The sequence below is a fragment of the Pseudoalteromonas sp. SG41-2 genome, assembly GCF_014164535.1.
GTDB lineage: Bacteria > Pseudomonadota > Gammaproteobacteria > Enterobacterales > Alteromonadaceae > Pseudoalteromonas > Pseudoalteromonas rhizosphaerae.
The window spans coordinates 1-57,671 of record NZ_JACJFK010000017.1 but is presented as its reverse complement, the minus strand read 5'-3'; the positions used below and the strand labels follow the sequence as shown (position 1 = coordinate 57,671).

The window sequence follows — 57,671 nt, the reverse complement described above, 5'->3', positions numbered from 1 at the left end:
TCTCTGACGCAGTACTTCAAACAAACAAATACCTGTGGCAACCGATACATTTAAACTTGATACAGTGCCTGCCATTGGGATTTTAACTAACACATCACAATGTTCGCGCGTTAAGCGGCGCATACCTTCGCCTTCAGCGCCCATAACAATCGCCATAGGGCCAGTTAGATTGGCATCAAATACATGAACATCGGTTTCGCCAGCAGTACCAACAACCCAAACACCGGCATCTTTAATTTCACGTAAAGTACGGGCAAGATTGGTGACTTGGATCAGCGGTACTGTCTCAGCTGCACCACAGGCAACTTTACGCGCTGTGCCATTTAGTTTTGCTGATTTATCTTTTGGCACAATAATGGCGTGAACACCGGCAGCGTCAGCACTACGTAAGCAAGCACCTAAATTATGCGGATCTGTTATGCCATCGAGAACCAGTAAAAATGGCGTTTCTTCACGCGCAATGATTGCATCTAAATCTTTTTCATTGAAAGTAGGAGCTGCGATAACATTAGCAATAATGCCTTGATGCTGTTCACCCTTTGATTTGTTATCAAGGGCTTTGCGCTGCATAAACTGCACTGATATACCAAATTTACGCGCTTCTTCAATAATTGGAGATAAGCGTTTATCATCACGTCCTTTTAGGGCATAAATTTCAATAAAACGCTCAGGCTCACTTGCGAAAATTGCTTCAACAGAGTGAAAGCCAAAAATTAATTCATTACTCACGTATCACTTGCTCCTGAACTCTTACTTTTACGGGCATTTTTGCCGGGTCTTTTCGGCTTTTTCACGGCCTTTCTCTTTGGTTTTTTTGCAGTCGTTGTAGTGCCAGCATCCGCTGATTTTCCTGTAGGCTTCTTTTTACCTCGACTGGCACTGTTTTTTTTTGGCTTTGGTTTTCCCTGATCAGAACGACCGCTAAGTTCACCAGGCTCTTTCGCGTCAGCTTTTTTACCTGGTATTTTGCCACGTTTTAGCTGCGAACGAACACTTGCCGGCTGATGCCCTTTTGCATCACCACGACGACGCGCGTATCTGTCTTGTGCAACATCGCCACTGAGCGTTAAATTGATGCGACGCTCATCTAAGCTTACCGATGCCACCTGAACCGTGACTTTATCGCCTAAACGATGAACTTTACGAGAATGCTCACCAATCAAGCAATGTTTAGCGCCATCATATTGAAAATACTCATCGCCTAAATTAGTGACATGGATAAGGCCATCAATTTGTAAATCAGCTAAGCGAATAAACAAACCAAAGTTAGTAACCGATGAGATCACTCCTTCAAATTCGTCGCCCACATGATCTTGCATGTATTCACATTTCAGCCAATCAGCTACTTCACGGGTTGCGTCATCTGCACGACGCTCCGTATTCGAACACTGCTCGCCCAATTGCGCGACTTCTTCGTCACTATAAACATACGCACCCGACGTAACCATACCTTGGGCTTTCAAAATGCCTTTAATCGCACGATGTACGACTAAATCTGGGTAACGACGAATTGGCGAGGTGAAATGTGCATATTCACCTAATGACAAACCAAAGTGACCGATGTTTTCAGCTTGATATACTGCCTGCTTCATCGAACGCAGTAGCATAGTTTGGATAAGTTCAGCATCAGGGCGGTCGCCAAGCTTGGCTAACACATGGGTAATTTCTTTTGGTGTTGGCTCATCACTGAGTGTTGATTCAATACCCAACTCTGATAAAAACTGTCTAAAGTTAGCCAGTTTTTCTCCATCTGGTTCAGCATGAACACGATAAAGCGCGCTGGCTTCGTGTTTTTCAAGCATTTTAGCCGCAGACACATTGGCTAAAATCATACATTCTTCAATCAGCTTGTGGGCGTCATTACGCAGCACCGGCACTATTGATTCAATCTTACGCTGAGCGTTAAATACAAAGCGTGTTTCAAGGGTTTCAAACTCAATCGCTCCGCGCTCTTGGCGGGCGGCTTTTAATGCCATATACATTTGCTGTAAATCAGTTAAATGTGGCACGACCGGTGCGTATTCAGTACGTAACTTCTCATCACCTTGTAAGATAGCGTTTACTTTGGTGTAGGTTAAGCGCGCATGCGAATTCATCACCGCTTCGTAAAAGCGATAGCCTGATAATTTACCTTCAGCCGATACCAGCATTTCTGCGACCATACATAAACGGTCAACTTTTGGATTTAATGAACACAAGCCATTGGACAATACTTTTGGCAGCATAGGAATAACTTGTTCAGGGAAATACACTGAGTTACCACGTTCGATTGCCTCGGCATTAAGTGGGGTATTCATTGCGACATAATGGGATACATCAGCAATCGCTACCCATAACCGCCAACCACCCGATTCAACAGGCTCACAATACACCGCATCATCAAAATCGCGAGCATCTTCACCATCAATCGTAACCAATGGTAAATCACGTAAATCGACTCGATTTTGCTTGTCACCTTCTTCGACAAACTCACCTAAGTGTTCAACCTGCTTTTCAACCGCTTCTGGCCATACATGCGGGATATCGTGATTACGCAGTGCCACTTCAATTTCCATACCAGGGGCTAAATGCTCACCCAGTACATCAATGATTTTCCCTACCGCATTCATATTACGATTAGGGTTTTGGGTAATTTGCACTTGCACCATTTGGTTGTGACGTGCGCCGTTTTCACTGCCCGGCAAAATAATAATATCTTGGGTGATACGTGGATCTTCCGCCACCACCACTGCTATGCCGTGCTCAACAAAATAGCGACCTACAATTGGTGCTCGCTCGCCAGTCAGCACTTTAATAATACGCGCATCGCACTTGCCGCCGGAGCCTCGTTTGGTGCCTTTAGCCAGTACTATGTCGCCATGCAGCACCGAACTCATTTGATGCTTGGCAATAAACCAGTCTTTACTTTCGCCTTCGACTTCTAAAAAGCCAAACCCGTCACGGTGACCGATTACTTTGCCTTTAACAAGCCCAGCTTCATCAATTAAGGCGTAGCATTTAAATTTATTAAAGAACAGTTGACCATCACGCTCCATGGCACGTAAACGACGCTTAAAAGCAATTTGACGCTCATCATCGTTTACCGCTAACTCCTCACATAATTGATGAAAATTAGCAGGCTTGGCACGGTCTTTTATATGAGTAAGTATAAACTCACGACTTGGGACAGGGTTTTCGTACTTTTCTTGTTCTCGACTGAGATTAGGATCTTGGTTTGACATTCACTATCTTGTTAATTGGTTATGATGTTATTTTAACCCATAACCGATCAATGAGACAGGCAAAAGCTATGAAACTTTTAAGAAAGCGCTTTTACTTGCTTTAAACAGCTTATTATGGCGTTATAACCAACCTTTTTGTTTGGCTATACGCGCTGCATCTACTCGGTTTATGGCATTTAATTTAGCAATAGCGTCTGATAAGTAATTACGTACCGTGCCCTCGCTTAAGTATAACCTTGCGGCAATATCGGCTGTTTTCAACCCTTCACTTGCGAGTTGTAATGCTTTTCGTTCTTTATCTGTCAGCGGATCAGTATCATCTAATGCGTTAATAGCAAGCTCAGGATCAATAACCTTTTGCCCGTGCATTACTTTTTTAAGCGCGCTAATTAATTCATCGCTCGGGGCTTCTTTTAAAATAAAGCCCTTAACGCCAGCACTTAAAGAACGCCTAATATAACCCGCTCGCGAAAAGGTGGTCATAATAACTATTTTTATAGCAGGGTATTTTGATGCAATTTGCTCACTGAGTTCGATGCCGTTCATGCTAGGCATTTCGATATCGGTTAAAATAATATCAGGAAGAGAGTTACTGTCTAGCATGTTTATGGCTGTTAATGCATCTTGCCCATTACTTGCTTGACCAATTACCTCAATATTAAAATCTAGACTTAATAATGCTGCGATTGCGTCGCGCACAAGCCCCTGATCTTCTACTAAATACACCTTGATCATTAGAACCCCTTCGCTGTTAAAGGCAGCATTACATTTAAACTAAAGTTATCCTCACAGGTAAATGTAGCCTTACCATCTAGCTGCTCTGCTCGTTCTTTAATGCCATTTAAGCCATTTCCAGGTTTTATTGAGCTACATGGTGCATGATCAATCACATTGATTATTAACTGCTGCTGATTTTGCGTTATGCTAACGATGCATTTCTTGGTGCTGCTATGGCGTAGTAAGTTAGTAACAGCTTCCTTAATAATAAGACTTGCGATACCTTCTACTTTTGCAGGTAACACATTTAACTTGACGTTAAAATCCGCCTCAAAACCTTGTTCGGTTAGCCTTTGTTTCAATTGGGAAATTTGACTCGCAAGATTGAGCTGTTTTAAATCACTGACAGCACTTCTCACATCACTCAATAGCTGCCTTGCAAGCTCTGCAACTTGGGCAATTTCAGTATTTGCTTGTGTGTAACGCTCACCTTGATTTAATTTATTAGCAAGCTCTGCTTTTAAAGCAATTGATGAAAGAGAATGACCTAAAATATCATGTAAATCGCGAGCAATACGCTCGCGTTCAGCAATTGCTGCTAATTGCTCTAATTGCGTGGCGTTTTCTTGCTCGCGGATTTTATATTGCTGCTCTCTTTTTGCAGCTATACCGTAGCTAAATAAGGCCGCACATAAAATTAAAGATATAGCGAGAAAGTATTCTACTTTTGCAATATCGCCAATATATGCACTTAATAGAACAGTTAAAATGACCACTAACGCTGAAAAAATTCGTTGCAGTTTACTATATGCATAACCGACAATATAGGCAACGAAACCAAATAATGTCGGTGTGCCTGAGGTATAAAAAGTAGCACTAAAACAAACTAACAACATAGCAATAACTAACTTAGTAGTATCGGTATCTTGGCAATTTATTGCTTTTACATAGAGCATAATAAAAGCAATATATAAAGCTAAGGACATAAAAATGTTGTTTGCGGTTAAATTTGCAAAGTTAATCATAATTGGCAACAAATAAAAGCCAGTAAAAATTAAATGTCCATACTTCCAAAACCCTTTATCGATTTGCTCAGCAACCGTGTCAAGTGAACTCATACTAATACCCCAAGTGTATCGTTTTATTTATAATTATGTTTTTACTAAATAACACAAAAACACATAACAGCATAAAGTAACCGGCGTAAGTAATACTAAAACTATATATTTCAAAAAAATCGCTGATATATAAACTGATTAAAATTAAAGCATTCATAATTACCTCCAGTTGAATGTGATAACTATGCCAGCCGCTAAAAAAAATAAGAGTGTAAAATGTCATCAACTTTGCTGACATTTGTCATGTTTTAAAAATTTCACCTTATTATGAGCAGTGATAAGATAGTAAAAAATAGCAGAGCGAATTTACATGCAACCCCAACAACAAAGTTTAATTTATTTACATATTGCGGTATTACTTTTTGGTGGCACAGCACTATTTGCCAAATTAATAAATCTCAACGCATTAGATATCACCGTGTACCGCGCAGCCATCGCGGGTCTGGCTATTATGATATTGCTGTTATGGCAAAAAAAAGCAATTAAACTCAGCGGTGCTAAAGATTACTTAATTGCTTTGTTGTTAGGGGCTGCTGTAGGTATACATTGGGTCACCTACTTTGCTGGTATGCAAATGGCTGGGATTGCGGTTGGCATGATTGCATTTTTTACTTACCCTGTGATCACCGTATTTATTGAACCATTCTTTAATGGTAGTAAGCCTAAAGTAAACGATTTGCTCAGCGCAAGTGTAGTAATAACAGGGATCTATTTACTGACACCAAATGCAGATATGGGTAATGATGTCACCTTAGGCGTGGTAACCGGTGTTATTTCAGCATTTTTTTTCGCGTTTAGAAATATTGTTCATAAGCGATACTTTAGCCACTACGGTGGGCCACAAACTATGTTTTATCAAACATTAGTGGCTAGCTTGTTATTATGTGCTTTTATTGAAGTACCAGTGATTAATATATCGAACCAAGATCTAGGGTTATTGCTCGTCGCTGGCGTAATTTTTACTGCAACTCCGCACTCTTTATTTGCGGCAAGTTTACAGTATTTATCAGCATCAACAGCGGGACTTATTTCTTGTTTACAGCCTTTATATGGCACATTTTTAGCTTTTTTGCTGTTGCATGAACAACCTTCACTACAGACCCTGCTTGGCGGTGCTTTAGTGATTAGTGCAGCATTTTACGAAACATGGTCAGTTACTCGGAAACACACATTATGATAAAAGTTTTTGCTCATCGGGGCGCCAGTGGCACTTATCCAGAAAATACCCAGAGTGCGATAACCGCAGCAGTCGAAATTGAAGTCGATGGTATTGAAGTCGATGTACAAAGCTGTTTGGATGATTACATGATCATCCATGATACTTGGCTAGATCGCACCACCAGCGGCCGCGGCAAAATAAATAAACTTACCCGAGAGCAAATTCAATGTTTTGATGCCGGCAATGGCGAATTTGTCCCAACCCTACAGCAAACTATTGATTGGACAGCCAATAAAGTGCTCTTAAACCTTGAGTTAAAACACACTTTCTCGTTGGATAAATTTGTTGAGCTGATTGAGTTAAATATCGTTAATAACAAACTATCTCAGGATATGCTGTTAGTCTCTTCATTTGATCATCATCAATTAATGTGGCTTAAACAGAAACTACCTTGGCTAAAAATTGGCGCGTTAACGGGCTCCATTCCTATCAACTATGCCGAATTTGCCCAGCGCTTACAGGCGTTTAGTATTCATGTTGATAAAAACTTTATTAACCATGAGTTTGTCGCGGATGCCAAACAACGCGGCTTACAAGTTTATGCGTACACGGTTGATAAACAAGAAGATATTGAGTTAATGCTGAGTTTTGGTGTCGACGGAATTTTTACTAATTATCCATGCAACACGAAAATGATTTTAAACTCACTGTAGTTATCAAAAATAGCTGCCGTTCATCCTATATTCTTGAATTAAAGTGAATTTGAACGATACTGAGTAAAACAATACAACAGCCGAGCGGGCAATTGATGAGTGGGTATATGCGTATTTATAATTTTATAGAACAAAGCTTCTTTTTTACTTTAACCCGAAAGATTGTTGGCAACCTTAGCTTTGTATTTATTTTCCAAGCTATTACTTTGATTTGGTTATATAAAAGTCTAACTACGCAAGACGCAGACACTAGCCTATTTTGGTTACTCACGGTGATTATTATTGCCGGCTTTGCCTTTACACTCTTTTACATGCGCTTTCTGATCGTGCGCCCAGTTACGGCAATGCGCGATACATTAATAAAAATTAACCGCCAAGATGCAAACTTAGCAGCTAAACTCCCCCACTTTACCTATGATGAATTTCGTGAGATCAGCCAACAGTACAATACCTTTACTGATCATCTAAGCCAATTGCTCGCTACCACTTACCAAAGTTCGCAGGCCAGCGCACAAAGTAATAATCAAGTGACTGAGTCAATGCAACATACGGCGCAGCTAAGCGAACAACAAATTGATTTTAGCCAAACAATAACCGCAGCCAGTAATCAAATAACTGATAGTCTGCAAAGTATCGTTACCAATACCGATGATGTTCATCAAGTAAACGCCGAGCATTTAAACTTTGTGACACACTCAGCACAAGAACTCACAAAACTAGTCACTCAAGTTAAATCGATTAGTCATGTATTGAGCAGTTTTTCAGAAACGATTTCTGGCTTAAAACAAAACAGCGAGAATATTCGTAGCATCCTGAAAATGGTTGAAGAGTTTTCAGATCAAACTAATTTGTTGGCGCTCAATGCTGCAATAGAAGCCGCTCGTGCGGGTGAAGCAGGTCGTGGTTTTGCGGTTGTAGCAGATGAAGTAAGAACTTTATCGGTTAAAGTAAGTGATGCAACTCGCCAGATCAGCGATTTCATCAACCAAATGGATTCTTTAGTAAATCAAACAAATAAAGAATCTGAGCAACTTGTCAGTTATTCACATAATGCAGAAACAACCATTAGTAATACATCCCATGGATTTACCGATCGGCTTGTTGAATTTGAACACAATCAACAACAATTACAGCAAATTGTAAGCGCTGTGCACTTACTCGAACAGACACAAAATCAAACCCATCAATCAGTTGAACAAATCGTTGCATTAGGCAGCCAAGCAAAAGCACAAATTGATGTAGCGCTAGGTGATTGTCAACTATCACAACAACTAAGTGAGCAAACTCAGCAGCAGTTAAAGCGTTTTGTCTAAGTACAAGCGTTTTAACTGCGCTGTAAATGTGTTAAATTACGCCGTTATTTTTTCTTAATGATGTACCCATGTGAGTAGCTCAATATCCGATCACACGCAGTTAGCCCTTGATATAAAACAGTGGGGTAAAGAACTAGGCTTTGCTGAAGTTGGCATCACTGACATTGATTTAAGTAAACACGAAGCACAATTACAGCGCTGGCTTGATTTAGGCTATCATGGCGATATGGAATATATGGCCGCTCATGGAATGAAACGCGCTCGCCCTGCGGAGCTAGTCCCTGGTACTGTGCGGGTTATATCAGTAAAAATGAATTACCTGCCCCCTGATGCAAGCTTTGCTAAAACCCTCAAAAATACCGATAAAGCTTATATTAGTCGTTATGCGTTAGGGCGTGATTATCATAAACTGATGCGTAATCGATTAAAGAAATTAGGTCAAAAAATTGAGCTGCAAATCGCTCAATTAGGCTATCGGCCATTTGTTGATTCAGCACCAGTATTAGAACGTCAACTTGCTGAAAAAGCAGGTTTAGGCTGGCGTGGAAAACACAGCTTGCTAATCAATAAAGAAGCCGGTTCTTGGTTCTTTTTGGGTGAGTTATTTGTTGATATCCCTTTACCAATTGATAAGCCCAATGAGTTTGAGGGATGTGGAAAGTGCGTTGCCTGCATTACTTTATGCCCTACCGGCGCAATTGTAGAGCCTTACGTGGTGGATGCACGCAAGTGTATTTCTTATCTTACTATTGAGCTGCAAGGACCAATCCCTGAGCAATATCGCTCACTATTAGGTAATCGCGTTTACGGCTGTGATGATTGCCAATTAGTTTGCCCATGGAACCGCTACGGGCAAATTACCGATGAAGCCGACTTTCATCCACGAACACAACTAAAAGATAAAGATTTACTTGATTTATTTAGTTGGGATGAAGCTACCTTTTTAAAAAATACCGAAGGCAGTCCGATCCGTCGAATTGGTCATCAGCGCTGGCTACGAAATATTGCTGTAGGTTTAGGTAATGCGCAATTTAGCCAATCGATCGTTGACGCACTCAGTGCCAGCTATGATCAATCAACCGAGTTGGTAAAAGAACATATAGAGTGGGCGCTTAAGCAACAACACTCAAAACAAGATAAGTTGCTAAGAAAAACCGCCCGTTTGATACGTATCGTAGAAAAGGGCTTACCAAGAGATGCGTAGCTTCACACCCCTTGATTATTTACTATTACTTTTTCAATAAGATAGACAGGTCTTGCTCAATTTCATGAAAAGCTGCTTTTACCCCCTGTACAGACTCTTCACGGGCAACTGATTTTTGAATTGCTTGATCTACCTTCTGATAAATAAACACTTCTTGATCTTCGTCTAGCCCCATTGATGGGATCCGCTCTTCTAACTCTTCTTGTAAACGCTTGAACACCGCTTCATTACTCTGACGGTTTTCATTTAACAGCTCAATTAAGCCATGAAACTTGCTATTAACCATAGTAATTGCATCATTTAGCTTTGTTTGCTGCGACTGTAAAGCTTCACGGGTCATGATTGCGCGTAGCTGTTGCTCCGTGACACTGACAATAAAGCACACATGATCTCGGATCCGGCCATGCTTATCAGGATCGTGATCTGGCATATTTAAAATCAATAAACTAATTAATTCATAATTAACTAAGATACGATGGGAAAATTCATGTAGCCGCCCCTTATTTTTGAGCATATCAAACAATTCAATTACAATCGGCGAACACGTTCCATTTAGGGCAAAGTGGTCAGGAGCATCAATATTAGCTCTAAACTCAACATTACTTTGTAAATCAAACGATCTTAAACAATGAACTAAGGCTTCACCCAGCGCTTTAGTATTGTTAATCATACCAATGCTCTCAATATAATTAACTATTTGCCCCATTTCACTACTGTTAGCCATGGCATTAAATGCAGTGGATGTGGCTTCTTCAACTTGCTGTTCTAACGATTCTTTTTCAATCAGTACTTGGTTAAGAATTTTCAGTTTCGATTTAAGTTCGTCCTGTCCAAATGGCTTAACAATATAATCTTCTGCACCGACTGCATACCCTTCCATCCGCTCTTCGACAGTGCCTCTGGCTGATACGAACATCACGATAATATTTGCAGTTCTGGGATTGGCCTTTAGTTTTCTACATACTTCATAACCATTCATTTGTGGCATACTCACGTCGAGTAAGATTACTTGCGGCGCAAACTCTTCCACTGTGCTGAGGCACTCAGGACCACTGCTAACCATCTTTAATTCAAAATCAAGATCCAACAATATCTCTTCTATAATTTCTAAATTAAAAGGCTCGTCATCAACAGCTAATATTCTCGTTAAAGGCATAATTATCATCCATTTCATAATTCATATTAATAGTTTAGTCATAAAAAAAACTCTTACCAGTCAAGCTAAGTAATTTCTTCTTGAGTAGCAGAAATTTTTATTTCTAATGGCAGAGCTATACGAATCGTCGTGCCTCCTGAGCTGTTGTTATGAGCAGAAATAACACCTTTATGTAATGATACAAATTCACGACACAAAGCTAAGCCAAGCCCCGTTCCGCCAGCACCATTATTGGTTTTACTACTTTGTACAAATTTTGAGAACACATGTTCAAGCTCATCATCGGGGATCCCTATACCACTATCAATCACTTCAATAATTGCCTGCTCTTGCTGCTTAATTAAAACGACTTCAATACAGCTATGCGGATCACTAAACTTCAACGCATTGCCGAGGATATTGCGTAATAATTGATTTACTTGCTCTTCATCACAGTCAATTATAAGAGGCGGTTTTTGTGGTAAGTACTTCACTTCAATATCTTTTTCCATAGCAGTACCTGACACATCATCAATACTGGTTTTAATAATATTATTAAGATTGTGTGGGCGAGGATTAAAAGGGAATTTACCAACATCGAGTTTAGATAAGTCGAGTAAATTATTAAGTAATGAGAGCAGCCGCTCGCCACTACACTCAATACGAGATAAATATTTCTGTAGCTTTTCAACTGAAATATCACCTCTGCCGAGTTTATCTAAACCAAAGCGGGCAAAACTTAATATTGAATGCATTGGAGTGCGTAATTCATGGGACATGTTAGCAAGAAACTCTGATTTACTGTGATTTGCTGCCTCAGCGATATTTTTAGCGTCTTCAAGCTGTGATGTTCGGGCACGTACTTGCTCTTCAAGCATATCTTTTGCTTCGAGTAATAGCTCCTCTTTGAGCTTAAGGTGAGTAACGTTTTTAAAAATAACCGCAAGTGCAATATCACCATGATGATCTATCTCATTGAATGAACCAACTAATGGAATGGCATCTTCGCCTTCCATTGGCAGATACACGTCACAACTAAATTGACGATTTTTATTTAACGTCGCTATTTTTTCTTTGATTTGCTCAACAGACGTTGCATCCAATAAAGTAAATACTGAGCTGCTTTTCAGTGCTTTTGCCGATAATCGAAATAGTTTAGAGCAAGCATCGTTTGCTTCAATCACTTCACCATTGCGCTCAAATAACATAATCGCATCAGGTGTGTGCTTATAAATGACACGTAACAAGCTATCTTTTTCAATAAGTGCATCAACGGTATCTTGTAGGCGTTCAACTAATTCAGTGTTATGACGTTTTAATAACTCCGTTTGCCAAAGTTTATGCACCGATTGCAGTAACATATTTTCATTAATTGGTTTAACTAGTACGTCTTCCACCCCTTGGCGAATAGCTTCAATCATCGACACTTGATTTGGTTTTGAGGTAAATAGTAAACAACGACATTGCGGATATAATACTTTGAGGGCGGCAAATACTTCTAAACCAGATCCATCAGGCAAGCTAAAATCGCTCAATAGCAGATCAATTTCATGTCCTTGTGTTTGGCTAATCGCAGAGCTAATACTATTAGCTGTAATCGTTTTAATATGAGCACCTAATAGACTATTTGCTATTTTTTCAAGCCGCTGCGGAATATGGTCAACCAACAATACCGTTGGTAATACTAAAACACTATCGGAGCCAAGCTCTAACACACTCTCTAATAAGGTGCTGATCTCTTTATTCGCGAAGAAGGGATAAATCACCAGAGCATTTGGCGCCAGTCGATTAAGCTCACTAAATAAAGATAGTTGTTCGCTGTTTTCAACTTTAGGTGCAAGCAGTAAAAAGCGCTCTTGACTGACCTGTGTTACTAAAAAACTTGCGGTAGCCACTGGAACACCATGTGCAATAGTCACTAAATCATAAGAACTAAACGCAGTACATTCCTGTAGCATTGAAAAGTGGATCAATTCAACTTCACAGCCAATCAATTCAAGCAATACTTTTATCCGCATCGCTAAAATACTATTGCTATCAACGATCAATATTTTCCGCACAGCTTTGACTCCGCTTTTCATCAACTTAACATGATAAAAGCGTAGTCTAAGTTTTCTGCATTAACACCATCTAAAGGATTATTTTTAGTCGTATATCTACCCTAAATGCTTACCTAAGATAGTTAAGCTGTAGTGATTGTCGTCCATAATAGCCACATTAGGTAACTTTCCCCATTGTTGATAACCAAAGCGCTCGAACAATTTAATACTCGGTATATTATGACTAAATATAAATGCTAGTAGCACTTTAATATTTAATGGCTTAGCTTGCTCTTGGGCAAAAGTAAGTAAGCGTTTGCCAAGCCCTTGGCCTTGTGCAAATGCGGTAATATAGATACTGATTTCTACCGTTCCATCATAGGCTGGACGACCATAAAAAGATTTATAACTAAGCCAAGCTATCACCTTCGAGTCTTGCTCATAAACGTAAATAGGCCGCTGCTCGGTATGGCTATTAAACCAATTTTGCTTGTCTGCTATGCTTACTTGTTCGGTGTCGGCTGTAACCATTCTACTTGCTATTGTTTCATTATAAATTGCAACTATGGCGGCTAAATCATTACTATTTGCTAATCGTATTGTCATTTTGTTTTTAGCGGTTGTTGATCACTTCATTGCATAGTAACGTATGAGTTAAAGTCACACTACTGCAAAATAAACGGTAGACTACCATCCAGGGTGATCAGCCACAACAAGTTAAGGAATCGGTATGTTTAAAAAATTATTATTATGCTGCGCAATACTCAGTTGTAGTGTTTATGCACAGCCAGAGCAAACAAGCCAACAGCAGGTTGAGGATACGTCATGTGATGATTTCACTAATGTTACTATGCGCAAACTTCGCTCCAAAGAGAGTATTAATTTATGTCAATTCAAGAATAAACCCTTATTGATCGTCAACACGGCAAGCAACTGCGGTTTTACGCCACAGTTTGAAGGTCTTGAAGCGCTATATCAAAAATACCAAGATCAAGGTTTAGTGATACTGGGATTTCCTTCTGATGATTTTTTCCAAGAAGAAGATGACGAAAAAGCCACCGCTAAAGTCTGTTTTGTAAATTACGGTGTGACCTTCCCGATGTTTGCCACCAGCGAAGTCAGAGGTAGTGATGCCAATGCTATATTTAAGCATTTAAATGCCCAAACGAGTTCGCCAAATTGGAACTTTTATAAATACCTTGTATCTGCAGATCGCAAACAGGTTGAACGTTTTAATAGCAAAACCAAGCCAGATTCAGACAAGTTAGTTAAAGCAATAGAACAAGCAATTTCAGATATTTAATTTTATACTGGTACAAGTAGTTATTATTGAACTAGAATAACGTAAGATTTGATTGAAAAAACACCACCTTGAAACGGGAGATTTTATGACAGTGGCAAGTGCAAGACACATATTAGTAGACAGCGAAGCGCAGTGCTTAGATTTAAAAACCAAGATTGAACAAGGCGAAGATTTTGCTGAGTTAGCTAAGGCACATTCAAACTGCCCTTCAGGTCAGGATGGCGGTGCATTAGGTGAGTTTGGTCCTGGTATGATGGTTCCTGAATTTGATAAAGTGGTTTTTTCAGCACCGATTAATCAAGTACAAGGTCCTGTGCAAACTCAGTTTGGCTACCACTTACTTGAAGTGACTAGTCGTACAGAATAACGTTGGTTTTATTACTAACCTAAAAGAAAGCCGCCTCTGCGGCTTTCTTTTTATCCTAAGGAAAGCACATGCAACTATTAGGCTCAACAACTTCGCCATTTGTACGCCGCATTCGTATTTGGGCACTGTTAAATCAATGCAGTCTTGAGTTTATCAACTTAGATATTTTTTCAGACACTGATCGTCAGCTAATGATACAAAATAATCCAGCCCGAAAAATTCCAGTACTAATCACTAAGCAGCAAACCTTGGCTGATTCAAATAACATCATCCGCTTTTTGCTCGAACAACACAGTCAAACTCGTCTGAATTGGCAACAAGAGCACCTACTAACAATCATTAATGCATGCAATGATTCGCTGGTTGAGCTATTACTTTGTCAGCGTTCAGGATTCGATACGCAAGATGATAAATTATTTTTTAATCTACAAAATGAACGCATTGCTGAAACATTAAGCTATTTAAATAACCATTTTGCAGATGCAGGATTTAAAAGCTGTGAATACCTGTGCATCAGTTTATACTGCTTACTTGATTGGATTTGCTTCCGCGAGTTAACGGATCTAACGGCACATACCGAGTTAATGAAGTTCTATTATTCATTTGCTCAGCAACAGGCAGTGCAGCAAACCGATCCACGTAATTAACATTTAAGGGTAAACACATGAGTGATATCGAAATTGAATCAGAACTAGTTAGTTTTGTTGAAAAAGTACGTCAAAGTGAACAAATCTGGGCGCTAGGTGCTGAAGATGGCGGTTTTGTGGTTTGTGACTCTAACCAATTTGAAAACACCGATGTACTACTATTGTGGGAAAGTGAAGCAACAGCAAAAGCCCAGTGTAAAGAAGAATGGGCCGATTACAGCCCACTGCAAATCACCTTGGATGAATTTTTAGATGACTGGGTTGAAGATCTAAAAGAAGATGACGCACTGGTTGGCCTAAACTGGAATGACGACCAAGTATGTGTTGAAATCGAGCCGGTTGGATTAGCACGCGCACTAAGCGAATAAGCATTATTTAACATTGCTTTACTGCGCTGGTTTATTTGCTATAAACTAGCGCAAATCTTTACTTTCAGGGTATTACGTTGAAGTCCCATCTTGGTCGCCGCCCTTTTTCCGCTATGGAATTACATACTCTTTACCATGGCTATATATATGGTGATCAACGCTTACCTCGCGAACAGCCGAAACACTGGCATTTTTGGCTCCCTTTAATCGCTTATTACAGCGGAGCTTACAGTGATGAAATTGGCCATTTACAACTGTGCGATATTGTTGAACATCAACAGATCCTTTGTTTTCATTTCCATACCCACGGTAAAATAAAAGCCCGTATTGTGCCTATCCATCAAGCACTTTTTGATGCTGGTTTAAACGAGTATATCGCAGCAGTTAAACAACAAGGACACAATCGCCTATTGTTTGACTTACCATCTAAGTCAGGTCGCTATAGCGAGAAAGTTCGCATTTGGTTCTCTGGTGAAGGAGAGCGTGCCGGCTACTTACAAAAGTGTGATATTCCCAATATCGATCAACTTGGTATGAAAACCGCTGTCAGCAGTCTCAGACTCAATTTTGAGCAGCAAATCCGCATTTATGCAATTCAAGCAGGCAATAAAGATGCTTTTAATTATCTGCTGGGTTTTAATGAATATGAATTGACTGAATTTAGCGATGTAATCACCCTTAATCAGATCTGCCAACAAATACGCGTGATCAACCAGCACATTGATTGGCACCGCTTTAATCAGCGCCACACCATTTGACAAACTTTGTTACCAACTAGCTCATTACTCACTGCTTAAAAACTGTTAGGATAACTGTGCACAAAACTCTAACAAGAAAATATCAGGGATATCTATGTTTATTAAAAGCCTACTCACACTCAGTGTGGCCATTGCAGTAAGTTCAGCTCATGCTAATGAGTTTGTCCTAGAAAAGCTCGCAAAACCAAGTTCTCAACACGTATCTTTAACGCTTGATCCAGCTCAAGAAGCCTTTAGCGGCATGACCGAAATCGCCCTTGAAGTACTTAAGCCAACTAACTATATCGAGCTTAATGGTGTTGCTTACGCAACGCAAATGGCCAAACTGCTTGGGGCAGAAAACTGTGACTTAAGTGCTGAAATGCTAAAAACAGGTAAAGTAAAATTTAGCTGCGATGAGCAAATTCAACCAGGTAAATACACGCTTAAAGTCGACTTCACTGCCCCCTATAATCGCCAAAGTGTTGGCCTGTATAAAACCTTAGATCAGGGTGTGCCGTATTTATTTACCCAATTTGAAATGAGCGATGCCCGCCGCGCATTCCCTGTATTTGATGAACCAAGTTATAAAATTCCATTCCAATTAACGATTACAGCACCTAGCTCTCAAAAAGTGTATGCCAATACACCTGAGTTAAAAACGACCGTTAATGGCGATATGACCACTCACTTTTTTGATAAAACACCGCCAATTCCTTCATACTTAGTGGCTATGGCTGTCGGTCCATTTGAGGAGCGTGAAGTCAAAGGCATGCCAATTCCAGGCCGTGTGATCACGCCACAAGGTAAAATTCACTTAGGTGAATATGCCGAGCAAGCAATGCCAAAAGTATTGGCCGCGCTTGAAGGCTACTTTGGTATTCCTTATGTTTATAAAAAACTAGATTCAGTCGCTGTTCCTGAGTTTCCATTCGGTGCCATGGAAAACGCAGGCTTAGTTACCTACCGTGAAGATATTTTGCTGCTTGATTTGGCTACAGCGACTCGCAATAAAAAACAACGTAATGTATCTATCATCGCTCATGAACTTGCTCACCAGTGGTACGGTAACTTAGTAACCATGAAATGGTGGAATGACTTATGGCTAAATGAAGCGTTTGCAAGCTGGATGGCTGCTAAAATCACAGCCCAGCTTAACCCTGAATTTGAATCACATTTAGACCTGCCGCAAAATAACGTTATGGCGTTAGATGCTCGTTTAAGTACTAAGCCAATTCGTAAACCAATCAAAACCGAAGCCGATATTATGGACGGCCTAGGCTTAGCTTATAGCAAAGGCAGCTCGGTATTAGCTATGGTTGAAAACTGGATTGGCGAAGAGGCTTTCCAGCAGGGTATTCGCGCTTATTTAAAAGAGTTCTCGTATAAAAACGCCGAAGCAGCCGACTTATGGCAAGCCCTTGGTAAAGCATCAAATAAAGATGTGGCAGCGGTTTTAAAATCGTTTATCGAACAATCTTCATTCCCACTGATCAAAGTAACTCAGCAAGGTAAAACGATTACCATTAATCAAAGCCGCTTTACTAACGCGGGCGTTGATGCTCCTGCACAGCTTTGGAATGTGCCAGTTGCAATAAAATACGGTGCTGGCGATAAAGTTAAAACTGCCAATATATTACTAACTAAAGCCAATCAAACTGTTGAACTTGAATTTGAACCTGAGTGGATTTATCCTGATCAAGGCGCTTTAGGTTATTACCGCTGGGTGATGGATGACAAACAATTTGCTGCATTGATTGATAACGCCGCGCAGTCATTGACAGTACGAGAACGTTTAGCGTTATTGTCTGCCGCTGATGCATTACTAGATGCTGGTGTTATTTCTGCTGCACATTTAATGCAAACACTAGAAGTTTTTGTAAGCGATAAACACCCACGCGTTGCTAATACCGCTTTGGGTTATTTAGCCGCACAAAAGCGTACCTTTGAAGATGAAAGCAACCAAGACCTGTGGCCTGAATTTATTCGTAAAAGCATCATGCCTGCAGCTAAACAGTATGGTTTAACTGCAAAAGTAAATGAAGATGCTGCAATCTCGCAATTACGTACTCAAGTAGTTGCACGTTTAGGTTTTGATGGTGAAGATCAAAGTGTGATCAATACCGCCAAGGCACAAGCCCGTGTTTACTTAAATAACCCAGAAAAAGTTGATCCGTACCTTGCGTCAATCTACTTAAACTTAGCCGCATTCCATGGTGATAAAAACCTACTCGATGCGTATATAAATACCTTTAAAACTACCAAAGATCCGCAAGTGCGTACAAAAATGCTAGCGGCTATGAGTTACTTTGGCACGCCAGAGCTACAAACTAAGGTATTAAATTACAGCTTAACTGACGATGTCACTGCATCTGACATGCGTACGATTATGTCAGGACAGGCTTACACGAAAGCCCGTGAAGCTTTGTTTATTGAATGGATATACGCGAATTACGATAAGGTAGTTGCAAACTTGCCACCTTTCTTCGTACCTAACCTGCCTAACTTTACCACCTCAGGTTGTAGCGCCAGCAGCTTAGCAAAAACGCAAACTTTCTTTATGAGCAAAATTGCTGATGAGCCAGGTTATGCCCGTACCTTAAGCAAGCTTGAAGAAAGCGTAAATAATTGTATTGCACTCAAAGAACGTGAACTAGCTTCAGTTAATAGTTTCTTAAAACGTTAATTTGTACGGCAAGCCATTGGCTTGCCGTTTTTTATCAACAGCGTTATTTATCCATTGATAATTTTTACTAGCTGAGAAATAAACTCTTTTGCTCCTTCAACGCTGGTCATTTTAAAACCAATTCCATAATGGATTGGATTCGTGCTTTTAAAAATACGCGTTGGAAACCGTGTCATTTCACTACTATGAAAAAAACCGCTAATGCGGTTAACGCCTGCTATTTTATTAAAATCATCACTAAAGACTTCCAGTGCAGGACGAAGCACAAGCTTAGCTTGGCCACCTTCTATATGCAGATAAATTGCTTCTTTGGACTTAGGTAACATATATTCAGTGATATTCTTAATTCTAAAATTACTACGGCACTCTAATGCAATAAGTTGCTCGTTGATTTGCTCTGGACTAGCTGACATGGATATCCTTGATTTTCATTAAGCTCTTAGCTGTAAACTACAGCACAGCCAAGAACCTGCAAAGTTTTATATTATAGTTATTTAACGCATACAAAAGCGAGTTGATCATTTAAGTAGCTAATACGGGTAATATTGGTGTCACAGAAAGGCGTTAAATCAAGCCATAGAGAGACCTGTTCAGGGCTATTTAGCTGGCGCTGGTAAACACGATTATCGACCGCATAAATGACCGTATTAGCGTCTTTAAATGCGTAATCTTGTACCGTCTGCGGTAAACGAAAGAGGTCAGTGACGGTATTTTCTTGCGGATCATAACTTGCTAACCAGTGCTGCTGCGCTTTGCTATAACTAAATGTATAGGCAGCTAATGCATGGTTAAATGTCAACGTACGGCCAATATGCTCAGCAACCACTTTTGGCTTCGCTGCAGCAACCTGAGTATATTGTAAAGTATGTGGTTCGCCTAAAATAAACATCACCATATCATCTTTGGCGCCCCAGGCATGATAACCAACTGGCTCTATCCACTCAAAAATACGACTTGGTTTAACATTATCGTCAAACGGATATTGCCATAACTTTTGCTTACCATCCGCCTCGACTACGATAGCTGACAGTGCCTTACCATTAGGTGTTAAAGTCGGCGAGTATTCACTCACAGCAGTATTTGTTAAATTAGTTACTTGCTTATTGGTAAAATCATAAAAAGCTAGATCTGTTTGACTTTGCCCTTCACTTTGCACTTCTTGGGTAAAATAAATACCACCTTTGGTAAGTAAAGGCTGATTATTATAAACATCATTATTAGTGATACGGCTTACTTGTAACCCATATTCTGTGTTAAGTTTAGCAAGTAAAATTTCGCTTTTTGGCATCGCAGCTAAAACGCTATTAGGGGTAACTGCAAGGGTGGCAACAAAACTTAGCCAAGGTAAAGTCAATTTCATATCATTCTCTAATTATTTTTATCGCCCTTATAATAGCGCTATTTTATAGTTATTCCCAAGTCTGTTATTGATATGTCACTTGACCTACCCCCTTACTACGCCTTATAACTACAGAGCTACTTAAAACGAGAAAAATTATGTCAGCTAAACATCCTATTATTGCGATCACTGGTTCATCTGGTGCGGGTACTACCACCACGACAAGTGCTATTAAGCATATATTTCGTAGTCTTAATATTGAGGCCGCATTTATAGAGGGCGACAGTTTTCATCGCTATACTCGTCCTGAGATGGATAAAAAAGTTCGCGAAGCGCAGCAAGAAGGTAAACACATTAGTTACTTTGGTCGTGAAGCTAATGACTTTGCAGCCCTAGAAGGTTTGTTCAGCACCTATGGCGATACTGGAGCAGGTAAATTACGTCGTTATTTGCATACCTTTGACGAAGCCGTGCCATACAATCAACTACCAGGTACCTTTACTCCGTGGCAAGAACTGGAAAGTAGCACCGATATTTTATTCTACGAAGGACTGCATGGCGGTGTTGTCGATGAAGATCATGATGTAGCTAAGCATGTTGATTTACTAATTGGTATGGTGCCTATCATTAACCTTGAGTGGATCCAAAAGTTAATCCGCGACACCTCTGAACGTGGTCACTCTCGCGAAGCTGTTATGGGCTCAATTGTCCGCAGTATGGATGATTACATTAATCACATTACGCCACAGTTCTCACGTACTCACATAAACTTTCAGCGCGTGCCAACCGTTGACACCTCAAACCCATTTAGCGCAAAAGATATTCCGTCCCTTGATGAAAGCTTTGTAGTTATTCGTTTTCGTGGCATAGATGACGTCGATTTTCCGTATTACCTACGTATGATAGAAGGCAGCTTTATGTCGAGGATCAACACCTTAGTGGTCCCTGGTGGAAAAATGGGACTCGCTATGGAGTTAGTATTAACCCCACTTATCAAAGATATTATCCTTAAAAAGCGTGCGCTTGCCGAATTAGCCCCCGTTGATTTGCCTATTTAAGAAATACGCTTGCTGAAATATATAGCTTATGTAAACTGCTGACTTCATCATAAAAGGAGATATCAGCATGACAGAGCCATTACGCATTCTCGTCGGTTCCAAAAATCCGGTAAAAATAAATGCTGCCCGCAGTATTTTCTCTCTCTATTACCCTAATATGACGATTGATTGTCAAGGAGTTGATGCACCTTCACAAGTACCTGATCAGCCAATAGGTGAAGATGAAACACGAATAGGCGCACAAAATCGTGTCTTGTATTGCCAACAGCATTACCAAGCTGATTTTTATGTTGCAATGGAAGGTGGTGCTGAGCAATTTAGCTACGGCCCCGCTACCTTTGCATTTGTAGTCGTTGCTGATAACCAACAACGTGCTATCGGTCGTAGTAGTAACCTTCCTTTACCCCCAAGCCTGTATAATGCGTTATTGCAAGGCAAAGAACTTGGCGATGTAATGGATAACGCATTTAATACTACCAATATCAAACAGCAAGGCGGTGCTATTGGTTTATTAACTAATCATCATGCCACCCGAGAAAGTACCTATACGCAAGCGCTGACACTCGCTATGGCGCCTTTTCTTCATCCCGCGCTTTACTCTAAGGAAGTTTAATGAAGTACACCCATGTTTTATTTGATGCCGACGAAACCTTATTTAGCTTTAATGCCTATGCAGGCTTAAAAAGAATGTTTGCAGTTTATGGCGTAGATTTTAATGACGCTGATTACAGTCATTATCAAGCAACAAATAAACCGTTGTGGCTTGAGTATCAAAACAATACTATTTCCGCTACTCACCTACAAGTCACTCGATTTAGTGAGTGGGCTAATAAGCTCAATGTTCCAGCTCAACAGCTTAATGATGATTTTTTAACTGCCATGGCTGAGATCTGCGAACCATTACCTGGCGCTATTGAACTGCTAAATAAACTAAAACCGCATGCTAAATTAGGCATTATCACTAATGGTTTTACCCAGCTACAAGCACGTCGCTTAGAGCATACCGGATTAAAAGAGATGTTTGATTGTTTAGTTATCTCTGAGCAAGTGGGAATTGCAAAACCAGCCGCAGAAATTTTTTATCACACTTTTGAACTGTTAGGTAATCCACCAAAAGAACAGATCTTGATGGTCGGTGATACCGCAAGCAGTGATATCTTAGGTGGCCAAAATGCCGGGATTGATACCTGCTGGCTACAGCACCCCAACACAGTTCTGCCAGAAGGCATTGAACCAACATACCAAGTGACTGAGCTGGTACAGTTACAACAGTTGTTAGGATTGTAAAAAGGTTTAATACCAATCGACTTAAATATTTAACCATTCTAGCGAGCTAAATAAAGCGCTAACTGCGTTATAATTTTTAAGTAGAACAAAAATTTACGCCTTGTTATCACTCCATTTATCTGTCGCTATAAATGGTCAGTAACTTAACACGATTGGTATAACATTAAAAAACTAAACCGCAATATTTAAACAAAAAAAATGACGCTAGATAGCGTCATTTTTTATAACTGTTTTAAGCGTTTGCGATTAAGCTGTGGCTACTTCTAAACCTGGTGCTGGCATGTATACTGGGGTATCAAATGTTGCCCATTCCCATGCTGACTCAGTCGCCATAATTTTACGAAGTAACTTATTGTTAAGGTCATGGCCTGATTTATAAGCTGTAATTTTTCCTAAAATGTTGTGGCCTGTCATAAACATGTCACCAACACAGTCTAGAATCTTATGCTTAACAAACTCATCGCTATAACGCAGACCGTTAGGATTAAGTACTTTAAACTCATCCAATACCACGGCGTTATCCATGCTGCCACCTAAAGCTAGGTTATTAGCATGCATATATTCAATGTCTTTCATAAAGCCAAAAGTACGTGCACGGCTGATTTCTTCTGTAAAGCTTTGTGCCGTAATATCTAAACCGATACGTTGGCGGCTTTCATTGATTGCCGGATGATCGAAAGCAATTTCAAAGTCGATATGAAAACCATCATATGGTTCAATCTCGGCCCATTTATCACCTTCTTCAATACGTACTTTTTCTTTAATCCGAATAAAGCGCTTAGCCGCATTCTGCTCTGCAATGCCGCCTTTTTGTAACAAATAAATGAATGGTAATGCACTACCATCCATTATTGGTACTTCTGAGCTATCTAATTCAACGATCAAATTATCGATACCCATTGCCGCTACCGCAGCAATAAGGTGCTCAGTCGTAGATAAGCGAACGCCATCTTTGTTAGTTAAACAGGTACATAATTGCGTATCGCCAACGGCTTCAGGTGTTGTTTCAAAATCAACAACCGGATCAAGGTCGACACGACGAAATACTATCCCAGTATTTGCGCTCGCAGGTCGGAGAGTAATAGTGACCTTCTCACCTTTGTGAAGTCCAATTCCTATGGCTTTGACTATCTCTGCAATGGTACGCTGTTTAATCATAGCTTCGCTCACTTATAGTTACAGTTAGACCGCCGATTATATCACATATACGACCAGCTGCCAAATTCGTTCGCTTTTTAAACAAAAACAATTACCTTTTTGCTTAATCTGCTTGTTTTCTTAAAAATGCAGGGATGTCGAAATAATCGCCACCTTCTGATTTATCAGACTTTTTACCGCTATCATTAGTTTTAGATAAACCACTATTGCTTTGCGTTGTCTTGCTCGATTCATGCTTTTCAATCGCTGGAGCAGCAGTCATTTCATCGCCACTACCTTGGCTTGCAAAGCTTGGTACATACATACTGCTAGTTTGGTTTGTTGAACTGCTAACATCAGAACCTGACGCTTTTTTAAAGCCGTTATCGACAATACCAAACTGTGGACGACGATCGCCGCCTAAACCTGTAGCGACTACAGTTACACGTAGTTCATCAGTCATTTCAGGGTCAATAACCGCACCAACCACCACAGTCGCATTTTCAGATGCTAATGCTTTAACGTGATTACCAACAATTTCAAACTCTTCAATTGCGATATCCATACCTGCAGTGATGTTAACTAGGATGCCTTTCGCGCCAGTTAAATCAACGTCTTCAAGTAGTGGGCTTGAGATTGCAGCCTCTGCAGCTTCTTGCGCACGATCAGGACCCGATGCAGACGCTGTGCCCATCATCGCAGTACCCATGGCTGACATTACTGTACGTACGTCGGCGAAATCCACGTTAATCAAACCAGAACGAGTAATTAGTTCCGCAATACCTTGCACGGCACCAAATAATACATCATTTGCTTTAGCGAATGCGTCTAACAGTGTAGTCCCTTTACCTAAAACTTTAAGCAATTTATTGTTAGGAATTGTAATAAGTGAATCTACAATTTCTGACAATTCGTTAATACCTTGTTCAGCCGCTGCTGCGCGCTTTTTACCTTCAAAGTCAAACGGACGTGTCACTACAGCAACCGTTAAAATACCTAACTCTTTAGCAATTTTGGCAACCACAGGCGCAGCACCTGTGCCAGTACCACCGCCCATACCCGCTGCGATAAATACCATATCAGCACCTTCAAGGCTGGCACGAATAGTATCGGCGTCTTCTTCTGCTGATTTACGACCTACATCAGGGTTTGCACCCGCACCTAGCCCAGACGTGATCTGAGTACCTAGTTGCACAGTAATATCTGCTGATGAGTTACGTAATGCCTGAGCATCCGTATTAGCGGCAATAAAACGCACGCCTTCAATTTGTTGCTTAACCATGTGCTCAACAGCGTTACCGCCGCCGCCGCCCACGCCTATTACTTTTATAACAGCTTCTTCGCTGTGTTGTTCCATTATATCAAACATGTTTACTCTCCGACTTGAGTATTAAAACTCGCCTTGAAACCACTTCGTTATGCGGTTCCACCAATTATTATCGCCTTCAGGTTTCGATTTTTGTGCATTCATCGATTGCATTGTGCGGCCATATTGTAATAAGCCAACCGCCGTTGCATATGAAGGGTCATCTACATAATCTGTCAAACCAACTATCCCTATAGGTTTGCCTATTCTCACTGGCATCTGGAAAATGTCTTCAGCCACTTCCATCGCGCCAGCCATTTTAGCACTACCGCCAGTAATGACGAGTCCTGCTGCAATTTGGTCTGCTAATCCTGAACGATGTATTTCTTCCATCGCTAATTCAAATAATTCTCTAAAACGTGGCTCAACCACCTCAGATAAGGTATGACGCGACATTAACCGCGCTGGTCGCCCGCCGACACTAGGCACTTCAATAGTTTCTTCGCTGCTGGCCATTTGGCTACTTGCACAGGCATATTGTACCTTGAGTGATTCAGCATGGGATATCGGTGTACGAAATATTTTTGCAATATCGCCAGTAACTTGGTTGCCCGCTACAGGAATAACTGCAGAGTGGCGCAACGCACCATTGATATAAATAGTGATATCCATCGTACCGCCACCGATATCAAGTACCGCAACACCGAGCTCTTTTTCGTCATCGGTTAATACCGAATAACACGACGCTAATGCGGTGAAAATCAGTTGGTCAACTTCAAGACCACAACGCTCAACACATTTTTCAATATTTTTCGCCATATCGTTTGAGCAAGTTATGATGTGAGCACGTGCTTCCATTCGTACACCACTCATACCACGCGGGTTTTTAATCCCTTCTTGCATATCGATACTATATTCTTGCGGCAGTGCATGCAGCATTTTACGTTCGGCTGAAATAGGCACAGAGCGCGCAATATGAATAACATTTTCAATGTCTTCATCAGTCACTTCAGTATTATTAATTGCCACAACACCACTTTCGTTTTGGCACTGAATATGTTTACCTGAGATCCCCAAATACACGGAGCTAATACGGCAATCAGCCATAAGTTCAGCTTCATCGATTGCACGACGAATAGACTCCGACACCAAGTTAAGGTCGTTTACGCCGCCTTTATCCATACCATGGGACACTTGGCTGCCAACCCCAACAATGCTGAGTTTGTTATCTGCGGTGATTTCACCAACCGTGGCCACCACTTTTGAGGTGCCAACGTCTAATCCAATCACTAGGTTTCTTTCTGCTGACTTAGTCATGCCTTACTCTTATTTTGTAATTGCGCTTCTTCCAGGAGCTTCCAGCTCACCGCAAGGCCGGTATCATACCGTAAATCCACTACATCTACTTGTGCATCTGCACGTTTTTCCATCCGCGGGTAAACATCTATAAACCGTTGTACCCGTTTAGCTTTTTCTTTACGCCCTAATTTAAGGCGAATACCGTTATCGAGCCATAACTGCCATGAAAATCGCTCTGACAATGCCAGGCTGGTTAACTTTAAATTATTAACCTTAAGCATTTCATCAAACTGCTTGAAAGCTCCCCATGCTTCAAATTCACTGCCCTCAGGGCCATAAAGTTGTGGCAGCTCGTCACTGAGCTTCGCACTGCTAGCTTGAAACACTTCACCGCTTTGGTTAAGTAATAAATCACTGTTCCACACTGCGACAGCCTGATGCTCTACCACATACACTTGTAATGTATCTGGCCACTGCTTACGTACCGATGCAGTAGCCACCCAAGGTAAGTCTTGCACTAGACGTTGTATGTTTTTCACGTCTAAATCAAAAAAACTCGATAAGTCGGCTTTTTTAATCGCGCTAATAATCGCTTTTTCATCTGTGTATTGAGGTTTCCCCAACACCGCTAAATGCTTTATTTGCGCATCTTTATTTTCTACCAACCACTGTCTAACGCCGCTGGTGATTTGCACCAAACTGAAAACCACGATTAAAAAAAAGCTCACACCTAAAATTAGCGACCAATTTAGTTGCTGTTTTAATTGTTGCGCTTTTTCCAAAAAGGGATGCATATTAAAGCGTTTGCTCCAAAATGCGAACAACTAATTGCTCAAAGCTTGCACCATTTGCTTTAGCAGCCATTGGCACTAACGATTTTTCAGTCATTCCTGGTACTGTGTTTACTTCTAACAAATAAAAGTTACCGTCTGCATCTTGCATTGCATCAACACGGCCCCAACCACTGGCACCCACTAGCTCAAATGCCGCTAAAGCCATTGCTTGTAAATGCGTGGTATCGCTAGCTGATAAGTCTGCTGGGCAATGATATTGCGTGGTATTTGACTGATACTTTGCTTGGTAATCATAAAAACCATTTGGGGTGGTCATTTCAATTACTGGCTGTACCTCATCGCCTAGTACAGTGATTGTAAATTCGCGCCCTGTTATCCACTGCTCAACCAGTACTTGGCTGTCAAACTTAAACGCTTCGGCTAAAGCAGCTTCAAGCTCTTGCGCATTATTTGCTTGCGCCATACCAATGCTAGAACCTTCGTGCGACGGTTTTACCATCACTTTTTTCAGTTCATTCATTATCGCTGTCGCATCAAAACCACGTTTGCTATCCACCACCGCATAAGGCGCAGTGCTCAAGCCCGCAGATTTAAATAAATGCTTACAACGTATTTTATCCATCGCCAATGCTGAGCCTAATACGTTACTGCCAGTGTATGGCAACCCCATAAACTCAAGTGCACCTTGAATAGTACCGTCTTCACCACCGCGACCATGCAGGGCGATAAATACTCGTTCAATGCCGAGTTCTTTTAATTGCCATAACGGTTGCTCTTTTGGATCAAAGCCAATGGCATCAACGCCCGCATTTTGTAATGCGTTCAATACCGCTTGGCCTGATTTTAGTGATACTTCGCGCTCAGCTGAGTGTCCACCAAACAACACTGCCACTTTGCCAAACTGTGTGTTTAATTGCGTCATACCTTTACCTGCTTAAGTTGCTCAATCGACAGCGATGTCGCCGCGAGTGTTTTTACTAATTGACCAATATTACCAGCACCTTGGGTTATAACTAAATCATTATCTTGTAACGTATCAGCTAATACTCCAGCTAGTTCAGAGCTACTTGCAACATGCAGTGGTTCTTTACCGCGTTGACGTAAGCTACGACATAAACTTTTACTGTCTGCGCCAATAATTGGCTCTTCACCAGCGCCGTATACATCAAGCAATAATAACTGATCAACATCGGCTAACACTTTTACAAAGTCTTCATATAAATCACGAGTACGAGTAAAGCGATGTGGTTGATAAATCATTACTAAGCGTTTATCAGGCCAGCCTTGGCGAATTGCCGCTATAGTCGCTGCAACTTCTGAAGGGTGATGACCATAATCATCCACCAGCATTACTTTGCCACGTTCGTTTTCAAAATCGCCATAATGCTGAAAACGACGTCCGATACCTTCAAACTGTTGCAATGCTTCTAAAATCGCGTGATCAGCTATTTGTTGATCTTTTGCAACAGCAATCGCTGCAGTGGCGTTCAATGCATTATGTTTACCTGGCATATTTAAATGCACAGTTAATTCATCACCTTGCTTAGTGCGCACTTTAAACTGACTGGTATTTGCCGTTTGGCTAAAATCAGTCATGCGGTAATCGGCGTCGCTTGATTCACCATAAGTGATCACAGGACGGCCAAATCGCGGAATAAGCTCAGCTGCCACTTCTGAATCGATACACACCACAGCAAGGCCATAAAAAGGCAGGTTATGAATGAAGTCCACATAAGTATCTTTCATTTTTTCTAAGCTACCGCCGTAGGTATCCATGTGATCTTCTTCAATATTAGTGATCACCGATACCATAGGTTGCAAATGCAAGAATGACGCATCACTCTCATCAGCTTCAGCAATTAAAAAATCACTTTTACCGACTTTTGCGTTACTACCCGCACTATTAAGTAAGCCACCAATAATAAAGGTTGGATCCAGCCCAGCTTGAGCATAAATACTCGCGATCAAACTAGTGGTGGTGGTTTTACCATGAGTGCCAGCGATAGCAATACCGTGGCGAAAGCGCATTAGCTCGGCCAACATTTCTGCACGGCGCACAACCGGAATACGTGCCGCCTTAGCTGCAATAATCTCAGGGTTAGTTTCATCAATTGCACTTGAAACCACCACTACATTGGCATCTTTAACATTACTTTGATGATGGCCAATAAACACTTCAGCGCCAGCTTGGATCAAACGTTCGGTCATTGCACTATGGGCAATATCAGAGCCAGTAATACGATATCCTTCAAATGCGAGTACTTCGGCAATACCGCCCATTCCTGCGCCACCAATACCAATAAAGTGGATAGTGCTAATTCGGCGCATTGCCGGGCGAGTGCTCTTGTGTGTTGACATTTGTTTCACTTAATTATCTCTTTTTTCTGTTACTTGCAGCGCTGACAAGGGGACACCTGCGGCATCCATACAATGCCATGCGACATTGGCAGTAGCTTCTAGTGTCGCCAATTGCTTAGCATTGCTTGCAAGTTCACTGATTAATGCTGGTTTGGCTAAATACGGGCGTAATAGTTCAACAATACTGTGTTGATTGAACTGCCCCTGTGGCATTAATAATGCCGCATTGCCATCAACTAAAAATTTTGCATTCGCAGTTTGATGATCGTCAACCGCATGCGGAAACGGCACAAACACGGCCATTTTTCCTGCAGCAGCAATCTCACTGACGGTTAACGCCCCCGCGCGGCAAATTACAATATCTGCCCAGCCATAAGCGGTATCCATATCATCAATAAACTCAGCTACCTTAGCTTGTTCAGCACTAAAACCTTGCTGCTGATATGCCTGTGTTACTGAGCCTAAATGACCTTTACCTGTTTGATGCCATGTATTGATCTGAAACTCTTCACTGAGCTGTTTAAATGCTGCTGGCAAAGTTTGGTTTAGCACCTGCGCACCTAACGAGCCACCAACGACCAACACGTTAACCGGACTTGATACTTCCCGCATTGCCACATTTGCTACGCTGGCTCGTACCGGATTACCAACCACGTCACTGTATCCAGAGGCAAATGCTTGCGGAAATGCAGCCAACACTTTATTGGCAAACTTGGCTAGGTACTTATTACTCATACCGGCAACCGCATTTTGCTCATGGATCACCAGTGGTATACCTAAGCTTTTTGCGGCAATGCCAGTCGGCCCAGTAACATAGCCGCCCATTGCTAACACAACATCAGGTTGTTGTTTTTTCAATACTTTGCGTGCTTGTAATATGGCATTAATCACCATAAAAGGGGCTTTTACTAAACGTGCAAGGCCATTGCCACGTACACCTTTAACATTAATAAAATCAATCTCAATATTATGCTTTGGTACAACCTGCGCTTCCATTCGATCAGCAGTGCCAATCCAACTCACTTGCCAACCTTGTTGCCTTAAGTGATCAGCCACAGCTATGCCGGGAAAAATATGCCCGCCAGTACCACCAGCAACAACGACTAATTTTTTATTCATCGCTTGCCTCCACCGGATGTTGCTTGTTTAGTGGCCATTTTGGTTTCAAAATCCACGCGTAATAAAATACCTGCCGCAATAGTCATGATAAGTAAACTTGAGCCACCATAAGATACAAACGGCAAGGTTAAACCTTTGGTTGGCAAAATACCGGCACTCGCCCCCACATTAACCATGGTTTGAAATGCAAACCAAATACCTATTGCGAATGCAAAGTAACCTTCATATTCTTTGCCACATTTAAGTGCTTGCTGACCAATTAACAGTGCTCTAAACACCAAAGTACCAAACACCATTAAAATACTGACGATACCGATAAAACCTAACTCTTCGCCAATCACCGCAAAAATAAAGTCATTATGGGCTTCAGGTAAATATTGCAATTTTTGCACACTATTACCTAAACCTTGGCCAAACCAACCACCTTGGCTATATGCCATCAGCGATTGTACTAACTGGTAGCCTTTACCAAATGGGTCATCCCATGGCTCTAGAAAACCGACCACCCGCGCCATCCGATATGGCTCAACAATAATGAGCAATACGACTAAGCCTACGCCTGTTAATATCAAGGCAAAAAACTGCCATAACTTAGCCCCAGCTAAGAACAATAAGCCTACGGTAGTTACAAACATCACCACCACAGTGCCTAAATCGGGCTGTAATAAAATCAACAATGCGTAAACTGCAAACACTGCGATTGGCTTAGCAAAGCCTTTGATGTTTTCTTGAACTTCCTCGCGTTTACGCACTAAGTAACCGGCGATATAACTGAAAAAGAATAATTTAGCCGCTTCAGCAACCTGAAAGCCCACTGGACCTACTGGGATCCAACGTTTTGCGCCATTCACTTCACGTCCAACGATTAACACCACTATCAGTAGCGCCATGCCAAACAGTAATAAGTAAGGATTCGAGCGTTTCCACCAGGTCATTGGTACACAGCAGGTGATCCAAAACAGCACAAAGCCCATCGCCAAAAACATGCTGTGGCGAATAATAATATGATAGGGATTGTTAAATAAGCGATCAGCGGTCGGCATCGACGCACTCGTCACCATCACAAACCCCAAGCCAATTAGCATGATCACACAATATAACAGTGGCACATCGTATAACTGCGCCGATGGCTTAGGAGTTAAAGAGTCGCGGATATCAGCAAATGCGATCATACTGCCTCCGCTAAAACACATTGGCTAAAGTGATCGCCACGTTGCATATAATTGTTATACATATCGATACTGGCACATGCAGGTGCAAGCAACACAATATCGCCCGCAGTGGCAAGTTGCTTGGCAAGCATCACCGCTTGCTGCATATTTTCTGTTAAGTGGCCTTTGTCAGTCAACGCAACCAGTGCTTTGCCATCTTTACCAAAACAAATAAGCGCTTTAACTTGCTGTTGTAAATACGGCTTTAAGCTATCGAGATCAGCGCCTTTGGCATCGCCTCCGGCAATCACCACTAGTTGCTTGGCCTGATCGGCTAAACTTTCTATCGCCGCAATGGTGGCCCCGACATTCGTAGCTTTAGAGTCATTAAAATATTTAACCCCCGCTTGCTCGGCAACAAACTGACAACGATGCGCCAAGCCAGTAAATTGGCTAAAAGCTTGTGCAAACTGACTAGCACTGATATCAAATGGGCTCAATAATGCCATAACCGCTAACGCATTTAGCTGATTATGACGACCAACTACGGCCAAGCTACTAACAGGCAATAGAGCTTTGCCTTGATAACTAAAGTAACTGTCACCTTGATACGTCATTAAACAATAATTCGCATTTTCTAAGCCAAAGCTTAATTGCGGCATTGTTTGTGTATACGTTGCTGGGTCAGTCTTATTTACTACAGCCAGCGCGGCATTAGCATAAATCGTTTGTTTTGAATCAATATAGGCTTGGTAGCTCGGGTAACGATCTAAATGATCTTCCGACACATTAAGTACCGTAGCGCTAACCGGCTTTAAGCTGTGCATCGTATCGAGCTGAAAACTCGATAGCTCTAATACGTAAACATCAAAATCATCAGCTAATAAATCCAGTGCGGCAGTACCAATATTTCCGCCAAGTCCGACCTTATAACCAGCCATTTTCAATACTTCATAAGCCAACGTAACGACAGTCGATTTACCGTTAGAGCCTGTTACAGCCACCACCGGCTTGTCTGTTAAACGGGCAAATAACTCAATATCACCAATCACTTCAACACCCGCTTGCATTGCTTGTGCAACTGCTGGAAGTGTTAAACTTAAACCAGGGCTGATGATGATCATATCGGCGCTTTCAAGCTGTGCAGTTGCTAAATCACCAAACTGCGTCGTTAAATTTGGCGCATGTTGTTGCAACCAATCACAACCGGGCGGTGATTGGCGACTATCAACTACATTAGGCGTTAAACCTTGAGATAATAAAAAACGCACAATGCCCAGACCGGTTACACCGAGTCCGAGCACTGTAATATGTTTGTTTTTCATCTCGTTTAAATACGTCATTTACCTGATCTTTAATGTTACTAGGCCAGCTAACACTAGCACGATAGAAATTATCCAAAAACGCACGATAACTCGTGGCTCAGGCCAGCCTTTTAACTCGTAATGATGGTGGATTGGTGCCATTCTAAAAATCCGTTGGCCACGTAATTTATAAGAGCCAACTTGCAAGATAACCGACAGTGCTTCCATCACAAATACACCGCCCATAATGATTAAAATTAACTCTTGGCGAACTAATACAGCAATAATACCCAATGCTCCACCAAGCGCTAATGAACCAACATCACCCATAAATACTTGTGCTGGGTAAGTGTTAAACCATAAAAAGCCTAATCCGGCACCAACAATGGCGGTACATACTACAACCAACTCACTGGCCAATGGTAAATGTGGAATATGCAAGTAAGCAGAGAAATTCACGTTACCTGTTAAGTAAGCAATAATAGCCAGTGCTGCTGCCACTAAAATAGTCGGTACAATGGCCAAACCATCCAAGCCATCGGTCAGATTCACAGCATTTGACGTCCCCACCACGACAAAGTAAGTCATAACTATGTAAAACAAACCTAGCTGCGGTAATACATCTTTAAAAAACGGCACTACTAATGATGTTTCGTTGGCATGATTAGCAGTAAAAAATAATGCGCAGGCAACCACTAAGGCAATCACTGACTGCCAAAAATACTTCCATTTCGCAATCAACCCTTTTGGATCTTTGCGGATCACTTTACGGTAATCATCAACAAAGCCCACAATTCCCAATGAGCCGATCACAAACAAGGTAGCCCATACATATTTATTCGCTAAATCAGCCCACAGCAAAGTACTGGTAAAAATAGACGCTAAAATTAACAAGCCTCCCATGGTTGGGGTGCCTTTTTTCGATAAATGCGACTCCGGGCCATCGTTACGAACCACTTGACCAATTTGCATTCTTTGCAATGCTCGGATCAACTTAGGGCCAAAATATAAAGAAATTAATAGTGCCGTTAAAATACCAAATACAGCGCGAACGGTTAAATACGAGAACACATTAAATGCACTGTAATATTGTGTTAAATACTCGGCCAGCCAAACTAACATTGAGATACTCCATTGCGGCCAGTTTGCTGGCTGTTAACTAAATCTTGTACTAATAATTCCATGCGAGAACTGCGCGATCCCTTCACGACTATGGTGGTTTTTTGTGCTGAGTCAGTTAACTGTGCTTGTAATTGTTGCAACAGTTCCTCGCGGCTTGAAAAATGCCGCTGTGGTTTAGCAAATTCATCACTGGCGTATTGACTCAGTACACCTAAGCTATACAACTCATCAATACCTTGTTGTTTGGCATAGGCGCCAACTTGTTGGTGATAAAGCGCGGCTTCTTCACCAAGTTCTCCCATATCACCTAACGCTAAAATACGCTGACCTTGGAGGTCGCGTAATAAATCAATTGCAGCCTTAACCGATTGCACATTGGCATTATAAGTGTCATCAATCACGGTTAGTGTTTCATTGACTTGAATAATGTTTACTCGGCCTTTTACTTCAGCCATGGTTGCGAGTGCCGTTGCCACAGCCTCAAGACTAACGCCAAATTCACAGGTTAATGCAGCTGCTATAAGGGCGTTTGTAACATTGTGACGACCTGGCAATGCAAGCTTAACGGGTACTCGATGCTGCTTGGTACAAATATAAAAAGACGCCTGAGCTTGCTCATCGAGGCTGACTTCTTCTGCCCAAATATCTAGTTTTTCAGTGCTTGAAAAACGTTTTACATTGCGCCCTTGTAACTTAGTAAGCCAACCATCACTAAATTCGCTGTCACAGTTAACTAGCGCAATGCCATGCTCTTTCAAACCATCGTAAATTTCACTTTTAGCCGTTGCCACACCCGCAAGAGAGCCAAAACCCTCAATATGCGCAGCTGCCACATTACAAACAACGGCAACATCTGGCTTAGTCATCGCCGTGGTATAGGCAATTTCACCAATATGGTTAGCGCCAAGCTCAATCACCGCATATTTGTGCTGCGGTTCTAGGCGTAACAAGGTTAATGGCACGCCAATGTCATTATTAAAATTACCTTTAGTCGACAGTACTTCACCGTGAGGAGCTAAAATAGCTGCGCACATTTCTTTTACTGTGGTTTTACCGACACTGCCTGTAATTGCGATAGTTTTTGGTGCCACACTGGCCATTACCGCAGCACCAATTTCGCCTAGCGCAATACGCGTATCCGTAACTAAAAACTGTGGAATATCAACGGCAACTTTTTGACTAACAATAGCGGCTATTGCGCCTTTGTCTTTCGCTTGTTGTAAAAACTGATGGCCATCAAAATTAGGGCCTTGTAGCGCTAAAAATACTTCTCCTTCGCATACGGTGCGAGTATCTGTATTAATATTTTTTACTGTTTGATTATCACCTTGATAATCAGTTGCTAGCACATTTGCTAGCCAATCAAAATCCATTGGGATCATAACTGCGATCCTCTTATTTGTTGTTCTTGTGGGTCTAGCTTTTGCTTTTGTTGTAAGTGCTGCTGGACAAATTTACGATCGCAAAAATCTATCCGTTGCGTACCAATTATTTGATAATCTTCATGGCCTTTACCTGCAATAAGCACTACGTCATTGGCATTTGCGTTATCTATTGCAAAGGCAATAGCATGAGCACGGTCAGCTTCTAAGTGCGCACGGTCAGGCTGGCTTAAACCAGCAGCAACATCTTTAATGATCTGCCATGGATCTTCGCTACGCGGGTTATCACTGGTAATAATTACTTTATCAGCATTTTGCTCAGCCGCTTGGGCCATCATTGGTCGCTTGCCTTTATCACGGTCTCCACCGCAACCAAATACACAACTTACGCCACCGGGCACATGTTGTTGCAATGCTTGCAATGCTAAAGCTAACGCATCTGGCGTGTGAGCATAATCAACAATACAGGTTGGTTGGTTTGGCGCGCTAAATGCTTGCATGCGTCCAGCAACTGGTTGCAAGCTTGCACAACCCGCTGCCAGTTGATCTAATGGGTAACCTAAACCAAGTAAAGTTGCGATTGCAGCCGCTAAATTATATAAATTAAATTCGCCAAACAGCGGACAGGTAATAGCAATATCACCCCAACTTGTCGTCAACTGTGCCGATATACCGGTTTTATGGTAAGAAACATCAGTGAAGTATACAAACTTAGCACCTTTTGGCTGCAAGTTTTTATGGCCATAACACACTAAGTTATTAAAATCGTATTGTTCTAACCATTGCTCTACTTGGTTATCATCTTGATTTAGTACCACCAGCTGCGCGTCAAAATCTCGCATTAGCATTAACTTTGCATCGGCATAACTGGCCATATCACCGTGGTAATCTAAATGATCACGCGATAAATTGGTAAACACAGCAGCTTTAAAGTGCGTTTTCGCAACACGCTGCTGTACCAAACCATGTGATGACACTTCCATCGCCACCAGTTTGTTATTGTCAGTGGCAAGTTGCGCTAATATTCTTTGTAAATCAACACAAGACGGTGTGGTATTAATTAACTCAGTTAAACTTTCTGGTTGCCCATACCCAAGCGTACCGATAATCGCTGATTGGGTGTCGCAAAACTTAGCTAAATGAGCAATCATCGCAGTGGTGGTTGATTTACCATTGGTGCCAGTAACACCCACCACATCTAATTGTTTACTTGGTTGCTGATAAAAATGACTCGCTAATGCGGGCAATTTCTTATTCAAATCGGAAATTAAATAAAGCGGTTCAAAATCACATTCAAACTCACATAAACGATCAGCAATTACTGCAACTGCACCATTTGCAATCGCTTTATCAATAAATTGTCCGCCATCTAATTGATGACCTTTAATTGCTACAAAGACATCCCCAGGGGTGACATCTCGACTATCCAAACGCAAGTGCTTTACTAGTAAGCTTGTTGCTGCTACTTCTATTTGTTGTAAAATTATTTTTAAATCACGCATCATCATCTATGCCCTTCACGTAGGCAACCGAGCCTTTGTCTGGTGCCACGTTTAAAATTCTTAACGCATTGGAGATTATTTCTGCAAACACTGGTCCTGCAGTTGCACCGCCATAATAAACATCTCCACCGGGCTCATTGATCATTACAACAACAGCTAAACGTGGATTACTCGCAGGTGCTATACCAGTAAAGTAACCAACATACTCATCACCATAACCACCTGCAGCGGCTTTTTTAGAGGTACCCGTTTTACCCGCAGCACGATAACCATCAACTTTTATGCGGCTCGCTGTTCCACCTTCTTCAAAAACGCTTTCCATCATATGCACAACCGCTTCAACATCTTTTTGTTGAAAAATACGCTCGCCTTCAGGGATTGAATCTTGCTTGAGGATGGTCAACGGTCTATTGATCCCGCCGGCACCTAACATGGCATAAAAACGCGCCATTTGTGCGGTGCTTACAGCAACGTTATAACCAAAAGAAAGTGCTGCAATTTCATGGTCAGACCAACGTCGATTCGGATAAAACAAGCCACTACTTTCACCAACCATGCCGGTGCCTGTATCAGAACCAAAGCCAACTTTTTGGAACAAGCCAACAAAGTAATCCTTCGGTACATCTTGCGTTATTTTTGTCACACCCATGTTACTGGAGTACTTTAAAATCTCACGTAAGGTCATTTCACCATGGTTACGCGAGTCTGTAACTAACGTACCACCGATGCGCATCCAGCCTGGGTAAGTATCAATTTTATCATCCGGTTGGATTGAGCCGTAGTCTAACCCAGCTAATATGGCTAGAGGCTTAACGGTTGAACCTGGTTCGAACAAATCCGTGATCGCTCGGTTACGGCGTTTATGCGGCGCTGCATCATTTAAATTATTTGGATTAAAAGACGGGCTGTTAACCATCGCTAACACTTCACCAGTTCTCACATCGACCACCATCGCAGAGCCAGACGTTGCTTTGTAGGTCAGCACGGCTGATTTAACCGCTTTATAGGCTATCGCTTGAATACGCTGATCAATACTAAGCTGGATGTTTTCGGGTTCAATCCGTTCACGTTCATCAAGCACTTCAACTTCACGCCCCTGTGCATCTTTACGAATTGTGCGACGACCTTCAACGCCAGTTAATGCGTTTTCGTAAAGCTTCTCTATGCCTTCGATACCTTTACCATCAATATTGGTAAAACCAAGCACATGTGCGGTGACTTCTCCGGCAGGGTAATAGCGTTTTGATTCATCTAATAAATGAATACCAGGCAGACGTAAATCGCCAATATAATTGGCAACGGCAGGGGTTACTTGGCGTTTTAGATAAACAAAGCGGCGACTGGCATCATCCCGCAAGCGACCATTAATTTTTTTCGGTTCAATACGCAGTACATCGGCAAGCTCACGCCAACGTAAATCATTTTTGTAGTACAGCGCAATACGTTGTTCAAGTAGCGCGGTATTTTCTGCAAGGGCATTCTCATCTTCGCCATTTTTGCGCGCTTGCTTGAGCACTTTAGCACGCAGTGATTTATGTAATGCTTTAGGATCCGCATATACACTTACAACGGGCACACTAACAGCAAGTTCTTTGCCATTACGGTCAAAAATCATCCCGCGTTGCACATGCAACTTTTCCACGCGCACGGTACGTTTATTACTTTCTGAACGGGCTTTATCAGGCTCGATAACTTGCAAATAAGCAGCACGAGATACTAAAGTCACAAAAACCAGCAGCACCACAGAGCACACCAGCATAAAACGCCATGTGATCAAACTATTTACTGGTTTTTTTCCTCTACTTCTCATGGCAGTACTATCACCTGTTCGTCTTGGCTTGTGGACCGTTTCATTTGCAGTTGCTCAATAGCAATTTCTTCAATGCGCGCATGTTGCGAATAAAACTCTTCTTCAACTAATAGATAACGCCATTCTAAATCGAGTTCATCTCGCTGTTGTAACAGCTGATCTTGTTCAATCAGCTCTTGGCGAGCAAAGTGAGTGACCTGCACCACACTCAAACTAGATGCGAATATCACAACCAGTAAGGCCGAGGTTAACTTGTTTGCTCCTAGGCCTTTGATTATTTCTAAAAATAAATTGGGTTGTCGATGATTCGCTTTTGGCTTCATCCCAATCTCTGTGCCACCCTAAGTACTGAACTGCGTGAACGTGGGTTACGGTCAACTTCAGCTTGGCTTGGCTTAATAGCTTTACCCACTGCTTTTAACGTCAGATTTTGATTTATTTGTGCATCAGTTAAAGGCAGACCTCTGGGTAACGCCGCTCCCTTACTCTGTTTTTTAATAAACTGTTTAACAATACGGTCTTCTAGTGAATGAAACGAAATCACCACTAATCGGCCACCGGGCTTTAATACACCCAACGCAGCTTGTAATGCCGTTTGAATCTCTTCCAATTCGCTGTTGATATAAATACGAATAGCTTGGAAAGTACGCGTCGCAGGGTGTTTGAACTTATCCTTTACTGGCACTGCTTCGTCAACTAAATCAGCAAGTTGCTTAGTTGTTGTAATCGGCGTATGAGCGCGCACTTCAAGTACTTTATGTGCAATACGACGACCAAACTTTTCTTCACCATAAGTTTTGATCACATGAACAATGTCTTCCAGCTCAGCTTCGGCTAACCACTGCGCAGCACTGCGGCCGCTAGTAGGATCCATACGCATATCAAGCGGGCCATCTTTCATAAAACTAAAACCACGTTCAGCATCGTCTAGTTGTGGTGATGACACACCGATATCTAATAAAATACCATCTACTTTTCCTAATAGATCGTTTTGCTCTGCTACTTCGTATAGGTTAGAAAAGCGAGTATGGGCAATGGCAAAACGGCTATCGTCGGCAAACTTTTCGGCAGACTTGATCGCTTGTGGATCTTGATCAATGGCCTGTAATCGGCCATGTTCACCAAGGCGCGCCAAGATTTGTCCAGAATGTCCGCCACGGCCAAATGTACCATCCATATAAATACCGTCTGGCTTAATTGCTAGACCTTCGATGGTTTCGTCCATTAGTACGGAAATATGTTCAAATTGCGCTGTCATTAGCTATTGTTTGCCTTTTTATTGTGTGATCAGAGCGAAAAATTATCTAAGTCTGGGGTTGATTCAAACTCACCGAGTCGTTCAATTTCGGTATCTTGGCGCATTTGTTCATGCCAACGTTCTTCATCCCAGATCTCAAATTTATTCATCAAACCGACCAACATGATTTTTTTGCCTAAATCAGCATGAGACCGTAACGACGGTGCCAGCAATATTCGGCCATTTTTATCTAATTGGTATTCTGTTGCATTACCTAACAACATCCGTTGCATGCGTCGAGCGCGTGGATTCATATTGGAAATTTTAGCTAAGCGATCTTCTATATCCTGCCATTGCGCCAGTGGATACAACCACAAGCAAGGCTCGTTCAGTGCGACAGTACAGATCACCGTCCCCTGATCTTCAGACAACAGCGAGTCTCGGTACTTAGTCGGTACCGCAAATCGTCCTTTGTCATCCAAACTCAGTGAACTCGCACCACGGAACATAAAAAGCCTACTTTAAAAGTTTGTAATTAATCTGTTTTGATTAATTTGATCCAATTTGATCCACTAAATACCACTTTTTACCACAGTGCTCCAGTTTAGGGCTTGACAAGCTATTTTGTCAAGTCAGCAGAAACCTATAATGGTGTGTTAAAGCCAGAAAAAATAAGGCCTAGCGCGAAGCTACTGAATTACGTGGGAAAAAGTGGATAACATCAAAAAAAATATTTTATTCTGAGATAAAACAAAATAAATAGACTTAAATGATTAATGAATAATCAATGAACAGTTACAAAATATTAGTAGCGAATTGCTGCTTAATAGATCTTGTAAAATTTACGCGATCTTTTTGCAATAGTTACTTTAAACGCTGTTATTTCAAACAAAGCGATTCACAAGATAAAAAACAAACCATTGATTTTTAAGAATTTAAATAAGATCGTAGAAGTGGTACGAAGGCTGCAACAAGTATTACACAATCTAGTTTTATATTTAAGGAACGATTACTATGACTACTTCAACATCAAGTTCAAATTCAGCTGCAAAAACCAGTAAAAAAGTTGATGATATTGCTGCTCACACTGAATCACCATTAACAGACAAAGCAACCTCAGCGGCTCATCTTGCTGTTGATTCGCTGTCTTCAAAGGCTGCAACAGCAGAACAAAGTATTCGTCATGGTGCTTCAAGTTCAGCTGAAACACTCACTGAAAAGCAAAAAATTGCGCGTGAAAAACTGTCTGAATACAGTGGTAAAACTCGTCAATTAGCCTCTGAAAACCCGCTTGCTACAGCTGGTCTTGCGTTTGCTGCTGGTATGCTAGTGACAGCACTATTTCGCCGTAGCAAGTAAGCAATTATGCAACCACATACCGATCCTAAAGATAAACAGCATCAAGCCGCTGATCCTGCACCGCAAAGTGCTGATCAGTGGCAAGATCATCTTGCTAAATTATCTCAATATGGTGAGCAACTTTATCAAGACTATCGCCAACAGGCTGGTATTTGCAAAGAATTAGCGAGTGCCGAGTGGCGACTATCAACTCGCTCTTTGGCATTGACTATTATTTTGCTGGTAAGTTTTGCCGGTGGTTTAGTATTGTTGTGGGCCGGTTTGCTGATCACACTTGGCTTTGCGGTTTTTGCCTTTAGTCAATCAATATGGCTCAGTGCTGTATGTCTAATTGGCTTACAATTGCTTTGTTTAATGTGGCTGTGGAAAAATATTGGTTATATCAGCAGCAAAATTGGCTTTGATAAAACTGCGCACAGCATTAAACAATTACTCAATATAAATAGGGGTGAATAATGCTAATTGATTATTTTATTAAGAAACCAAATCATAAAGTTCGTCACTTAAGTCAAAAAATGAATAGCATCAATGCGTTAAAACAGCAACATCATCAAGCTTTCAACTACCGACTTAAACGCTTTGCAGTATCGAATGTCGGTATTGCCAGTGCCTTTACGGCAGGTGCAGGCTATCAAGCGCTAAATGGTCATAGCCAAAATTCAGCCAATAAAATAAAGCTAAGTCAATTTAGCTGGTTGTTACGTTTGCTATAAATCCTCATAGATACTGAGCTTTGCTCAGCACAATCTTACTCTTCAGAGCTATTACTTTGGTCTTTATTAGATAAACCGCAATTAACCTTATATTATATATGGTTATTTTCAACTTAATTGGCTACAATTTTGTACCAAAAGCCCAGTATGAAGAGTATTGTTATTTTTTCCTCATCGTTACAACATCGACTTTATCGGTTATTTATATTACTGAGTTTACCCGGCATTTTGGTGATCTTATTTAGCCTTTGGCATGCCAAAGAAACCGCACGCCAAGAAAGTCGGCTGCAGGCATTAACGGTTGCCGAACAGCTTGTTGAGCAGCAGACTGAGCTACTCAAAAAAATTAAGACATTTACCACTCAACTTGCTGACTTAAAAGATTTTGCCGCGCCACTACAAACCGGCTGCCCTTATTACTTAGCTAAAATACAAAAACTTCAACCTGAAATTGCAAATATTGGTATCGTCAACATGCAAGGCGACGCGGTGTGTTTATCGCAAGGACGCAAAGAAAATATTAATATTGCCGATCGTGAATACTTTAAAAATGCTGTGGCAACTAAAAGCTTTGCCATTGGCTATTTTCAAAAAGATCGCAGTATCAATTCCCTCAGTTTCAATTTTGCTTATCCACTTATTGATCAGCAGCAACAAGTATATGGGGCAGTAGTAACGGTTGTCACATTAGATTGGTGGAGCCAGATACTTGCCAACTCTCACTTACCCGAAGATGCCATTGCTGTTATAACCGACAACAACGGTCGCATTATTGCAAATTACCCTAACGATCCATCGCTGTTTGGCGAAAATATTAACGCCTATGGATTTAGCTCTGAACTACCTATGCTCAATAGCACAATTGAATTGCAAGGTATTAATCACATTTTACACAGTAAAACCATGTATACCGATGAAACTAAAAATAGCCTAAATGTCTATGTTGTCATGCCATTTAATAACGCAATTCAAGCTGCCAACCAACTATTTTTTATCACATTAGCTGCATTTACATTGATGATTATTGGCCTGTCTATATTTGCTCATAGCCAATTAAAGCGCAACGTATTAACGCCCATAGCACAACTCACTCTGACGATTAAAGAGCTTGCGCAAGGGTTATTACCAAAACAGTTTTCTTTAAATAGCCCAGAGCTGAATACTCTCTATCAACATTTTAAAGCGATGGCGCAAACACGTCTGACGGCAGAAGCGAGTGTCAAACGCCAACATGACGAATTGAGTAGTTTATTAAACGCTTTGCCTGATACCTACATTCGGATCAATGTTCACGGTGATGTACTGAACTTAGGTGGGCAAATTTCACAGTTAAATTTACCTGTGTATACACGTTCAAAGTTACACCTTCGCGAGCTACTTGGTGAAGAAAAAAGTAAACAGTTACTTCAGCATTTGCCCTGCAAAAATAAAACTAGCCAATTTGAATTAACAATCAATAACAGCGAAGTCGAGCAAGTATTTGAAGCGCGGATCAGTGCCAAGCATAATAGCAACGAGTACACTATTGTATTGCAAGATATCAGCCAGCGAAAAAACGCTGAAAAAGCGTCTCATCTGGCCTCATTGGTCTACTCAAATAGCAGTGAAGGAATGGCCATTACCGATCCAAACGGCATTATCTTAGATGTTAACCCGGCTTTTTGTGAAGTAACCCAATACAGTAAAAATGAAATCCTGGGCAATACCACCGCTATCTTAGCTTCAGGCAAGCACAGCAAAGCGTTTTATCAAGAAATGTGGCTGCAATTACAAGAGACTGGCCGTTGGCAAGGTGAAATAATTAACCGTCGTAAAGATGGCGAGTTATTCACAGAGTGGCTTACTATCGATACTGTATACAATGAGCATTCTGAAGCGCAGCGCAGAGTCGCGATTTTTACCGATATTACCGCTAAGAAAGCAGCCGAAGATCTGATATGGCATCAAACTCACTTTGATCATTTAACCAATCTACCTAATCGAATTGAGCTTAAAGAGCGCTTAAATCAGCGCCTCAACAACGCCTTAAATCCTAATGAGCCACTGGTGATCATGCTACTTGATCTTGATCATTTCAAAGACATAAATGACACCTTAGGCCATTTTTATGGTGACGAATTACTTAAGTTGATCGCAATTCGTTTGCAACAAGAAATTGTTGATATTGAGTTTATTGCACGTATTGGTGGCGACGAATTTGTCATTGTGCATGCCAAGCTAGTCACTGAAGAACACATTAAAAAAGTAGCCAACGATATCCTCAATGCCATGACAAAAGCATTTATACTCGAAGGCGAAGAACTACACATAGCAACCAGCATCGGCATCGCTATTGCACCAATCGATGGCGATAGCTCAGAGCTGTTATTAAAAGCCGCAGACCAAGCCATGTATAAAGCTAAACAAAGTGGTCGTAACTGTTTTGAGTTTTTCAATCACAACTTACGCGAGCAAGCACAAGCGCGTATGGATTTACTCAAAAATATGCGCTATGGCATTGAACAAAAACAATTTGATCTTTATTACCAAGCAATCGTTAACCTAGATTCTGGGCACATTCATAAAGCAGAAGCACTATTGCGCTGGCGCCACCCGACACGCGGCGTAATTAGTCCCGCTGAATTTATACCTTTAGCCGAAGAGTCTAGATATATCAACCCATTAGGACAATTTGTATTTACTCGCGCATTACAAACGCTAACAGTTTTACGAGCCCAGGTTGATGCCAACTTTCAACTTAGTATTAATGTCTCGCCAGTGCAATTTAGTTGCCTTGATAGCGGTATTGATCAGTGGCCAGCCTTGCTAGAAGCCGCCAATTTACCACCGAGTGCAATTGTTAGCGAGATCACCGAAGGGTTAATGATCGCACCAGAGCAACTCACCCAACAACGCCTGAAAGCGCTGGTAAAATCGGGTATGGAACTCGCTTTAGATGACTTTGGCACCGGTTATTCATCGCTTGCCTACTTGCAACAAATGGACGCAGATTATTTAAAAATTGATAAATGTTTTGTTGATAACATTCAAGCCGACAATCAAGATCTCGCGTTATGCAAAGCAATTATCACTATGGCACATCAATTTGGTTTAAAAGTGATTGCCGAAGGCATTGAAACACCACAGCAGCAGCAATTATTACTTGGTATAGGGTGTGATTATGGCCAAGGCTATTTGTTTGCAAAGCCATTACCCGAGCAGGAATTTTTAGCACTGGTAAGCAACCAATCCACAACAGCTACCTAAATATTGCTGATCCAGCACACACTATGCTATGCACTGAAAATTTAGCTAGCTATTGTTTAATAAATAACGAACTGATACGTTACCAAACAGATTTTATTAAATTAACTGTTAGCCGTGATTTCAAAATTACCTCGTTGGGTAGAATATGGATCGTTTTTACTTGCGCTTGTTGCTGGGCTTGTTAATTCGATAGGGTTACTAGGGTTCAAACATCAATCAATTTCCCATCTATCAGGCACTGCAACACTCCTTGGCACAAGCCTTGTTACCTCCCCCGTTACTGATGTATTACACCTAGCTCTTATCCTACTGAGTTTTTTGGCTGGTGCGGCGATCTCCGGCGCTTTTTTGCAAAGTGGTGCATTAAAACTCGGCCATAACTACAGCAGCTTGCTGTTATTTGAAGCCATGCTGTTAGCAAGCTCAGTGTATTTTTTATCGAATGACTCTGTAAACGGGCACTATTTAGCATCCGCAGCCTGCGGCTTACAAAACGCGTTAGCCACCACTTACAGCGGCGCAGTTATTCGCACCACCCATGTTACCGGTATTTTTACTGATCTAGGGCTAATGCTTGGCGCTAAATTAAGAGGCGAACCCTTTGATAAACGCAAAGCACTGTTGTTTTTACTGATCATCTCAGGATTCATTTGCGGTGGCACATTAGGTGCTTATGCATTCCAGTTTTATAAATTTAATGCACTCTTTATCCCCGCCACCATCTGCCTAGTATTAGCCGTTAGCTACTCAGTGTTTAAAGCGATTAATAGTAAAAAGACGTAAGTCATACGCAAAAAAATCAACCAAAGTTAATATGTATTAACACTACTAGATAGGAAGTAGCTTAAACAACTAAACTGATTATTTACTCGTAGTACCTTAAAATGTAAATTGATCTACAACAATAAATATTGTTCTCTATTTCAACAAGTAGAGATGGGTATCAAGGATGATGAATGCTGCACTGTAAATTTAATGAAGACGATTCAATTTGTTCTACAATCGACTACGAAGAAAATCCAGATAAATATAGAGGTTTAATTTACTGTATAGATTGTGGCGAAAAAGCTTGGTTTACAAAAGGCTATGAAACTCAAAAGATAAGTCGTATGGCTTGTTTTGGTGCAAAGCACAAAGAAGGTTGTAACGCTTCTACTGTTGAGTTTGTCTCTGATGATCCTGACAATGATGAAGATGAAAAAAATCAAAACTCAGGCATACGTGTTGATTTAGATAAAGTAACCTCTCAATCTATTTATGTTTCAAATGACAATAATAAACATGGTGATGAAGAATCTGATTGGAAAGGAAAATCTAAAAGAAAAATTATTGGTAACTCTGATGGTTTCCCTTTAAGTAAATCTTTACGTCAATTATTAACTAACTTATGTAGAAATAGTGATTATGGTGATGAAAATCAACAATAACTATTGTCGCTAACTCGGGACGTGTAGTTGTTGAGGGAGATTTAAGAAGTAATTTAGTTAGAATAGAAGATGTGTCTAGAGAGCACATTGGTAAGGACTATATTTTTTGGGGGAAGATAAACAACTTAAATATAGATAAAAAAGGTACTCTATGGCTTAATTACGGCGATAACCTTTTAGAGCCCAGTATTGCTTTAAATTCCAAGCTTAAAGAACAGGTATTGGTTAACTTTAAGTTGAAAGAGGTATCCGAGTTAGATGGCTCAGATGTAATAATTGTAGGGCACGTAGGCTTTTCACCTCAAGGGAAAGCCATTATAAGCACGGGTTTCACGAAATATATGTCTTTTAGAAGAGTAACAGTGAAATACCCTCAAAGCGGTTGGCCACTACTAATTAGTTAGTTGTACTAGCTCAGGCTTGTTCTGATAGCTGCATATTCATTGTGACTTTCAGTCAAAGTTTGAGCTAAGCATCTTTCGTACTAAAAAATAAACTCATTACTTAAATTGCATCAATTAATAGCTTTTCTAGCTTTATCATAAAAGCATTCAACTTATGAGGTTTATGCTCTAACAAAAATGTCGGATACTCAGGTTTATCTATAGATCCATTTGTAGTTTTAGTTGATGATAGATCTGTAAAGGGGAATTCACTCAATATCAGTTTTTCAATTTTTTCGTTTAAACCCAATGATTGGCCTACTTTTGTTGAACCTATCGTAACTTGAATTTCGTTAGAACCACGAACATACTTCCCCAAACGATTAGACGGGTAACCGAGTTTAGTTAACTCTGCCAATGATTCAATTGCGTCCCATCCTTTATTTTCTTTGATGTGAAAATTTTGAAGTTCTATATTATACATTTACTCACCCTCTGTTTTACTTAAAATCTAAATATAATAGTTACAACTATCAGTATAGAATATAACCCTAAATTATTTTTAACTTAAAACTAGACATAATTAAAACCTAAAAGCATTAACCACCTCTTTTAACCTTCCAAACTAGCGCTACAATGTGTATTTATCAGTTATCCCACCTTTTGATAATTCATGGCCTACTATTTGCTGAATTAGGGAAAGAGCAAACGCGTGGTTATTACGGATGTTACTAATAAACAGATGTCTAAAGCGGTGATAGCTACGCAATTCATCCAACTTATTCACATTAGGAATATCAAGCTCTACAACCAAACGACCGAACCAATTAGTAATACTCTCAGCCGATGCTATGTTTACACGATCAAAGAAACTAAGACTTTATCAGGGCAGATCACATTTCTGATATCTAATTTCTGACATCTGATTCCTGATTTCTATATATCAACGCGCTGCTCGAAACTCGACGCCCGTAGCCCCGAAACACAGACACAAAAAAGCCCGCAGCGTTAACTGCGGGCTTTTTTATTGAATGAGTGAGTCAGCCGTATAAGCCGGGTTCTGTCCTTTCCGAAGAAAGTGATAATCATTCGTCTAGGCCATAAATCGCTCTATGGCTCAAGCAACCTACCCGGTTCTCACGTGGGCCACGCGTTCATTATTTAAAATGATAGAACCCTATTTGGTCTTGCTCCGGGTGGAGTTTACCTTGCAACCAACTATTGCTAGTGGCCCGGTGCGCTCTTACCGCACCCTTTCACCCTTACCAATCCGAAGATTGGCGGTCTCCTCTCTGCTGCACTTGTCGTAGGCTCACGCCCCCCAGCCGTTAGCTGGCACCCTGCCCTATGGAGCCCGGACTTTCCTCCCCCTGCGCATTTTCGTTGCAGGCAGCGATCATCTTGGCTGACTCGGCGCGCAGTATACCTGAGCTGGATTGTATGTGCAGTAAAGATTTAGCCTTTTTCGTCAATAATTGTTTTATAAAGGGCATTTTTCTTCATGCCAAAATAATCAGCGACAATTCCACAGGCTTTTTTCATTGGCATTTCATTCTCAAGTAACGCCAACATTTTACGTGCTTCTGGCGGAATATCATCAACCTGCTTTGGATTACCAGGCAACATTAGCACTATTTCGCCGCGCTGTTTGGTTGGATCGTCGGTTAAAAACTGTTTAAGTTCACTTACTGTGCCATTAAAAAATGTTTCAAAGGTTTTGGTCAACTCTTTAGCAAACACCACTTGTTGCTCACTACCAAGCGCTATCTCCAAGTCATCTAAACTTGCCATGATGCGATGAGTACTTTCGTACATAATGCTGGTTATATTGGAATTAACCGCTTCAATAAAAAAGTCTTGGCGAGCTTTGCTTTTTGCTGGGGTAAAACCAATAAACTGAAAACGATCTGTTGGTAAACCTGAACAACATACAGCTGTTATGGCGGCGCATGCTCCTGGTATGGGAGTGACATGTGCGCCTTGCTCTCGGCATAAATTAACAACCGCATAACCAGGGTCACTAATTAGCGGCGTGCCTGCATCCGAAACTAGTGCTATATTTAAACCTTGATTAAGTTGATCAATAATTTGTTGCGCTTTTTGCTTTTCATTATGGTCGTGCAAAGCAAAGGTTTTAGCTTTAATACCAAAGTGACTAAGCAACTTACCGGTATGGCGCGTGTCTTCAGCAGCGATTAAGTCAACTTGCGATAAAGTCGCGATTGCACGCTGGCTTAAGTCGTCATAATTGCCGATTGGGGTGGCTACAATGTAAAGAGTGCCGATTTTCTGTGAATTCTCCTCATTTAACATTGAGGTCTCCTGCGTCAGTCAGTAATATAAGCAAATCGCGTTAACGTATTGGGAAATCATTGTGCGACTTAAACTTGTTAGTCTATTAATCATATTGTCAGGGTTATCGGCCTGTAGTACAACCGAAAAACCGACTAAAACCAGTGAAAACCTCAGTTCAGCTAATAGCGCATCACAAATTCAAGCGACTGACGCACAATCTATGTACCAAATAGCCTTAAATCGCCAAGGCGCTGATAAAATCCAACTTCTTTATAGTGCACGTGATGCTGCGATCGCAGAGCAACAATGGCCACTGTTAGAGCAAATTAGTACTGAATTAGAACGTACTCCAAGCGTCGACCAAGTGCAAAATAAACTGTACATCGCTTTTGCGCAAATGCAACAAAACAAGAGTACTCAGGCTCTTGAGATGCTAGCCAGTTTAGACAATCAATTGACTCAACCGGAGCATTTTGCTTGGCATCAATATTTAACCGCCAGTGTGTATGCATCACAAAATTTGCCTAAAGAGGCGATGACCTACTTCTTTCGTGCCTCTGAAACCGCCAGTAAAAATAACTTAACGATTCCACAGCTCAACAAAGACCTGTGGCAAAATTTACAACAATTATCATCGTATGCTTTAGAGCGCTTTAATCGCGGCTCAGTGATACAACAAGGCTGGGTAAACTTAGCGCTCTATCACCAAGTATATTTAGGTGCTCCAGTTGAGCTTGATCAAGCAATTAATAATTGGCAACGCCGTTACCCTGGTCATCCAGCAATCGCCGTGTTGCCAAAAAAAGACGCTGAGTTAATTGCTGCTGAACCACTGAATATTGAGCGCTTAGTTGTTTTATTACCCCAATCAGGTGCTAATGAACGCTTAGGTGATGCCTTAAAAGCTGGCGTGTTAGCGGCACTAGATAGTACATCTATTGCTGAAACCATTTTTATTGATGAAATGCTTAGTTCTGCTGAGCTGTCTGCAAAACTGCTCGAAATTAATCCTGACTTTATAATTGGGCCGTTACTCAAAACGAGTATCGATAAGCTAGTTGCAAGCAAAGCATTACAAGATTACCCAGTTTTGCACTTAAATACCTTTGATGGTGAGCGCCAGTCTCCTCAGCATTACTTCTTTGCGCTTAACCCGGAGCACGAAGTACAGCAAGCACTTGAGCACTTTTTAACGGCTGGTTATCAAAAACCTATGCTGCTGGCGCCAAATAATAGTTCAGGCCAGCGTTTAGTTGATTTTTTCAACCGACAATGGCAACGCTATAGTGAAACCACACCAGAAGTTGGGCTTTATAACGATAAAAAAGATATGCCAACAACCATTGTTAACCTGCTCGAAGTAGATAAATCAAAAGAACGCATTGCGACCGTTAAGTCATTATTTAGACAAGAAGTAGAGAGTGAAACTCGCTCTCGTCGCGATATTGATGTTATTTATATTCTCGGTGATGCTATCGAAACTCGCTTGATTAAACCTTATTTAGATGTAAATGTGAGTACCTTTGCTGATCGCATTCCACTGTATGCCAGTTCAAAAAGTCATAGCAAGCAAATCGATAGCACCGATAAAGGCGATCTCGATGGTTTGTATTTTACCGAGTTACCATGGATGCTTAGTGGGCAAATAAAAGATCATGCCTTACGCCAGCAATATAATTCGCTGTGGCCAGAACAGGCTGATATAAGTCAGCGTTTATTTGCCATGGCCTATGATTCAGTTGCTATGCTAAGTAATATCACACAATTGAGTATGCTCCCCGGTAAGCGATTTAATGGCTTAACTGGCCAATTGAGTATTACCAGTGATGGGCAAATTAATCGCCAACTTAATTGGGCGCAATACAAAAATAGACAAATCCAAGCGGTACAGCTAGCAACATCAGCACCGTTACCATTATTTATGCAATCAGCTACCAACCGATCATACAGTGAGTAGCTAAAAGCAATATAAAACAAGGATGTTGTGATGTCGTGGTTTAAACAACTGTGGCAAAATAGCCGAGAGAAAGGCCAGTATTACGAGCTACAAGCGCAAAAATACTTAGTGTCGCAAGGGTTGATCCCATTAGAGCGTAACTATAACTGCCCCTACGGGGAGCTAGATGTAATAATGCGCGATGGCAACACGCTAGTGTTTGTGGAAGTGAAATTTCGTAGTAGCTATGTTAAAGGTGGAGCAATCCACGCTTTAGGTAAACAAAAGCAAGAACGTTTAAAACGCTCTATTTACCATTATTTAGCAACGAAAAAGCTTAGTGATCAAGCAATAAGAATCGACTTTGTCGCAATAACTGGCGACACATCGCAAAAACTTAATTGGATAAAAAACGTATTTTAATATGCAAGATACTATAAAAGAGATTTTTACAGAAAGCATTCAGGTGCAAATAGCCGCCGGTGAAGTACTTCCTAGCGCCTTAGAAGCCGCTGCATTTACCATAGCGCAGAGCCTAATCAATGGTAATAAGTTGATTTGTTGTGGTACTGCCAGCTGCCACATGCTGGCCCAACATATGGCTGGCGTATTGATCAACTACTACGAAACCGAACGTCCTTGTTTACCGGCAATTGCGCTATCACAAGAACATATCAATCTTGGTCCAAGTAACCAAAGTGACGACCAAGAAACCTTTGCCCGTCAAGTACGAGCGTTTGCTCAACAAGGTGACTTACTATTGGTTTTAGCAATCAATGGCAACGAAAAAAACATCATATCGGCAGTCGAAGCCGCACTCACCAAAGACATGAAAGTTATTGTTATGGTTGGTGATGACGGCGGTGAGCTAGTAGGTTTACTCGGTGCCAATGATGTCGAAATTCGTGTTCCGTCAAAACGTCCGAGCCGCATCATAGAATCTCACTTGGTTAATCTTCATTGTTTAAGTGAACTCGTCGACTTGACCCTATTCCCACAGGAAGAAAGCTAATGTTGAAACAATCTCTAATTGTTATTAGTACAGTACTATTATTACAAGGCTGCGCTGCTGCAGTTGTTGCAGGTACCGCTGGTGCCGTTACCGCAGCCAACGATCGTCGTACTCTTGGTTCGCAAATCGATGATAGTAATATCGAAATCAAAGCTGGGGTCGCAATAAACGATGTACCTCGCCTTGCTGATCATGCCAACATCAGCGTGATTAGCGTTAACGGCATTGTATTGTTAATAGGCCAGGTTGCAACTCAAGAAATGAAAGACGAGGCTCAGCGTACGATTGAGGGCTTACCTGCTATACGCAAAATACATAACCAAATTCGTATTGGTTCTAACATTAGCATGAGCACCCAGACCCATGATTCTTGGTTAACCTCTAAAGTAAAAACACAATTACTTACCACCGACAACATCAGTAGCAACAACATCAAGGTAGTAACTGAGAATGGCGAAGTATTTTTAATGGGCTTAGTATCAGATGCAGAAGCAAACACCGCTGTAAGCGTTGCTCGTAATGTATCGGGTGTAGAACGCGTTATTAAGGTATTTGAATATTTGTAAAGGTATCAGGTTCTAGGAATTAAAAGCCTTGCAGTTGATATCGCAAGGTTTTCTATACCTGTAGGCGGGAGCTTACCTCACGCACCTCCACTAAAAAACGCGGGGTAAACCCGCTGCTACAACAATCAACCTTAACCTTCGTCTCACAACTCGTCGCTCGTAAACTTTAACTAATACCAATCAACTTAAATATTTAACCATTCTAGCGAGCTAAATAAAGCGCTAACTGCGTTATAATTTTTTCAAGTAGAACAATTACATGTCAAAATTTACGCCTTGTTATCACTGTATTTATCTGTCGCTATAAATGGTCAGTAACTTAACACGATTGGTATAAATCTGCGTGGATAAAGCCCCGCCTACAATAAATCCAAACACCCATGCCAACCCCGTAGCCCTTAGTTTACCTAGCACCTTTTACCTTTTACCTTTTACCTTTTACCTTCAGTCTACTTTTATACAGGCATAAAAAAACCGCTTAATCAGCGGTTTTTATCAAACAATTACATATTACTTAATAACACGTAAGTGTGAGCCTTTTTTCTTTTCAGGCTTAGAAGGAGCTGGCTCGTCAGGTAATAATTCATCTGCGATATCAACACTTTCTAACTCAGCTGCAAACTCGTCTTCATCTTCTAAAAACTCATCTGCAGTAAACACAGTGCCTTCACCGTTTTCGCGGGCATAGATAGCAAGCACGGCACCAATTGGCACGTATACTTGCATTGGCTGACCACCAAAGCGGGCACTAAAGCTTAACTGCTGATTATCCATTGAGAATTGTGTGACAGCTGATGGGCTAATATTCAACACAATTTGTCCATCTTGAACAAACTGTGTTGGTATTTGCACGGCTGGAAAATCAGCATTAACCACTAAATGCGGTGTACACTGATTATCAACAATCCAATCAAAGAAAGCACGAAGTAAATAAGGACGATTAGGCGTCATTACAAACGGATCTCGCGCTCAGTTTCAGTAAGAGAAGCTTGGAATGATTCACGCTCAAATAAACGGATCATATATTCTTTCATCTCTTTAGAACCTGCACCAGTTAGCTCAATACCAAGCTCTGGTAAACGCCATAGTAATGGTGCTAAGTAACAATCAACTAAACTAAACTCTTCACTCATAAAGTAAGGAGCTTCAGTAAAGATTGCTGAAACAGCAAGTAAAGCTTCTGTTAGTTCTTTACGCGCTTGCGCTGATTCAGCGCCATTAGCATAAATTTTAGCAGCAAGGCTGTACCAATCTGTGTCGATGCGATGCATCATTAAACGGCTGCGGCCACGCATTACCGGATAAACAGGCATTAGTGGAGGATGAGGAAAACGTTCATCAAGGTATTCCATGATGATGTTTGCCTGATATAAACCAAGCTCACGGTCAATCAGTGTTGGCACTGTACCGTAAGGGTTAATTTCATGAAGTGCTTCTGGCAGGTTGTCCTTTTCGGCCAGATGAATATCTACACTTACGCCTTTTTCAGCAAGTACAATGCGTACTTGATGGCTATACATACAGTTAGCACCAGAAAAAAGGGTCATTACAGGGCGCTTATTGGCAGCTACGGCCATGCCTACCTCCATTAAATAACAAAAACAGCAAAAGGGGCTTAAGCCCCTATTGCAAAATTACCTTTAAATATGTTCAAAATTAATGAACATCTCTCCAGTATTCTTTCTTCAACATGAATGCCAAGATAAATAGGATAACTAAGAATCCGATAACCTTGATACCTAACGCTTCTGATTCAAGACGTGAAGGTTCACCCACGTACTCAAGGAAGTTAGTTAAGTCACGAGCCGCTTGATCGTACTCGTCTACACTCATTTCGCCAGTCCCATCTGTTTCAGTACCAATAACTTTAGTCACAGTGTGACCATGTTCTTCGACTTCTTCAGTAATAGGCGTTGGTAAACCTTGCAGTTCTTGCAAAACGTGAGGCATACCTACCGATGGGAAAACAATATTGTTAACTCCAAACGGACGAGATTCATCTTTATAAAATGACTTTAAGTACGTGTAAATATAATCCGGAGATTTTACACGTGCAATTAGAGTTAGATCCGGCGGAGCCGCACCAAACCATTTTGCTGCATCATCTTTAGTAATTGCGTTAGTGATATGGCTACCAACTTTTGAACCGTCAAAAATTAACTGCTCAAGGCCAACGGCTGTTGGAATACCGATATCACGGAAAGTACGCTCATAACGCTGATACTGCATTTGGTGACAACCAAGACAGTAGTTCATGAACAACTTTGCACCACGTTGCAACGAAGGCTGATCAGTTAGGTCATTACCGGCTTCCATTAATGGAACCGATGGACCTGCCGCCATTGCCGGCAATACGTTTATTGATAAAGCAAATAAACCGATAATTAGCTTTTTCATCATTTCGTTAACCTCTCTGGCAATGGCTTAGTTTTTTCATTCTTACTGTATACAAACAACAGTACGAAGAACATAAAGTAAGTCACAGTACAGATTTGTGAAATGATCGTCTTCATATCAGTTTGTGGAGTTGCACCCACCCAACCAAGAAGCACGAAAGTAACAACAAAACCTGCGATGTTCCATTTATGGAAGCCACAACGGTAACGAACCGATTTCACTGTGCCACGGTCAAGCCAAGGTAATAACGCCAGCACTACAATCGATGCACCCATCGCAGCAACACCAATTAGTTTATCTGGGATTGCACGTAAGATTGCATAGAATGGCGTAAAGTACCAAACTGGGAAAATATGTTCAGGTGTTTTAAGTGGGTTTGCCGCTTCAAAGTTTGGTCCTTCAAGGAAGAAACCATTCATCGCAGGCATAAAGAACACCACCCAACAAAACAAGATTAAGAAACCAACCACACCCACAATATCTTTTACTGTGTAATAAGGATGGAACGGAATCGCATCAACAATATCTTTCTTGTCAGTGTAATACTCATGGAATTTAAATTTAGGCTTATCTTCTTCAGCAACAGAGCCTTTCTTACGCTTGATCTCAACACCGTCAGGGTTATTTGAACCCACTTCGTGCAGTGCCACAATGTGTAAGAATACTAAAATTACGATAACCAATGGTAAAGCAATAACATGTAATGCAAAGAAGCGGTTAAGCGTTGCACCTGATATTACATAATCACCACGGATCCAAAGTGTTAAGTCATCACCAATAACCGGAATAGCCCCGAATAGTGAAATGATTACCTGTGCACCCCAGAATGACATTTGACCCCATGGTAATAAGTAACCCATGAATGCTTCAGCCATTAACGCTAAGAAGATAAACATACCGAATAACCACAGTAATTCACGTGGTTTTTGGTAAGAACCGTAGATCATGCCACGGAACATATGCATATATACAACGATGAAAAACGCTGATGCACCTGTTGAGTGCAAATAACGTAGTAACCAGCCGTATTCTACATCACGCATGATGTATTCTACTGAAGCGAATGCGCCCTCAGAAGACGGAACAAAGTTCATCGTTAACCAAATCCCGGTAAGAATTTGGTTTACTAGTACTAACATGGCCAATGAGCCAAAGAAATACCAGAAGTTAAAGTTTTTCGGTGCTGGATACTGTGCAATATGCATGTTCCAAACACGTGTCATTGGGATACGGTCGTCTATCCAACCAATAATTTTACCGAACATTAGGCTACCCCTTTTTCTTCGCCCACTAAAATAGTGGTATCATCAAGAAATGTGTAAGGTGGTATTTCTAAGTTTAACGGGGCAGGTACCGATTTAAATACACGGCCAGCCATATCAAATTTAGAACCGTGACATGGACAGTAGAAACCATCATCTGTTCCCTCAACCTTTTCACCAAAATTACCTTGGAAAAAGCCAGGTGAACACCCTAAATGCGTACAAATACCTACCGCGAGAAATATCTCAGGGCGTAATGAACGGAAATCATTGGTTGATGATTCTAATTGTTGTGGCTCTTGCGATTGCGGATCACGAAGTTGACCTTCGTGTTCTTTCATCTGCTCAAGCATTTTAGGGGTTCGTGATACAACCCATACAGGTTTACCACGCCACTCGACACGTATTAATTGTCCCGGCTCAAGTTTGCTGATATCTACTTCTACAGGCGCACCCGCAGATTTAGCTCGCTCACTTGGATTCCAAGACGCAATAAAAGGAACAGCAGCCCCAGCCGCACCAACACCACCTACAACAGAGGTAGCTATGGTTAAAAAGCGACGTCGGCCATTGTCTACAGGCGCATTGCTCATCCACTTATCTCCACTATGATTCTCAACACTTGCTATATTGAGAACATCAGTTACAGCAGGTTAATTTTTCGAAATTTTAAAATAGAAGCGATCATAATTAAAACCCTTGATTAAAACAAGGTTATTAACAGCCTCATGCTCGAATAATCCCGACTTTATCAACTAATTGACTAAGTTAGCTCGAGCATAGAGCCGTTTCTATGATATGACTTTTACAAAAACAATATACTGACCAAGATCAACCTCACTAAAAGGAAGCAGATAAACTGCACATGGTGCTGTTGAACTCACTCACATTACTTGCCAGACAATTGTAGCAAAAAAATTCATCAATTAACTGACGGATTTACACTTATTACGATAATTATTGAACTTTTTTTAAAGTTATACGCAACAAAGGCAGTAGCAGGTTAATTATTAGCCGCATATTTGATACGAGTTTGCTTATGTCTGATAAAAAGTGCGAGTTTGCTTATGTCGATAAAAAGTGCAAGTTTGCTTATGTCTGATAAAAAGTGCAAGTTTGCTTATGTCTGATAAAAAGTGCGAG

56 protein-coding genes and 1 other RNA gene (1 of these 57 running past the window's edge) are annotated in these 57,671 nt (G+C 41.1%); 24 read left to right on the top strand and 33 right to left on the bottom strand.

What is annotated here, in order from left to right; translation table 11 throughout:
* From rlmB to H5186_RS14410, 4 genes are all read right to left on the bottom strand, one after another.
* A protein-coding gene (gene rlmB / locus H5186_RS14425; RefSeq protein WP_182794615.1) for a 23S rRNA (guanosine(2251)-2'-O)-methyltransferase RlmB crosses the window boundary here: on the bottom strand, nt 1–729 show its 5' portion. Its footprint begins 18 nt before the window's first position; the window shows 729 of its 747 coding nt (coding positions 1–729); it begins with the start codon at nt 727–729; its stop codon lies off the left edge, out of view.
* Nucleotides 726–3,221: a ribonuclease R gene (gene rnr, locus H5186_RS14420; RefSeq protein WP_149980633.1), complete on the bottom strand. Its 2,496-nt coding sequence runs from the start codon at nt 3,219–3,221 to the stop codon at nt 726–728. The genes rlmB and rnr overlap by 4 nt, the downstream gene beginning before the upstream one ends.
* 120 nt (nt 3,222–3,341) lie before the next feature.
* The gene (locus H5186_RS14415) at nt 3,342–3,956 is read right to left on the bottom strand and encodes a DNA-binding response regulator (RefSeq protein WP_182718062.1); all 615 of its coding nucleotides are present in this window, start codon (nt 3,954–3,956) and stop codon (nt 3,342–3,344) included.
* On the bottom strand, nt 3,956–5,056 hold the full coding sequence (locus H5186_RS14410) for a sensor histidine kinase (RefSeq protein ID WP_182794614.1): 1,101 nt from the start codon (nt 5,054–5,056) through the stop codon (nt 3,956–3,958). Before H5186_RS14410 ends, H5186_RS14415 begins: the two co-directional genes overlap by 1 nt.
* A gap of 310 nt (nt 5,057–5,366) precedes the next feature.
* On the opposite strand from H5186_RS14410, the gene H5186_RS14405 reads away from it, so the two are divergent.
* The 4 genes from H5186_RS14405 to queG all read left to right on the top strand — a co-directional run bounded on the left by H5186_RS14405 (nt 5,367) and on the right by queG (nt 9,445).
* Nucleotides 5,367–6,233, top strand: coding sequence for a DMT family transporter (locus tag H5186_RS14405; RefSeq protein WP_149980630.1), 867 nt, complete (start codon nt 5,367–5,369; stop codon nt 6,231–6,233).
* A complete protein-coding gene (locus H5186_RS14400; RefSeq protein ID WP_145236954.1) occupies nt 6,230–6,928 on the top strand; it encodes a glycerophosphodiester phosphodiesterase family protein in 699 nt (232 codons plus the stop codon). The genes H5186_RS14405 and H5186_RS14400 overlap by 4 nt, the downstream gene beginning before the upstream one ends.
* A 95-nt stretch (nt 6,929–7,023) precedes the next feature.
* Nucleotides 7,024–8,241, top strand: a complete 1,218-nt coding sequence (locus H5186_RS14395; RefSeq protein ID WP_182718060.1) for a methyl-accepting chemotaxis protein — start codon at nt 7,024–7,026, stop codon at nt 8,239–8,241.
* A 70-nt stretch (nt 8,242–8,311) separates the two neighbouring features.
* Nucleotides 8,312–9,445, top strand: a complete 1,134-nt coding sequence (gene queG, locus H5186_RS14390; protein ID WP_182718059.1) for a tRNA epoxyqueuosine(34) reductase QueG — start codon at nt 8,312–8,314, stop codon at nt 9,443–9,445.
* Between the two features lie 25 nt (nt 9,446–9,470).
* Here the strand turns inward: queG and H5186_RS14385 are convergent, their stop codons facing one another.
* The 3 genes from H5186_RS14385 to H5186_RS14375 all read right to left on the bottom strand — a co-directional run bounded on the left by H5186_RS14385 (nt 9,471) and on the right by H5186_RS14375 (nt 13,225).
* Nucleotides 9,471–10,601 (bottom strand): PleD family two-component system response regulator, encoded by a 1,131-nt coding sequence (locus H5186_RS14385; protein WP_145236944.1) that lies wholly within the window; start codon nt 10,599–10,601, stop codon nt 9,471–9,473.
* 65 nt (nt 10,602–10,666) lie between these two features.
* On the bottom strand, nt 10,667–12,661 hold the full coding sequence (locus H5186_RS14380; protein ID WP_145236941.1) for an ATP-binding protein: 1,995 nt from the start codon (nt 12,659–12,661) through the stop codon (nt 10,667–10,669).
* A gap of 75 nt (nt 12,662–12,736) precedes the next feature.
* The gene (locus H5186_RS14375; RefSeq protein WP_182794613.1) at nt 12,737–13,225 is read right to left on the bottom strand and encodes a GNAT family N-acetyltransferase; all 489 of its coding nucleotides are present in this window, start codon (nt 13,223–13,225) and stop codon (nt 12,737–12,739) included.
* Nucleotides 13,226–13,349: 124 nt separating this feature from the next.
* Between H5186_RS14375 and H5186_RS14370 the strand changes: the two genes are divergently transcribed.
* From H5186_RS14370 to H5186_RS14345, 6 genes are all read left to right on the top strand, one after another.
* A complete protein-coding gene (locus H5186_RS14370) occupies nt 13,350–13,922 on the top strand; it encodes a glutathione peroxidase (protein ID WP_145236935.1) in 573 nt (190 codons plus the stop codon).
* A gap of 85 nt (nt 13,923–14,007) precedes the next feature.
* The gene (locus H5186_RS14365; protein WP_145236931.1) at nt 14,008–14,289 is read left to right on the top strand and encodes a peptidylprolyl isomerase; all 282 of its coding nucleotides are present in this window, start codon (nt 14,008–14,010) and stop codon (nt 14,287–14,289) included.
* A 68-nt stretch (nt 14,290–14,357) separates the two neighbouring features.
* Nucleotides 14,358–14,936 carry a glutathione S-transferase family protein gene (locus H5186_RS14360; protein ID WP_182718058.1) on the top strand — a complete coding sequence of 193 codons (579 nt, stop codon included), beginning with the start codon at nt 14,358–14,360 and terminating at the stop codon, nt 14,934–14,936.
* Between the two features lie 17 nt (nt 14,937–14,953).
* The gene (locus tag H5186_RS14355) at nt 14,954–15,304 is read left to right on the top strand and encodes a DUF2750 domain-containing protein (protein WP_145236925.1); all 351 of its coding nucleotides are present in this window, start codon (nt 14,954–14,956) and stop codon (nt 15,302–15,304) included.
* Between the two features lie 77 nt (nt 15,305–15,381).
* A complete protein-coding gene (locus tag H5186_RS14350; protein WP_149980621.1) occupies nt 15,382–16,062 on the top strand; it encodes a hypothetical protein in 681 nt (226 codons plus the stop codon).
* A 94-nt stretch (nt 16,063–16,156) separates the two neighbouring features.
* Nucleotides 16,157–18,727 (top strand): M1 family metallopeptidase, encoded by a 2,571-nt coding sequence (locus tag H5186_RS14345; protein ID WP_182718057.1) that lies wholly within the window; start codon nt 16,157–16,159, stop codon nt 18,725–18,727.
* 47 nt (nt 18,728–18,774) lie between these two features.
* Here the strand turns inward: H5186_RS14345 and H5186_RS14340 are convergent, their stop codons facing one another.
* Together H5186_RS14340 and H5186_RS14335 are read right to left on the bottom strand one after the other, a co-directional pair.
* A complete protein-coding gene (locus H5186_RS14340) occupies nt 18,775–19,140 on the bottom strand; it encodes a hypothetical protein (RefSeq protein WP_145236916.1) in 366 nt (121 codons plus the stop codon).
* 77 nt (nt 19,141–19,217) lie between these two features.
* A complete protein-coding gene (locus H5186_RS14335) occupies nt 19,218–20,087 on the bottom strand; it encodes a hypothetical protein (protein ID WP_182739693.1) in 870 nt (289 codons plus the stop codon).
* A gap of 137 nt (nt 20,088–20,224) precedes the next feature.
* Here H5186_RS14335 and H5186_RS14330 point away from each other — a divergent pair, with 137 nt between their 5' ends.
* The 3 genes from H5186_RS14330 (at nt 20,225) to yjjG (ending at nt 22,411) form a co-directional block, all read left to right on the top strand.
* On the top strand, nt 20,225–21,124 hold the full coding sequence (locus H5186_RS14330; RefSeq protein WP_145236910.1) for a phosphoribulokinase: 900 nt from the start codon (nt 20,225–20,227) through the stop codon (nt 21,122–21,124).
* A gap of 67 nt (nt 21,125–21,191) precedes the next feature.
* On the top strand, nt 21,192–21,737 hold the full coding sequence (yjjX, locus tag H5186_RS14325) for an inosine/xanthosine triphosphatase (RefSeq protein WP_145236907.1): 546 nt from the start codon (nt 21,192–21,194) through the stop codon (nt 21,735–21,737).
* Complete coding sequence (gene yjjG, locus H5186_RS14320; RefSeq protein WP_145236903.1) at nt 21,737–22,411, top strand: pyrimidine 5'-nucleotidase; 675 nt, start codon at nt 21,737–21,739, stop codon at nt 22,409–22,411. Before yjjX ends, yjjG begins: the two co-directional genes overlap by 1 nt.
* A 246-nt stretch (nt 22,412–22,657) precedes the next feature.
* Here yjjG and lpxC read toward each other — a convergent pair whose 3' ends face one another.
* The 16 genes from lpxC to mraZ form a co-directional block, all read right to left on the bottom strand.
* Nucleotides 22,658–23,569, bottom strand: a complete 912-nt coding sequence (gene lpxC, locus H5186_RS14315) for a UDP-3-O-acyl-N-acetylglucosamine deacetylase (protein WP_182718054.1) — start codon at nt 23,567–23,569, stop codon at nt 22,658–22,660.
* A 103-nt stretch (nt 23,570–23,672) separates the two neighbouring features.
* Nucleotides 23,673–24,917 carry a cell division protein FtsZ gene (ftsZ, locus tag H5186_RS14310; protein WP_149980617.1) on the bottom strand — a complete coding sequence of 415 codons (1,245 nt, stop codon included), beginning with the start codon at nt 24,915–24,917 and terminating at the stop codon, nt 23,673–23,675.
* A 21-nt stretch (nt 24,918–24,938) separates the two neighbouring features.
* Nucleotides 24,939–26,171 (bottom strand): cell division protein FtsA, encoded by a 1,233-nt coding sequence (gene ftsA, locus H5186_RS14305; protein ID WP_145236894.1) that lies wholly within the window; start codon nt 26,169–26,171, stop codon nt 24,939–24,941.
* On the bottom strand, nt 26,168–26,947 hold the full coding sequence (locus H5186_RS14300) for a cell division protein FtsQ/DivIB (protein WP_145236891.1): 780 nt from the start codon (nt 26,945–26,947) through the stop codon (nt 26,168–26,170). Before H5186_RS14300 ends, ftsA begins: the two co-directional genes overlap by 4 nt.
* Before the next feature lies 1 nt (nt 26,948).
* Nucleotides 26,949–27,869, bottom strand: a complete 921-nt coding sequence (locus H5186_RS14295; RefSeq protein ID WP_145236888.1) for a D-alanine--D-alanine ligase — start codon at nt 27,867–27,869, stop codon at nt 26,949–26,951.
* Nucleotides 27,866–29,305: a UDP-N-acetylmuramate--L-alanine ligase gene (gene murC, locus H5186_RS14290; protein ID WP_259397186.1), complete on the bottom strand. Its 1,440-nt coding sequence runs from the start codon at nt 29,303–29,305 to the stop codon at nt 27,866–27,868. Before murC ends, H5186_RS14295 begins: the two co-directional genes overlap by 4 nt.
* Before the next feature lie 9 nt (nt 29,306–29,314).
* Complete coding sequence (murG, locus tag H5186_RS14285) at nt 29,315–30,424, bottom strand: undecaprenyldiphospho-muramoylpentapeptide beta-N-acetylglucosaminyltransferase (protein WP_145236881.1); 1,110 nt, start codon at nt 30,422–30,424, stop codon at nt 29,315–29,317.
* The gene (gene ftsW / locus H5186_RS14280) at nt 30,421–31,596 is read right to left on the bottom strand and encodes a cell division protein FtsW (RefSeq protein ID WP_145236878.1); all 1,176 of its coding nucleotides are present in this window, start codon (nt 31,594–31,596) and stop codon (nt 30,421–30,423) included. Before ftsW ends, murG begins: the two co-directional genes overlap by 4 nt.
* Nucleotides 31,593–32,918, bottom strand: a complete 1,326-nt coding sequence (gene murD / locus H5186_RS14275; RefSeq protein WP_182794612.1) for a UDP-N-acetylmuramoyl-L-alanine--D-glutamate ligase — start codon at nt 32,916–32,918, stop codon at nt 31,593–31,595. Before murD ends, ftsW begins: the two co-directional genes overlap by 4 nt.
* Complete coding sequence (mraY, locus tag H5186_RS14270) at nt 32,919–34,001, bottom strand: phospho-N-acetylmuramoyl-pentapeptide-transferase (protein ID WP_145236872.1); 1,083 nt, start codon at nt 33,999–34,001, stop codon at nt 32,919–32,921.
* Nucleotides 33,995–35,383: a UDP-N-acetylmuramoyl-tripeptide--D-alanyl-D-alanine ligase gene (murF, locus tag H5186_RS14265; protein ID WP_182718048.1), complete on the bottom strand. Its 1,389-nt coding sequence runs from the start codon at nt 35,381–35,383 to the stop codon at nt 33,995–33,997. Before murF ends, mraY begins: the two co-directional genes overlap by 7 nt.
* Complete coding sequence (gene murE, locus H5186_RS14260; protein ID WP_182718105.1) at nt 35,380–36,885, bottom strand: UDP-N-acetylmuramoyl-L-alanyl-D-glutamate--2,6-diaminopimelate ligase; 1,506 nt, start codon at nt 36,883–36,885, stop codon at nt 35,380–35,382. The genes murF and murE overlap by 4 nt, the downstream gene beginning before the upstream one ends.
* Nucleotides 36,878–38,695, bottom strand: a complete 1,818-nt coding sequence (locus H5186_RS14255) for a penicillin-binding transpeptidase domain-containing protein (RefSeq protein ID WP_149980613.1) — start codon at nt 38,693–38,695, stop codon at nt 36,878–36,880. The genes murE and H5186_RS14255 overlap by 8 nt, the downstream gene beginning before the upstream one ends.
* Nucleotides 38,692–39,018 carry a cell division protein FtsL gene (ftsL, locus tag H5186_RS14250; RefSeq protein WP_145236863.1) on the bottom strand — a complete coding sequence of 109 codons (327 nt, stop codon included), beginning with the start codon at nt 39,016–39,018 and terminating at the stop codon, nt 38,692–38,694. The genes H5186_RS14255 and ftsL overlap by 4 nt, the downstream gene beginning before the upstream one ends.
* Entirely contained in the window at nt 39,015–39,953 is a 939-nt protein-coding gene (gene rsmH, locus H5186_RS14245) for a 16S rRNA (cytosine(1402)-N(4))-methyltransferase RsmH (protein WP_145236860.1), read from the bottom strand. Before rsmH ends, ftsL begins: the two co-directional genes overlap by 4 nt.
* A gap of 29 nt (nt 39,954–39,982) precedes the next feature.
* Nucleotides 39,983–40,441 (bottom strand): division/cell wall cluster transcriptional repressor MraZ, encoded by a 459-nt coding sequence (gene mraZ / locus H5186_RS14240; protein ID WP_145236856.1) that lies wholly within the window; start codon nt 40,439–40,441, stop codon nt 39,983–39,985.
* A 505-nt stretch (nt 40,442–40,946) separates the two neighbouring features.
* On the opposite strand from mraZ, the gene H5186_RS14235 reads away from it, so the two are divergent.
* From H5186_RS14235 to H5186_RS22860, 7 genes are all read left to right on the top strand, one after another.
* Nucleotides 40,947–41,291, top strand: coding sequence for a DUF883 domain-containing protein (locus tag H5186_RS14235; RefSeq protein WP_182718047.1), 345 nt, complete (start codon nt 40,947–40,949; stop codon nt 41,289–41,291).
* Nucleotides 41,292–41,297: 6 nt separating this feature from the next.
* On the top strand, nt 41,298–41,747 hold the full coding sequence (locus H5186_RS14230; RefSeq protein ID WP_145236851.1) for a hypothetical protein: 450 nt from the start codon (nt 41,298–41,300) through the stop codon (nt 41,745–41,747).
* Nucleotides 41,747–42,004, top strand: a complete 258-nt coding sequence (locus H5186_RS14225; RefSeq protein WP_182718046.1) for a hypothetical protein — start codon at nt 41,747–41,749, stop codon at nt 42,002–42,004. Before H5186_RS14230 ends, H5186_RS14225 begins: the two co-directional genes overlap by 1 nt.
* Nucleotides 42,005–42,151: 147 nt before the next feature.
* The gene (locus tag H5186_RS14220; RefSeq protein WP_182794611.1) at nt 42,152–45,250 is read left to right on the top strand and encodes an EAL domain-containing protein; all 3,099 of its coding nucleotides are present in this window, start codon (nt 42,152–42,154) and stop codon (nt 45,248–45,250) included.
* Nucleotides 45,251–45,364: 114 nt separating this feature from the next.
* Nucleotides 45,365–46,033, top strand: coding sequence for a YoaK family protein (locus H5186_RS14215; protein WP_182718045.1), 669 nt, complete (start codon nt 45,365–45,367; stop codon nt 46,031–46,033).
* A 173-nt stretch (nt 46,034–46,206) separates the two neighbouring features.
* Nucleotides 46,207–46,677 carry a hypothetical protein gene (locus H5186_RS22865; protein ID WP_220493251.1) on the top strand — a complete coding sequence of 157 codons (471 nt, stop codon included), beginning with the start codon at nt 46,207–46,209 and terminating at the stop codon, nt 46,675–46,677.
* Nucleotides 46,678–46,748: 71 nt separating this feature from the next.
* Nucleotides 46,749–47,081 carry a hypothetical protein gene (locus tag H5186_RS22860; protein ID WP_220493252.1) on the top strand — a complete coding sequence of 111 codons (333 nt, stop codon included), beginning with the start codon at nt 46,749–46,751 and terminating at the stop codon, nt 47,079–47,081.
* 100 nt (nt 47,082–47,181) lie between these two features.
* On the opposite strand, the gene H5186_RS14205 is transcribed toward H5186_RS22860, so the two are convergent.
* The 3 genes from H5186_RS14205 to rsmI all read right to left on the bottom strand — a co-directional run bounded on the left by H5186_RS14205 (nt 47,182) and on the right by rsmI (nt 49,373).
* The gene (locus tag H5186_RS14205) at nt 47,182–47,544 is read right to left on the bottom strand and encodes a hypothetical protein (RefSeq protein ID WP_182794610.1); all 363 of its coding nucleotides are present in this window, start codon (nt 47,542–47,544) and stop codon (nt 47,182–47,184) included.
* 549 nt (nt 47,545–48,093) lie between these two features.
* An RNA gene (gene rnpB, locus H5186_RS14200) (RNase P RNA component class A) lies at nt 48,094–48,472 on the bottom strand.
* Between the two features lie 43 nt (nt 48,473–48,515).
* Nucleotides 48,516–49,373, bottom strand: a complete 858-nt coding sequence (gene rsmI / locus H5186_RS14195) for a 16S rRNA (cytidine(1402)-2'-O)-methyltransferase (RefSeq protein ID WP_149980608.1) — start codon at nt 49,371–49,373, stop codon at nt 48,516–48,518.
* A 61-nt stretch (nt 49,374–49,434) separates the two neighbouring features.
* Here rsmI and H5186_RS14190 point away from each other — a divergent pair, with 61 nt between their 5' ends.
* From H5186_RS14190 to dolP, 4 genes are read left to right on the top strand one after another with little or no spacing between them, the layout of a single operon-like run.
* A complete protein-coding gene (locus tag H5186_RS14190) occupies nt 49,435–51,312 on the top strand; it encodes a penicillin-binding protein activator (protein WP_182794609.1) in 1,878 nt (625 codons plus the stop codon).
* A 30-nt stretch (nt 51,313–51,342) separates the two neighbouring features.
* Complete coding sequence (locus H5186_RS14185) at nt 51,343–51,714, top strand: YraN family protein (RefSeq protein ID WP_182794608.1); 372 nt, start codon at nt 51,343–51,345, stop codon at nt 51,712–51,714.
* Between the two features lies 1 nt (nt 51,715).
* Entirely contained in the window at nt 51,716–52,303 is a 588-nt protein-coding gene (locus H5186_RS14180) for an SIS domain-containing protein (protein ID WP_149980605.1), read from the top strand.
* On the top strand, nt 52,303–52,869 hold the full coding sequence (dolP, locus tag H5186_RS14175; RefSeq protein ID WP_145236822.1) for a division/outer membrane stress-associated lipid-binding lipoprotein: 567 nt from the start codon (nt 52,303–52,305) through the stop codon (nt 52,867–52,869). The genes H5186_RS14180 and dolP overlap by 1 nt, the downstream gene beginning before the upstream one ends.
* Nucleotides 52,870–53,379: 510 nt before the next feature.
* Here the strand turns inward: dolP and H5186_RS14170 are convergent.
* The 5 genes from H5186_RS14170 to petA all read right to left on the bottom strand — a co-directional run bounded on the left by H5186_RS14170 (nt 53,380) and on the right by petA (nt 57,121).
* On the bottom strand, nt 53,380–53,820 hold the full coding sequence (locus H5186_RS14170; protein WP_145236812.1) for a ClpXP protease specificity-enhancing factor: 441 nt from the start codon (nt 53,818–53,820) through the stop codon (nt 53,380–53,382).
* Nucleotides 53,820–54,446, bottom strand: a complete 627-nt coding sequence (gene sspA / locus H5186_RS14165) for a stringent starvation protein SspA (protein ID WP_064667929.1) — start codon at nt 54,444–54,446, stop codon at nt 53,820–53,822. Before sspA ends, H5186_RS14170 begins: the two co-directional genes overlap by 1 nt.
* 79 nt (nt 54,447–54,525) lie before the next feature.
* Nucleotides 54,526–55,269, bottom strand: coding sequence for a cytochrome c1 (locus H5186_RS14160; RefSeq protein WP_182719666.1), 744 nt, complete (start codon nt 55,267–55,269; stop codon nt 54,526–54,528).
* A complete protein-coding gene (locus H5186_RS14155) occupies nt 55,266–56,531 on the bottom strand; it encodes a cytochrome b N-terminal domain-containing protein (protein ID WP_149980603.1) in 1,266 nt (421 codons plus the stop codon). Before H5186_RS14155 ends, H5186_RS14160 begins: the two co-directional genes overlap by 4 nt.
* A complete protein-coding gene (gene petA, locus H5186_RS14150; RefSeq protein ID WP_182719667.1) occupies nt 56,531–57,121 on the bottom strand; it encodes a ubiquinol-cytochrome c reductase iron-sulfur subunit in 591 nt (196 codons plus the stop codon). The genes H5186_RS14155 and petA overlap by 1 nt, the downstream gene beginning before the upstream one ends.
* Nucleotides 57,122–57,671 lie beyond the last annotated feature (550 nt).

Excerpts from the sequence above, each read along its gene's own strand:
- rnr (WP_149980633.1), bottom strand. The coding sequence starts at position 3,221 with ATGTCAAACCAAGATCCTAATCTCAGTCGAGAACAAGAAAAGTACGAA.
- H5186_RS14415 (WP_182718062.1), bottom strand. The coding sequence starts at position 3,956 with ATGATCAAGGTGTATTTAGTAGAAGATCAGGGGCTTGTGCGCGACGCA.
- H5186_RS14410 (WP_182794614.1), bottom strand. The coding sequence starts at position 5,056 with ATGAGTTCACTTGACACGGTTGCTGAGCAAATCGATAAAGGGTTTTGG.
- H5186_RS14405 (WP_149980630.1), top strand. The coding sequence starts at position 5,367 with ATGCAACCCCAACAACAAAGTTTAATTTATTTACATATTGCGGTATTA.
- H5186_RS14400 (WP_145236954.1), top strand. The coding sequence starts at position 6,230 with ATGATAAAAGTTTTTGCTCATCGGGGCGCCAGTGGCACTTATCCAGAA.
- H5186_RS14395 (WP_182718060.1), top strand. The coding sequence starts at position 7,024 with ATGAGTGGGTATATGCGTATTTATAATTTTATAGAACAAAGCTTCTTT.
- H5186_RS14385 (WP_145236944.1), bottom strand. The coding sequence starts at position 10,601 with ATGCCTTTAACGAGAATATTAGCTGTTGATGACGAGCCTTTTAATTTA.
- H5186_RS14380 (WP_145236941.1), bottom strand. The coding sequence starts at position 12,661 with ATGAAAAGCGGAGTCAAAGCTGTGCGGAAAATATTGATCGTTGATAGC.
- H5186_RS14375 (WP_182794613.1), bottom strand. The coding sequence starts at position 13,225 with ATGACAATACGATTAGCAAATAGTAATGATTTAGCCGCCATAGTTGCA.
- H5186_RS14370 (WP_145236935.1), top strand. The coding sequence starts at position 13,350 with ATGTTTAAAAAATTATTATTATGCTGCGCAATACTCAGTTGTAGTGTT.
- H5186_RS14365 (WP_145236931.1), top strand. The coding sequence starts at position 14,008 with ATGACAGTGGCAAGTGCAAGACACATATTAGTAGACAGCGAAGCGCAG.
- H5186_RS14360 (WP_182718058.1), top strand. The coding sequence starts at position 14,358 with ATGCAACTATTAGGCTCAACAACTTCGCCATTTGTACGCCGCATTCGT.
- H5186_RS14355 (WP_145236925.1), top strand. The coding sequence starts at position 14,954 with ATGAGTGATATCGAAATTGAATCAGAACTAGTTAGTTTTGTTGAAAAA.
- H5186_RS14345 (WP_182718057.1), top strand. The coding sequence starts at position 16,157 with ATGTTTATTAAAAGCCTACTCACACTCAGTGTGGCCATTGCAGTAAGT.
- H5186_RS14340 (WP_145236916.1), bottom strand. The coding sequence starts at position 19,140 with ATGTCAGCTAGTCCAGAGCAAATCAACGAGCAACTTATTGCATTAGAG.
- H5186_RS14335 (WP_182739693.1), bottom strand. The coding sequence starts at position 20,087 with ATGAAATTGACTTTACCTTGGCTAAGTTTTGTTGCCACCCTTGCAGTT.
- H5186_RS14330 (WP_145236910.1), top strand. The coding sequence starts at position 20,225 with ATGTCAGCTAAACATCCTATTATTGCGATCACTGGTTCATCTGGTGCG.
- yjjX (WP_145236907.1), top strand. The coding sequence starts at position 21,192 with ATGACAGAGCCATTACGCATTCTCGTCGGTTCCAAAAATCCGGTAAAA.
- yjjG (WP_145236903.1), top strand. The coding sequence starts at position 21,737 with ATGAAGTACACCCATGTTTTATTTGATGCCGACGAAACCTTATTTAGC.
- lpxC (WP_182718054.1), bottom strand. The coding sequence starts at position 23,569 with ATGATTAAACAGCGTACCATTGCAGAGATAGTCAAAGCCATAGGAATT.
- ftsZ (WP_149980617.1), bottom strand. The coding sequence starts at position 24,917 with ATGTTTGATATAATGGAACAACACAGCGAAGAAGCTGTTATAAAAGTA.
- ftsA (WP_145236894.1), bottom strand. The coding sequence starts at position 26,171 with ATGACTAAGTCAGCAGAAAGAAACCTAGTGATTGGATTAGACGTTGGC.
- H5186_RS14300 (WP_145236891.1), bottom strand. The coding sequence starts at position 26,947 with ATGCATCCCTTTTTGGAAAAAGCGCAACAATTAAAACAGCAACTAAAT.
- H5186_RS14295 (WP_145236888.1), bottom strand. The coding sequence starts at position 27,869 with ATGACGCAATTAAACACACAGTTTGGCAAAGTGGCAGTGTTGTTTGGT.
- murC (WP_259397186.1), bottom strand. The coding sequence starts at position 29,305 with ATGTCAACACACAAGAGCACTCGCCCGGCAATGCGCCGAATTAGCACT.
- murG (WP_145236881.1), bottom strand. The coding sequence starts at position 30,424 with ATGAATAAAAAATTAGTCGTTGTTGCTGGTGGTACTGGCGGGCATATT.
- ftsW (WP_145236878.1), bottom strand. The coding sequence starts at position 31,596 with ATGATCGCATTTGCTGATATCCGCGACTCTTTAACTCCTAAGCCATCG.
- murD (WP_182794612.1), bottom strand. The coding sequence starts at position 32,918 with ATGACGTATTTAAACGAGATGAAAAACAAACATATTACAGTGCTCGGA.
- mraY (WP_145236872.1), bottom strand. The coding sequence starts at position 34,001 with ATGTTAGTTTGGCTGGCCGAGTATTTAACACAATATTACAGTGCATTT.
- murF (WP_182718048.1), bottom strand. The coding sequence starts at position 35,383 with ATGATCCCAATGGATTTTGATTGGCTAGCAAATGTGCTAGCAACTGAT.
- murE (WP_182718105.1), bottom strand. The coding sequence starts at position 36,885 with ATGCGTGATTTAAAAATAATTTTACAACAAATAGAAGTAGCAGCAACA.
- H5186_RS14255 (WP_149980613.1), bottom strand. The coding sequence starts at position 38,695 with ATGAGAAGTAGAGGAAAAAAACCAGTAAATAGTTTGATCACATGGCGT.
- ftsL (WP_145236863.1), bottom strand. The coding sequence starts at position 39,018 with ATGAAGCCAAAAGCGAATCATCGACAACCCAATTTATTTTTAGAAATA.
- rsmH (WP_145236860.1), bottom strand. The coding sequence starts at position 39,953 with ATGACAGCGCAATTTGAACATATTTCCGTACTAATGGACGAAACCATC.
- mraZ (WP_145236856.1), bottom strand. The coding sequence starts at position 40,441 with ATGTTCCGTGGTGCGAGTTCACTGAGTTTGGATGACAAAGGACGATTT.
- H5186_RS14235 (WP_182718047.1), top strand. The coding sequence starts at position 40,947 with ATGACTACTTCAACATCAAGTTCAAATTCAGCTGCAAAAACCAGTAAA.
- H5186_RS14230 (WP_145236851.1), top strand. The coding sequence starts at position 41,298 with ATGCAACCACATACCGATCCTAAAGATAAACAGCATCAAGCCGCTGAT.
- H5186_RS14225 (WP_182718046.1), top strand. The coding sequence starts at position 41,747 with ATGCTAATTGATTATTTTATTAAGAAACCAAATCATAAAGTTCGTCAC.
- H5186_RS14220 (WP_182794611.1), top strand. The coding sequence starts at position 42,152 with ATGAAGAGTATTGTTATTTTTTCCTCATCGTTACAACATCGACTTTAT.
- H5186_RS22865 (WP_220493251.1), top strand. The coding sequence starts at position 46,207 with ATGCTGCACTGTAAATTTAATGAAGACGATTCAATTTGTTCTACAATC.
- H5186_RS14205 (WP_182794610.1), bottom strand. The coding sequence starts at position 47,544 with ATGTATAATATAGAACTTCAAAATTTTCACATCAAAGAAAATAAAGGA.
- rsmI (WP_149980608.1), bottom strand. The coding sequence starts at position 49,373 with ATGTTAAATGAGGAGAATTCACAGAAAATCGGCACTCTTTACATTGTA.
- H5186_RS14185 (WP_182794608.1), top strand. The coding sequence starts at position 51,343 with ATGTCGTGGTTTAAACAACTGTGGCAAAATAGCCGAGAGAAAGGCCAG.
- H5186_RS14180 (WP_149980605.1), top strand. The coding sequence starts at position 51,716 with ATGCAAGATACTATAAAAGAGATTTTTACAGAAAGCATTCAGGTGCAA.
- dolP (WP_145236822.1), top strand. The coding sequence starts at position 52,303 with ATGTTGAAACAATCTCTAATTGTTATTAGTACAGTACTATTATTACAA.
- H5186_RS14170 (WP_145236812.1), bottom strand. The coding sequence starts at position 53,820 with ATGACGCCTAATCGTCCTTATTTACTTCGTGCTTTCTTTGATTGGATT.
- sspA (WP_064667929.1), bottom strand. The coding sequence starts at position 54,446 with ATGGCCGTAGCTGCCAATAAGCGCCCTGTAATGACCCTTTTTTCTGGT.
- H5186_RS14160 (WP_182719666.1), bottom strand. The coding sequence starts at position 55,269 with ATGATGAAAAAGCTAATTATCGGTTTATTTGCTTTATCAATAAACGTA.
- H5186_RS14155 (WP_149980603.1), bottom strand. The coding sequence starts at position 56,531 with ATGTTCGGTAAAATTATTGGTTGGATAGACGACCGTATCCCAATGACA.
- petA (WP_182719667.1), bottom strand. The coding sequence starts at position 57,121 with ATGAGCAATGCGCCTGTAGACAATGGCCGACGTCGCTTTTTAACCATA.